Genomic DNA, 56,014 nt, shown 5'->3' with positions numbered 1-56,014 from the left:
AAGCGCGCAGCCGCGCCATCGCCGACGCGCGCCCGGCCGACCGCTTCGCCGGCGAAGTGCCGGAGCCGCGCGCCGGCCTTCGCGCCGGCCACATGCCGGGCGCGACGAGCCTTCCCATCTCCGACCTCACCGAAGGCGGACGCCTGAAGGACGCCGATGGGCTGAAGGCCGCCTTCGAGAAGGCCGGGCTCGACCCCTCCGCGCCTGCGGTCACGAGCTGCGGCTCGGGCGTCACCGCCGCCGTCCTGACGCTCGCCTACGAGACGCTCGGAAACCGCGACGTGAAGCTCTACGACGGGTCCTGGACCGAATGGGGCTCGGCTGCCGACACGCCCGTCGAGACCGGCCGATGAGTGCCCTGCAGCTCCTGACGACACGGGTCACGAGCCTCGACATGCTGGCGCCCCCGCGCGCGCGCATCAAGGTGCCCGACGTCTCGGAGCCCATCGTGGTGCGCGAGATGCCGCGCATTCCGCTCGAGACCTATCGCGCGCTCTATCGCGCCGTCGGGCGCCCGCATCACTGGACCTCTCGGCTCCTGCCGGACGATCGGCTGGCGCGCGAGATCCATCGCGACGCCGTGCATGTCCACGTCATGACGGTCGGCGGCGTCGCCGCCGGGTGGTTCGAGCTGGAGACGAGCCCGGACCTGTCGGAGACGCGGATCGTGCATTTTGCCATCCTGCCCGCCTTCCGCCATCGCGGACTGGCGCCCTACCTTCTCGCCCATGCCATCCATGCCGGCTTCGGCGGGCGCGACCTTCGCCTGACGATCGAGACCAACACGCTCGACCACCCGTCCGCCCTGCCGCTCTACCAGCGGCACGGGTTCCGCCCCTTCGCCACGCGCATCGTCCAGACGCCGGCCTGGGAGAGCGTGGCGGACGCCGCTGCCGGAGCGGACGCATGAGACACATCTCCTTCGAGGAGGGCGACGGCCTCCTGACCTGGACGGACGTCGCCGACGCCATCGCCGCCGGCCACCGCCGGCCGCGCGCCACGATCAAGGATCTCCTGATCGAGCGTGACGGCGATTCGCTCCTCAGCCGCGCGGCCTGGATCGAGGGGCTCGGCCTTGCCGTGAAGTCCATGTCGATCTTCCCGCGCAACGCCGCCCGCGAGCCGGCCCTGCCGAGCGTGCAGGGCGGGATGCTGCTCTTCGACGCCGAGACGGGCGCCCCGACGACGCTCGTCGACGGCATGCTGGTGACGAAGTGGAAGACGGCGGGCGATTCCGTCCTCGGCGCGCGCCTTCTCGCGCGGCCCTCTTCGCGCACCCTTCTCGTCTGCGGCGGCGGCACGGTGGCGCGCTCGCTGGTCGAGGCCTATCGGGAGGTCTTTCCGGGCCTGTCCACCATCCTCGTCTGGACGCGCGACCCGAAGAAGGCCGAGGCCTTCTGCGCGGACCACGCATCGGACGGCGCGACGATGGAGGCGGCGCCCGATCTCCACGCCGCGCTGGGGCGCGCCGATATCGTCAGCGCCGCCACCATGGCCGTCTCCCCCTTCCTCACCGGCGCCGACATCCGGCCGGGCACCCATGTCGATCTCATCGGCGCCTATCGGCCCGACATGCGCGAGGGCGACGACGAGCTTCTGGCGCGGGCGGAAATCTTCGTGGACAGCCGCGAGACGACCATCGGCCATATCGGCGAGATCGAGATTCCGCTGAAGGCCGGAACGATCGCGCTCTCCGATATCCGAGGCGACTTCTACGACCTGTGCGCCGGGGCGCCCGGCCGCAGCGGCCCGGAGGCGATCACCCTGTTCAAGAACGGCGGCGGCGCCCATCTCGACCTCATGGTGGGGGATCTCATCCGACGGGCGGTGACGGCGGCTGCCTGACGGGGAACGGACCCGGCGCGCCTTCGAGCGCCACCAGCCGGCGGTGGATCGAGACCATGAAGGCCGTCGAGAAGCAGGCGCCCAACGTGCCATAGGCGATGTTGAGCGCGTGCTGGATGCCGGGGACCGCCAACACGGCCGTCGGCCTGCCGAAGACGATGACCACGAGAAGAACCGGCACGACGATCGCCATGAAGCTCAAGAAGCAGGCCAACAGAAACAGCCCGGCGAGCGATCCGCGATGGCCCTTCGTCAGCGCAAGGCTCCTGGCGAAGGCCTTCAGGCCGAGCCCTTCGAAGACGACCACCGTCAGGAGCGGCATGAAGGCGATCGTGGCCGCGAAGACCAGCGCGAACACGAGGATCGTTCCAGGGATCACGAGGATCGGTCCTTCGGTGGCCTTGGAGACGACGAAAACCAGGACCATCAAGACCCCTGCCGCCAGGAGGGCCGCCCCGCCACCGACGAGGACGACGCGCAGGAGAGGCCACAAACGCCGAAGCGCGGGCCGCAGATAAGCGCCCGGCCCCGCCGCATGGCCATGCAGCGCGTCGTCGGCCGCCATCAGTTGCATCGCCATCGCGAGGTTCGACAGAAGGATGCCGACCACTCCCGCAACGAGCAGGACCGGGAAATCGGTGGCGACATCCGGGGCCGCCGGGTCCGAACCGGCCGTGACGATGGACGGTCCCTCCAGCGCGACGGCGCCGCAGAAGCCGATCACCAGCGTCGTCGGGCTCGCCCGCAGGACGAGGGATAGGGTTTCCCGAAGGCGCTTGCCGATCTGCAGGCCATCGTCGTCCTCGCTCGTCATCCCTGCGCTCCCGGCATCGTTTCGCGTCTTTTTCGGACGCACCGAGACCTGGCGGATTCTGCGCTCGAATACAACCTGATATATTACTATTAATTACTTATGGTTGCGCGCGCCGGCCACGGGCGTCGTCGCCTTGGCGGCCGCACCACGCGAGGGCGTGCCGACTTCGGAGCGCGCGTCATATTCATGCCGCACACGCTCCGGTCTATCGTCGCCCGAAGGGGCGTCGAGCCCGAAATGCCGGCCGCAACAGGCCGGCATCGCAACCGAAGGGCTCAGATGGCTTCGCTTCCCACGCTCCACCGCCGCAGCTTCATCGCCGGCGCCGCCGGCCTCTGCGCGACGGTCGCGCTGCATCCCTTCTCCGCGAGGGCTCAGGCGAACCAGACGCATCTGCGGCTGATGGGAACGACGGACCTCCACGTCAACGTCTTCCCCTACGACTACTATGCCGACAAGGAGGTGGACACGGTGGGCCTCGCGCGCACCGCCGCCATCGTCGCCTCGATCCGCGCGGAGGCGAAGAACGCCCTCCTCTTCGACAATGGCGACTTCCTGCAGGGCAATCCGATGGGCGACTACATCGCCTACGAGCGCGGCATGAAGGAGGGAGACGTCCATCCGGTGATCGCGGCGATGAACGTGCTCGCCTACGATGCCGGCACGCTCGGCAATCACGAGTTCAACTACGGGCTCCCCTTCCTGCAGACCGCGTTGAAAGGCGCCGCCTTCCCGTTCGTCAGCGCCAATCTCGCGCGCGGCGCGCTGGCCGCCTCGCCGGCCGAGGATGCCCGCTTCGTGCCCCCGACCGCGATCCTGGAGCGCATGCTGGTGCTCGGCGACGGCTCGAGGCGCCCGATCAAGGTCGGCGTCGTCGGCTTCCTGCCGCCGCAGATCATGGTCTGGGACGCCGCGCATCTGACCGGCGAGGCCGCCACGCGCGGCATCGTGGAGGCGGCGAAGGCGCATGTGCCGGCGCTGAAGGCGGCGGGCGCCGATCTCGTCGTCGCGCTCTGCCATTCCGGCATCGCGGCCGAGGCCGCCGGCGACCCGATGGCGGAGAATGCGGCGCTGGAGCTTGCAGGCGTCGAGGGCATCGACGCGATCTTCACCGGGCACCAGCACCTGCAGTTCCCGGGCAAGGACTTCGAGGGGATCGCCGGCGCCGACGCGAAGGCCGGGCGCCTGGCCGGCAAGCCGGCGGTGATGGCCGGCTTCTGGGGCTCGCATCTCGGCCTCATCGACCTTCTCCTCGAGAAGGACGGCGATGGCTGGAGAATCGCGGACGCGACCTGCGAGCTGCGCCCGATCTCCGAGCGCGTCGACAAGGCCGTGAAACCGCTGGTGGAAAGCCGCAAGGACGTCCTGGACGCGGCCCGCGCCGACCACGAGGCGACGCTCGCCTATGTGCGCACGCCCGTCGGCGAGACCTCCGCGCCGCTCCATTCCTACTTCGCGCTCGTCGCCGACGACCCGTCCGTGCAGATCGTGAACAAGGCGCAGGCCTGGTACATGAAGGCGATCCTGGCGCAGGGCGAGTTCGCCGCCTTGCCGCTTCTCTCGGCCGCCGCCCCCTTCAAGGCGGGCGGGCGCGGCGGGCCGGCCTACTATACAGACATCGCCGCCGGTCCCGTCGCCATCAAGAACGTCGCCGACCTCTATCTCTACCCCAACACCGTGCGGGCCGTGCGCATCGACGGCGCCACGGTGCGCGAATGGCTCGAGCGTTCGGCCGGCCTGTTCAACCGGCTGACCCCCGGCACCGCCGACCAGCCGCTCATCGCCCCCGGCTTCCCCTCCTACAATTTCGACGTCATCGACGGCGTCACCTACCGCATCGATCTTTCCAAGCCCGCCCGCTACGGCGAGGACGGCACCGTCGTCGATCCCGACGCCCGCCGCATCGTGGACCTTGCCTATGACGGCAAGCCGATCGACGAGGGGGCCGAGTTCATCGTCGCCACCAACAACTACCGCGCAGGCGGCGGCGGCAAGTTCCCGGGCCTGTCGGAAGAGAAGATCGTCTATGTCGCGCCCGACGCCAATCGCGACGTCCTGGTGCGCTACATCCACGAGGAGAAGGTCATCGATCCGGCCGCCGATGCCAACTGGAGCTTCGTGCCGCTGCCGGGCACGAGCGCGACCTTCGAGACGGGCCCGGCGGGCCGCGCCTATGCGGCGAGCGTGAAGGGGGCGCGGATCGAGCCGCTCGGCGAGGGGCAGAACGGCTTCGCGCTCTACCGGCTCGTGCTTTGACGACAGAGCCCGTCGGCCGGCGCGGCCGGCGGACGCGGGCCGCGAATTTGCGGGCGCTGCGGTTCACAGCGCAGCCCCGCCCCGGTAAACACGCCCTGCCCTCCATCGGAACGAGACGCCCCGCGTGATTGCCCGCATCCTCATCGTCGCCGTGCTCGTCCTCGGTCTCGCCGGCCTCGGCCTCTGGTTCCTCGGCCCGCGCGAGCCGGTGGACGCCACCATCAGCTTCGACGCGGCGAGCCTCGGCGACGACCCGACGAGCTACCTGGAGCGCATAGAGGCGGACGTGCCGAACCTGCGGCCGGCCGACGCCAAGGAGATCGTCTGGGCCTATCCGGCCTCGCGGGCGCGCACGCCGCTCTCGATCGTCTATATCCACGGCTTCTCCGCCTCGAAGGCGGAGGTGCGCCCCCTCGCCGACAAGGTGGCCGCGGCGCTCGGCGCCAATCTCTTCTACACCCGCCTCTCCGGCCACGGCCGCGACGGTGCCGCGATGGGCGAGGCGAGCGTCAACGACTGGGTCAACGATCTGGCGGAGGCGACCGCCATCGGGCGCGCGCTGGGCAACCGGGTCATCGTGATCGGCAATTCGACGGGCGGCACGCTCGCCACCTACGGCGCCACCCTTCCCGGCGTGATGGAGGATGTGGGCGGCCTCGTCCTGCTCTCGCCGAACTTCCGGCTCCTGGACCGCTGGGCCTTCCTGCTCGACCTGCCCTTCGCCCGCGATCTCCTGCCGCTGATCGGCGGGGAGACGCGCTCCTTCACGCCGCGCTCGCCGGAGCAGGCGGAGCACTGGACGACGAGCTACCCGACGACCGCGCTCCTGCCGATGGCCGCGCTCCTGCGCGCCGTCGCCCGGATCGACGTCGGCCGCATCGACCTGCCGCTCCTCGCCCTCTTCTCGCCCGCCGACCAGGTGGTGGACGCGGCGGCGACGGAGGCGCTCGTCGCCGCCTGGGGCGGGCCCCACGCGGCCGTCGAAGTCCCGGTGACCGGCGATCCGGCGAACCACGTCATCGCCGGCGACATACTGTCCCCGCAGACGACGGACGCGCTGGCCGCGCGCATCGTCGCCTGGATCGAGGCGCTGCCGGCGCGGTGAGCGCGCCGCGGCCGCATCTGGCGCCCCTTCGCCCTCAGTCGAGATAGAAGGACCGGCGGCCCTCGCGCAGCGCCTGATCGCGGGTCAGCCCGACATCGCGCAGCTGGTCCGGCGTCAGGTCGAGAAGCGCGCGGCGCGAACGACGGAGCGCGGCCTCGCGGGTCATCCAGACGACGAGACGACGGACGAAGGAGGGGCGTGCATCCACTTCGACCGAGCGGCGCCCCGGCACGCGCGGCAAGAGCGGCACGGCGCGCCCGATTGTACCCCTATCGAATTCAACGCTCGTCATATTGTCACCCTTCCCCGCCGGCATTGCGGTGACATTGCGTAGCCTTGACCCTCATTGTCCTGCAAGATAGATAATTGTCCCCATGACAAGTTGGTCTCCCAAACCCGTCGACGGCGAAGGCCCGTTCTACGCGCGCCTGGCGGACGGGATCGAACAGGCCGTCGCCGACGGCGCCGTGGCCGGCGGCGAGAAACTGCCGCCGCAGCGCAATCTCGCCTACGACCTCGGGGTGACAATCGGTACAATCGGCCGGGCCTATGCGCTGCTGCGCGAGCGCGGCATCGTGTCCGGCGAGGTCGGGCGCGGCACCTACGTGCTCGACCGCGAGACCGGCGCCGCCGAGCATGGAGCGGACCGCTTCGCGCAGTCTTTCTTCGGCACGCGCATGGTGGAGACGCCGCCCGACAAGCTGCGCTTCGACACGACGGCCGCGCCGGACATCGCGCAAGGGGCGATCATCGGCACCGTGCTCGGGGAGATCGCCGCGCAGCAGCCGCTGGAGGTGGCGAGCTATTCGCGCACCACGCCGGAGGACTGGCTGGACGCGGGCGTGCGCTGGCTCTCGCGCAACGGCTGGAGCCCGGCGAAGGAGGATATCGTGCCGACGCAAGGGGCGACGGCCGCCGCCCTCTCCGTCATCACCGCCATGTCGGCGCCTGGCGACCGCATCGCCTTCGAGACGCTGACCTACAGTTTCATGGCCCGCAGCGCCCGTCTGGCGGGACGGCGCACGATCTCGGTGGAGACCGACGCGGACGGGATGGTGCCGGAGGATTTCGAGCGCGTCTGCGCCCAGCAGCATCCCAAGATCGCCTTCCTCATGCCGACGATTCACAATCCGACGCTCGCCATCCTCCCCGAGTCGCGCCGGCGCGCCATCGCCGAGATCGCCCAGCGATACGGCGTCTGGCTGATCGAGGACGATCTCTACGGCGCCATGTCGGACGATCCGACGCCCCTTGTCGCGAGCTTCGCGCCGGACCGCACTTTCGTCGTCGGCGGCCTGTCGAAGAGCGTGGCGGCCGGCCTGCGCGGCGGCTGGGTCGCCTGCCCGCCGCATGTCGCCCAGCGGCTGAAGGTGACGCACAAGCTCCTGACGGGCGGGCTCTCCTACGTCCTGGCCGAGGCCGGCGCGCGGCTCGTCCTGTCGGGCGCGGCGGGCGACCTCTCCCGGCGCAGCATGGAGGAGATCGCCGCGCGGCATGCGCTCGTCTCGCGGATTTTCGCGGGCTACGAGTTCGCCTCGCACCGCTACTGCCCGTTCATCTGGCTGAAACTGCCCGAGCCGTGGCTGTCCGGCACGTTCAAGGCCGCCGCGGCGAAGCTCGACATCCTCATCGACGACGAGGACGAGTACAAGGCGGAGCGCATGGACCGCAGCTTCCACCGCTCCCGAATGGCCTTCTCGTCGATGAACCGGGCGGGCGTCGAGGAAGGCTTCACGCAGCTGCGCCGCCTCCTCGATTCGGGCGCCGCCGGCTACGACGGCGACGCCTGATCGATCGTCAGATCAGGAGATCGGCGACGATCTGGTCGTTGGTGATGTCCTGGTAGCGGATGCCGTTGGCGGCGAAGCGCTGCAGCAGCGTCTCGAAATTCGCCGGGTCCTTGGTCTCGATGCCCAAGAGGATGGAGCCGAAGTCGCGGGCCGACTTCTTCAGGTATTCGAAGCGGGCGATGTCGTCGTCCGGGCCGAGAAGGTTGAGGAAGTCGCGCAGGGCGCCGGGGCGCTGGGGCAGGCGCAGGATGAAGTATTTCTTCGAGCCCTCGAAGCGCAGCGCGCGCTCCTTCACGTCCGGCAGGCGCTCGAAGTCGAAATTGCCGCCGGAGACGACCGCGACCACGGTCTTGCCGGCGATCTCGGGGGCCAGATCGCGCAGCGCGTCGATGGCCAGCGCGCCGGCGGGCTCCACGACGATTCCCTCGACGTTCAGCATCTCCAGCATGGTGCGGCAGAGCCGCCCTTCCGGCGCCAGGATCACGTCGTCCGGGGTGAAGCGCTGCAGGATGGAGAAGGGCAGCGCGCCGATCTCGGCGACGGCCGCCCCGTCCACGAAGCCTTCGAGCTGCGGCAGGCGCAGGAGGCGGCCGGCGTCGAGGCTGGCCTTGAGGCTCGGCGCGCCGAGCGGCTCGACGAAGCGCAGCGCCGTCTCCGGCCGGTCCTCGAAATAGCGCGCCATGCCGGAGGCGAGCCCGCCGCCGCCGACCGGCAGCACCATCATGTCGATCGTCTCGTCGCCGATCTGCTCGAGGATCTCGCGCGCGACGCTCGCCTGGCCCTCCACGATGTCGGCATGGTCGAAGGGCGGCACCATGGCGGCCCCGCTCTCGCGCGCATAGGTCTTGGCGGCGGCGTAGCAGTCGTCGAAGAAATCGCCGACGAGCTCGACCTCGATCGCCTCGCCGCCGAAGGCGCGCGTCTTGTCGATCTTCTGCTGCGGAGCGGTCACCGGCATGAAGACGCGGCCCTTCAGGCCGAAGAAGCGGCAGGCGAAGGCGAAGCCCTGCGCGTGGTTGCCGGCCGAGGCGCAGCAGAAGGCGCGCGTGGCGTCGCCCGCCTCCATGCGCTTGCGCATGAAGTTGAAGGCGCCGCGCAGCTTGTAGGAGCGCACCGGCGTCAGGTCCTCGCGCTTCAGATAGATGCGCGCCCCGTAGCGGGCCGAGAGGAACTCGTTCAGCTGCAGCGGGGTGGCGGGAAAGAGCGCGCGCAGCGCGGTCTCGGCGCGGGCGACGCCGGATTTGAAATCGTCGTTGGACATGGAAGGTCTTCGCTTTCGCAAGGCGCGGCGTCGAGCCCGCCCGTCGGTCTGGCACACGAGCCGCGGAGGGCGCGGCATCGGCCGCCCGCCCCTTCGCGGTCTCGGACTTCGCGCCGTCGGGCCCCGCCGGGAAGGACCCTCAGAAGGCGCCGGCGGTTCCACCGGCGGCGGTAATGAGCCCGCGCACGCCGCCGGGCGAGGAGAGGCGTCTGGTCATGGCGCGCCTCCTTCCGGTCCGGCGTTTCGTTGCCGCCTCATTTCTTCCAAGCGCGCGCGTTTGTAAAGCGGGCGCCCTCACAGGAAGAGATCGACGAGCTGGAACGTCTCGACATCGACGAGCCCCTTGTCGGAGATGCGAAGGCTGGGGATGACGACGAGGGCGAGCAGCGAGTGCTGCATCACCGCGTTGTTCAGCTCGCAGCCGCAGTCGCGCATGGCCGCGATCAGCCGGTCGGCCTTGGCCGCCACGATCTCGGCGCGCTCGTTCGACATGAGGCCGGCGACCGGCATCTCGATGATCGCCTTCTCCTCCCCGTCGGCGAAGAGCACGATGCCCCCGCCGACCTCGCCCAGCCGGTTGGCCGCGCGCGCCATCTCCTCGCGGTCGGTGCCCACGACGATCATGTGATGGGCGTCGTGCGCGACCGTCGAGGCCATGGCCATGCGGCCGCGATAACCGAAGCCCGAGACGAAGGCGTTCGACACCGTCCCGCTCGCCCGGTGCCGCTCGACGACGGCGATCTGCGCGACGTCCCTTCTCTCGTCGCCCTCCACCAGCCCGTCGCGCACGGAGAGTTCGGCCGTCAGCGCCCTTGTCGGCGCCTGGTTCTCGACGACGCCGATGACGCGGGCGGTGACGGCGTTGGCGCCGGCGGGCGCGGCGATCGCGAAATCGCCGGCCTGGAGGCGCTTGCCGAGCTTCACCGTGCCCATGGCGCTCGGCGGATAGTCGTAAGGGGCGAGCTCGACCTCCAGAAGGCCGGCCGAGGCGAGGCGCAGGCCGCGCGCATAGACCGCGTCGATGGCAAGGCTCGCCAGATCCGAGACGATCAGGAAGTCGGCCCGGCGCCCGGGCGTGACCGAGCCGATCTCGCGCTCGAGGCCGAAATGCTCGGCCGTGTTGATCGTCGCCATCTGGATCGCGACCATCGGCTTCAGCCCTTGCGCGATGGCGTGGCGCACCACGCGGTCCATGTGGCCCTCGCGCACGAGCGTGCCGGAATGGCAGTCGTCGGTGCACAGGACGAAGTGGCGCGAGTCGAGTCCCATCTCGGTGATCGCGCGCAGCTGGGCCGCCACGTCGTACCAGGCCGAGCCGAGGCGCAGCATGGCCTTCATGCCCTGGCGCACGCGCGCGGCCGCATCCTCCATGCGCGTGCCCTCGTGGTCGTCCTGCGGGCCGCCGGCGACATAGGCGTGGAAGGGCCGGCCGAGATCGGGCGAGGCGTAGTGGCCGCCCACCGTCTTGCCGGCGCGCAGCGTGGCGGCGATCTCGCCGACCATCAGGGGATCGTTGGCGACGACGCCCGGAAAGTTCATCACCTCGCCGAGCCCGACGATCTGCGGCCAGCCCATCGCCTCCTCCACGTCGGCGGGCCCGAGCACGGCGCCGCCCTCCTCCAGCCCCGGCGCGGAGGGCACGCAGGAGGGCATCTGCACGAAGACGTTGACCGGCTGCACCGCCGCCTCGTCGTGCATCAGCCGCACGCCGGCGAGCCCGAGCACGTTGGCGATCTCGTGCGGGTCGACGAACATCGAGGTCGTGCCGTGCGGGATCACCGCGCGGCAGAACTCGGTGACGGTGACCATGCCGCTCTCCACATGCATGTGCGCGTCGCACAGGCCCGGCACGACATAGCGCCCCTCCGCCTCCACGATCACCGTGTCCGGCCCCGCCGTGTGCCCGCCGTCCGGCCCGCACCAAGCGAAGCGCCCGTCCTTCACGGCGATGTCGCAGCCCGCCAGGACCTCGCCCGAATGCACGTTCACCCAGCGGCACCCGCGCACGAGGAGATCGGCCGGCGCGCGGCCCGCCGCCACGTCCACCAGAGCCGGCGCGACGGCATGGAAGGGTCGCAGGGTCTGCGCTGTCATGGCGGCGGTCCTCGAAGGCTCGAGCGAAAGGGACGGGCCCTGCTTAGCAGCCCCCGCCCCCGCCCTTCCACCCCCGCGCCCCGACCAGAATACGTTTGCAACCCCGCCGCCGAGCCGCGATAAAGGACGGCACGCACGACCCGCCCGCCGAAACGCTCTTTGACATAACGCAGCAATGCCAGCCGCTTGGCTGCAAGAGGCTCCCCCGCCCACGCGGGGATCGACCCTGCCGCCGGTCCATTTCCTTGAGATTGTCGGCGGCTCCCCCGCCCACGCGGGGATCGACCCTCTTAGCGGCTCCGCGTATCCCCAGACCGCCGGGCTCCCCCGCCCACGCGGGGATCGACCCGGCAGTAGCGAACCCAGCGGCTTTAATGGCGGGGCTCCCCCGCCCACGCGGGGATCGACCCCGACGAGGCCGCCCTCACCGTTCATATCGGAGGGCTCCCCCGCCCACGCGGGGATCGACCCCGCGTCGGGGTTCTCAAGGATGCGGTAGGATCGGCTCCCCCGCCCACGCGGGGATCGACCCCCCACGACGATGACCGTCACCGACCTGCCGATGGCTCCCCCGCCCACGCGGGGATCGACCCGCGGATGGGGCTGAAGAGGAAATCGAGGTCGTGGCTCCCCCGCCCACGCGGGGATCGACCCCCCTGGGTCGTCGCGCTCACCTTCACCGTCACGGCTCCCCCGCCCACGCGGGGATCGACCGTCGATCGTGGTGGAGGTGGTGGTCATTGCGGTGGCTCCCCCGCCCACGCGGGGATCGACCTGGCCCATCGCCTGCTGATGGAGTGCCGTGTCCGGCTCCCCCGCCCACGCGGGGATCGACCCATCAAACCACCGTTCTTCCATCCATTCACTTCGGCTCCCCCGCCCACGCGGGGATCGACCCCACAGTGTCTCCAGTAAGACCGTGGTGGAAATGGCTCCCCCGCCCACGCGGGGATCGACCCTTCAGAGGGATATTCCCGACCTCTGACGCCGGGGCTCCCCCGCCCACGCGGGGATCGACCCAATCTCGCCCACGAGCACGTCGTGTGCGCTGCGGCTCCCCCGCCCACGCGGGGATCGACCTGCCCGAGAGGGCGAGCGGTTGAGGCAAGCCTGGGCTCCCCCGCCCACGCGGGGATCGACCTTAGGAGGCTGATATTCCTGAAATAGGAAGCGCGGCTCCCCCGCCCACGCGGGGATCGACCTCACCTCGGGCCGGGCGAGGAATTCCAGATGCAGGCTCCCCCGCCCACGCGGGGATCGACCCTTGCCGCTGGTGCGCACGACGAAGGTGCCGGGGGCTCCCCCGCCCACGCGGGGATCGACCCCAGCTACTGGGGTCGGTGGACACCAAGATCGCGGCTCCCCCGCCCACGCGGGGATCGACCCTGCTCCTTCGAGACAGTCATGTCGTTCTCCTGGGCTCCCCCGCCCACGCGGGGATCGACCCGTCGTCAACCGCCGGCTGATGACGATGCGGAGGGCTCCCCCGCCCACGCGGGGATCGACCTGAGAAGGTGCGCGCGCTCTCGCTCGCGACCGCGGCTCCCCCGCCCACGCGGGGATCGACCCGCCCAGATGACGCATCGGGCCACGAAGTGGTGGGCTCCCCCGCCCACGCGGGGATCGACCCACCGTCACGCACTGGCGCGAGTTGGATTCGTCGGCTCCCCCGCCCACGCGGGGATCGACCCACTTACGCCCATGTCTGGGAAGGCGCCTACCTGGCTCCCCCGCCCACGCGGGGATCGACCCCGCTGTGGGCTTCATTGCCGGACGCCAATCCGGGCTCCCCCGCCCACGCGGGGATCGACCCTCAGCCGCCGAGGCCGCGTCCCGCGCCGCCTTGGCTCCCCCGCCCACGCGGGGATCGACCCAGTGCGGCCGACGATAAGAAGCCCGGCGATGTGGCTCCCCCGCCCACGCGGGGATCGACCCGCGGGCCGGCGCCGCCAGCTTAGCGCTGCCATGGCGCCCCCGCCCACGCGGGGATCGACCTTGCATGTCGAGTTCGCAGTGCTGGTCCAGCGTCAGTCCCCCGCCCACGCGGGGCCCGTCCCGAAAAATCCGGGCGCCGTCCGGTCGGCTCTTCCCAACCCTTTCGCGCCCGCATAGTCTGCAACCCTGGGTGAAGGGGCGGGAGGCCGGTCGTCTTGCAGTTTCCGATCGACGCGCCCTGGGCGAAGCTGCGGCCGCGCGAGGCGCCGCGGGAGTGGCATCCGCTGGTGGACCACGCCCACGACGTCGCGGCGGCGATGGAGGCGGTCTTGAGCCTGCCGTCCTTCGCCGGCCGGCTGGCGCGCCTCGCGGACCTTTCCTCGCTCGACGACGGCTGCCGCGCGCGGCTGGTCGTCCTCGCCTTCCTGCACGATCTGGGAAAGAGCAATCACGGGTTTCAGAACCGGGCCCTGCCCTTCGCGGCGGGCCTGGCGCGCGCCGGCCATATCGCGGAGGCCCCGATCGTGCTGCACGACGAAGCGCTCTGGGAGGCGGGCGGGCTGTCGCGGCTCGACACCTGGTTCGGCGAGGATTTCCACCGCTGTCTCGAGGTCTTCGCCAGCGTCCTCGCCCATCACGGCGCGCCGCCCGCCGAGATCGTCCGCCGGGAGGCGGCGCAGCGCCACCTGCCGCTCTGGGCGCCGGCCAGGCGCGTGCCGAGCGCGGATGTCGCCGCGCTCGTGGCCGAGGCCGAACGCTGCTGGCCGCAGGCCTTCGCGCCGGGCGCCCCGCTGCCGAAGGCGCCGGCCTTCTGGCACCATTATCTCGGCCTCCTGCAGCTCGCCGACTGGCTCGGCTCGGACGAGAGCGAGGACGCCTTTCCCTTCGCCGAGCCCGGCGACGGGCCGCGCGCCGGTTTCGCGAGAGCGCGGGCCCGGCGGCTGCTGCGCGATCTCGGCCTCGACGTGGAGCGCTTCCGCCCCGCGGACGCGCCGCCCGCCGACTTCTCCGCCGTCAGCGATTTCGCGCCGACCGCGATCCAGCGCCTCGCCGGGGAGGCGCCGGGGCCGGTCGTGGTGATGGAATCGGAGACCGGCTCGGGCAAGACGGAAGGCGCGCTCTACCGTTTCGCCCGCCTCTTCATGACCGGCCGGGTGGACGGGCTCTATCTGGCGCTGCCGACCCGCGTCGCCGCCACGCGCATGTTCGAGCGCGTGCGCGAGGCGCGCGACCGGCTGTTTCCCGATCCGGACCGCCGGCCCGTCGTGGTGCGCGCGCTGCCCGGGGATGCGGGGGCGGACGAGGCGGGCGTGCGCCCGCTGCCCGACTTCACGGCCGAATGGAGCGACGCGCCGGACGCGGCCGAGCGCCGCCGCCGCTGGGCGGCCGAGCGGCCGAAGCGCTTTCTCGCCGCCCCGATCGCCGTCGGCACGATCGATCAGGCGCTGCTCGGCGCCGTGCGCAGCCCCCATGCGCAGATGCGCTCCAGCCTCCTGTCGCGCTCGCTGCTCGTGGTCGACGAGGTGCACGCCTCCGACCCCTACATGACGGCGCTCCTCGCCAACCTTCTCGCGCAGCATCGCGCCGCCGGCGGCGAGGCGCTGCTCCTCTCGGCGACCCTCGGCGCCGCCGCGCGCACGGCGCTGCTGCAGGCGGGCCTGCCGCGCCGCCGCCGGCAGGCGGAGCCCGGCTTCGACGAGGCCGTGGCCCTGCCCTACCCCTCCGTCTCCACCCTGTCGGCGGGGCGCATCGAGACGCAAGGGGCGCAGAGCCGCGGCCGCGAGAAGCGCGTCCGTCTCCGCCCGCAGGCGCTCGGCGACGAGCCGGACAAAGTGGCGCGTCTGGCGCTCGACGCGGCCCGGGCCGGCGCACGCGTCCTCGTGATGCGCAACACGGTCGGCGACGCGGTGGCCACGCGCCGGGCGCTGGAGGCGCTCGCCCCGGGCGACGGCGTCCAGTTCGGCCTGGAGGGGCGGCCGACGCTGCATCACGGGCGCTTCGCGCGCGCCGACCGGCGGCGGCTGGACGCGGCGGTGGAGGCCGCCTTCGGCAAGAGCGCGCCGCGCGCGGGCGGGCTCGTCCTCGTGGGCACGCAGACGCTGGAGATCAGCCTCGACATCGACGCCGACCTCGTCGTCACCGATCTCGCGCCGATGGACGTGCTGCTGCAGCGCCTTGGCCGCCTGCACCGGCACGAGCGGGCCCGCCCGCCGGGCTTCGAGGCGCCCTGCGTCCACGTGCTCGTGCCCGCCGGCTTCGACGAGGCGCTCGCGGCCCAGCGGCGCGGAAGCGGCGGGCCGCACGGGTTCGGCTCCGTCTATCGCGACCTTCTCGTCCTGGAGGCGACGCGCCGCCTCGTCCTCGCCGAGCCCGAATGGTCGATCCCCGCCGCCAACCGCCGTCTCGTGGAGGCCGCGACCCATCCCGACCGCATCGACGACCTCGCGTCGGACCTCGCGAGCCTCGACCCGTTCTGGCAGACCGTGCACATGGCCCGGCAGGGGCGGGACTCGGCCGCGCAGGGCAGCGCGAGGAGCGTGTCCATCGAGTGGGACAGACCGATGACGGAATTCTCGCTCGCCGAGGACGCGGCGACGCGGCTCGGCGGCCGCGAGGCCGAGATCGTCTTCGACCCGCCCCTGCCCGGTCCGTTCGGCGACCCCGTCGCCCGGCTGGTCGTGCCGAGCCATCTCAACCCGGCAGGGGCGTTCGAGCCCGTGGAAATCCGGCCGGGCGCCGAAGGCTTCACCTTCACGCTCGCCGACCGCGCCTTCGTCTACGACAGCTACGGGCTGCGGGCGGAACGGCCCGTCTGAACGCTCCGCGCGGGCGGAGAAGGCGCCTTCGCGACGCAGAACCCCAACAAGAGAAGAGGTCGATCCCCGCGTGGGCAGGGTCCGTCGATTATCGCTCGGAAGAACGCAGGAGGACAATCCCATCAAAGGTTGCAGTGCAGCGACGATTGGGGCTTGACCTCTCGCGCGCGGGTTGCTGAGTTTCACATAACAAGAGAAGGTTCGGCCTCTGATGGATTTGCTGCAGGATTCCCTGATTCGCATCGTCGATACGGCAGGCGCTTCCGACGGCGTCAGCCTGCCCGGCCTCTACGAGAGGCTGGCGACGGACGGCGTCGCAAGCTTTCCCGGCCTGCGCGCGCATCAGCGCCATCCCTGGCACGCGCTCCTCTGCCAGCTCGGCGCGGTCGCCTGCCTGAAGGCCGGCCTCGACGCGCCGCCGCGGGAGGCGGGCGCATGGGCGGCGATCCTGCGCGCGCTGACGCCGGGCTTCCCGGACGGAGAGCCCTGGCGGCTCGTCTCGCCGGCGGACCAGCCGGCCTTCCTCCAGCCGCCGATCGGGCCGGTCGGCGCCCTCAACGCGGTGGCGACGCCCGACGAGCTGGACATGCTGGTCACCTCGCGCAACCACGACCTGAAGGTCGCGCGAATGGCCGATGCGGCGCCCGACGACTGGCTCTTCGCCCTCGTCGCGCTGCAGACGAGCGAAGGCTTCCTCGGCGCCGGCAATTTCGGCGTGTCCCGGATGAATGGGGGCTTCGCCAATCGCCCGGGCGTCGGTCTGGCCCCGCCGGGCGGTATCGGCGCGCATATATTCCGCGATATCCATCGTCTTATCAAGGCTTTCGACGACGTTCTCGAGCGCTTCGGCGAATACGAGCCGGAGGGTCCCGCCCTTCTCTGGCTGCAACCCTGGAACGGCGAGACCTCGATGCCGCGCAAGGGGCTGCATCCCTGGTACATCGAGATCTGCCGCCGGGTCCGGCTCGTGAGCGACGGCGACCGGCTGAGCGCCCGCGTCGGCAATTCCAAGGCCATGCGCGTCTTCATGGACAAGGCGGAGGCCGGCATCACGGGCGATCCGTGGACGCCGGTCGTCGCCGACGAGCGCGGGCGGCGCGCCCTGACCGTCGACGCGCGCGGCTTCGACTATCGGCGCCTCTCCGCCATCCTGTTCCAGAGCGGCATCGAGCCCGCTCTCCTGCAGCGCTTCGGCGAGGGCGAGGCGGGTCCGGGCTGGAGCCTCCTGTGCCGCGCCACCGCGCGCGGCCAGGGCAAGACCGAGGGCCATCACGAGCGCCGGGTGCCGATCCCGAGCAAGGCCGCCGCGCGGATGAAGGCGGGCGAGCTGCCGGCGCTCGCCGAGCTCGCGCAGGCCCGCATCCGGGAAGCGGGATTCGTGCGCTCGGCCCTGCGCTTCGGCCTCATGACGCTGTTCCAGAACGGGCCGGACCGCGACGGGTTCGATCCGCGCGATCCCTCCTCGGCGCGCCGGGCGGAGAGCTTCCTCGACCGGTTCCAGGCCGAGATCGACAGGGACTTCTTCGAGGCGCTGTTCCGCGAGGTCGAGGAGGCGAGCGCGGATGCGCGGCGGACCGCGCGCATCGCCTGGCTGGAGGATCTCTACCGGCGCGGGCGCGACACCGTGCTGCGCGGCGCCGCGTCGAGCACGCCGCGCTCGACCATGCGCAGCCACCGCGCGCTCGTGCGGGCCGAGGAGAACTATCGCCGCGCCTTCTACGGGGCGAAGGATCTCGACCTCTATTTCAGAAAGGTGAGCGATGCGGCCTGATCCAGTGCCCGAACCCGCCCCGCAGGACGCCCCCGAACGGGCGAGCGACGGCATCACGCGCCGCCTCGCCGCCGCGATCCGCGTCCTGCACAAGGTCGAGCAGCGCGGCGATCTGGCGGCGCTGCGGCGGATGGACCCCGCGCAGCCGCTGGCGCCCGCCTTCCAGCGCCTTCTCGTGCGCATCGCGCCAAAGGCGGGTCTGGAGCGGGCGAAGCGGATCGCGCTTCTCGCCAAGATCCTGGCGCTGCCGGCCGGCGCCGCGGCGCTGGAGAACGGGCGTCGCCCGCTCGGCCTCGCTCTGGCCGAGGAGAAGATCGCCGAGCGCCGGGTGCAGATGCTGATGACCGCGCGCGGCGAGGCGCTCGACGATGCGATCCTGCGGCTGGCGCGGCGTCTCGCGCGCAGGGGATCGCTGCCCTTCGTCGAGATCGGACAACTGCTTCTGGGCGGCGAGGACGAGGTCGAGGACACCCGCTACCGCATCGCCCGCGCCTATTGGACGAGCCGCGCCGCAAGCGAGGACGTCGCCCCCCCATCAAAGACCGGAGAGACCGAGGAATGACCGCCCGCTTCGTCCAGATCCACGCGCTGACCTCCTACGCGGCAGCCCTCCTCAACCGCGACGATTCCGGCCTTGCCAAGCGCATGCCCTTCGGCACGGCGGTGCGCACGCGCATCTCCTCGCAATGCCTGAAGCGCCACTGGCGCAAGGCGGACGGGCCCTTCGCGCTGTCGGCCATCGGGCCGGACATGGCGGTGCGCTCGCGCAAGCTGCCGGAGGAGCGCATCCTCACCGTGCTGGAGGCCGAGGGCGTCGGCTCGCCGGAAAGCCGAAAGGGCACGATCGACCAGCTCGCCATCGGCCTCTACGGCAAGAACGCGGCCAAGGACAAGAGTTCGCGCCAGGCCCTTCTCATCGGCGAGCCGGAGATCGCCTATCTCCTCGAAAAGGCGCGCGCCGCCGCCGCCGAGCCGGACGAGAAGGCGGCGGCGGCCGCCGTCGAGCGCCTGTTCAAGAAGGAGGAGAAGGCCAATCTCTCCGAGATGCTGAAGGCCAAGGGTCCGCTTCAGGCGGGGCTCGAGGCGGCGCTCTTCGGCCGCATGGTGACCTCCGATCCCGAAGCCAATACCGAGGCGCCGATCCACGTCGCCCATGCCTTCACCGTTCATGGAGAGCAGGCCGAGACGGACTATTTCACCGTCGTCGACGACCTGGAGACGGGCACCGGCGCGGGCGGCATCTTCGACACGGAACTGACCGCCGGCCTCTTCTACGTCTACGTGGTCGTCGACGTGGCGCTGCTGACGCGCAATCTGGGCGGCGACGCCGCGCTCGCCGGCAAGGTGGTGGAGCATCTCGTCCATCTCGTCGCCACAGTCTCGCCCGGCGCCAAGAAGGGCTCGACGGCCCCTTACGCCTATGCCGACCTCGTGCTGGTGGAGACCGGCCAGCGCCAGCCGCGCTCGCTCTCCAACGCCTTCCGCGTGCCGGTGAGGCCCAGCGTCGCGGACGCCGCAGAGGCACTGCAGGCCCAGCTCGTCAAGCTCGACGCCATGTATGGCGGCGGCGAGACGCGGCGGCTGTCGGCCCTCGACCCGATCCCCGCGCCGGCGGGCGCGGCCCCGATCTCGCAGACGATGCCGCTCGACGCCCTCGCCGCCGCCGTGGCGGCCGAGGTGGCCGGCACGGAGGCCTGAGCCCTTGCGCTTCCTCCTCCTGACGCTCGAGGCGCCGCTCATGGCCTTCGGCGACGAGATCGTCGACAATCGCGGCCGCGTGCGCGAGATGCCCGGCGCCTCCGGCCTCACGGGCCTCCTCGCCAACGCGCTCGGCTGGACGCGGGCCATGGCCCCGGCGCACCAGCGCCTGCAGGACCGGCTGGTCTTCGCCGTGCGCCTCGACCGGCCGGGCCAGGGTCTCGGCGACTTCCAGACCGCGCAGCTCGGCGCCGGCGACCGGGGCTGGACGACGCGCGGCGCGCCGGAGGGCCGCGCCGGCGGCGCGGGAACCTATGCCTCGCCGCATATCCGCTACCGCGACCTCGTCGCCGACGCCGCGCTCACCGTGGCGCTCGCCCTCGAGCCGGCGGAGGAGGCGCCGACCCTCGAGGATCTCGAGGCCGCGCTGGAGGCGCCCGCCCGGCCGCTCTTCCTCGGCCGCAAGCCCTGCCTGCCCTCGCGGCCCTTCCTGTCCGGCGAGCCGGGCCGGCGCCACGTGGCGGCGGCGAACGCGTTCGAGGCGCTGGCGCTCGCCCCGGCGGACGGGATCGAGGACGGCGACGGACACGCGCAAGGGCCCGTCGTCGTCGGCCCTGTCCCGTCCGGCCTGCCCGGCGCCTTCGAGACCCGCTTCGTGGCGGACCTGCGCAACTGGCGCGCCGGCTTGCATGGCGGCGGGCGCAGCTTCGCGCGCGGCCGCGCCGGACGGCTCGGGCGATCGGCGCCGGTGGAGGAGACGCGATGACGCTGCATCTCCTGCGCCTCGACCCTGATCCGCATCAGGCCGCGCGCTGGTTCGCGGCCGAACGGCTCGACCCGCGCCGCGGCGAGGACGACGGCTACGGCTGGCACGCCCTTCTCTGCGCCGCCTTCGGCAAGGAGGGCGCGCCCCGGCCCTTCCGCCTCCTGTCGCGCCGGGGGCGCCCGCCGCAGCTTCTGGCCTACAGCGCCGCGCCCCCGGCGGCGCTCGAGGAGACGGCCCGCGCCTTCGCCGATCCGCTCGCGCTGGCAGCCCTCGGGCTCGCCGAAGCACCGCTCGCGGCCAAGGCGATGCCGCAATTCGCGCAGGGCCGCCGGCTCGGCTTCACCGTGCGCCTGCGCCCGACCGTGCGCACCGACCGGGAGGGCGAGCGCAACCGGAGCGCGGAGATCGACGCCTATGTCGCCGCCCTGCGCGCCGCCGAACGCGAGGCCGCCGAGCCGCCCGCGCGCGCCGCGGTCTACGCCGCCTGGGCGCGGGGCAAGCTGGAAGCCGGCGGGGCGCGCGTCCTCGACCTCTCGCTCGACGGGCTGGACCGAACCAAGGTCGCCCGGCGCGGCAAGAACCGGCAGCTCGTCGGGGTCGACGGCCATGCCGCCGAGGCCAAGGGCGTGATCGAGGTGGCCGAGGCCGGGCTCTTCGCGCAATGCCTGGCGCGCGGCCTAGGGCGCCACCGCGCCTTCGGCTACGGCATGCTTCTCCTCTCTCCGGCCTGAGGGGCGCGGCGATGCTCGTCGGCCGGCTCGGCCTCGAAACGGCCCGCCTTCCGCATGCGGACCGGCACGGGCTCGTCTTTCTCGACCGTGGGCGCCTCACGGTCGAGGACGGCTGCCTCACCTTCGACTGCGCGGGCGGGGGCATGGTGCCGGCGGGGCGCTACGGCCTGCCGCACCAGTCGGTGTCGCTGATGCTGCTCGGCCCCGGCTCCTCGGTCAGCCACGACGCGCTGCGGCTTCTGGCGCGCCACGGCGTGGGCCTTGCCGCCATCGGCGCGGACGGCGTGCGCTTCTACACGGCCCAGCCGCTCCTGCCCGACTTCTCCCATCTCGCCCGCGCGCAGGCCCGCCTATGGGCCGACGAGCGGCGCGGCCGGCCGCTCGTGGCGCGGCGCATGTACGCCCTGCGCCTCGGCGAGGTGCTGCCGCATCGCGATATCGCCGTGCTGCGCGGCATCGAGGGCGCGCGGATGAAGGAGACCTATCGCATCGAGGCCGAGAGGGCCGGCATCGCCTGGCACGGCCGGCGCTACGACCGGCAGAACCCGAACGCGGCCGACCTGCCCAACCAGGCGCTGAACCACGCGGCGAGCGCGGTGGAGGCGGCCGCCGCCATCGCCGTGGCGTCCACCGCCACGATCCCGCAGCTCGGCTTCATCCACGAGGATTCGGGCCAGAGCTTCGTGCTCGACGTCGCCGACCTCGTGCGCGACACGGTGACGATCCCCGTCGCCTTCAAGGCCGCCGCCCTGGCGAGGAAGCGCCCGGCCGACGGCGTGGAACGCATCGCCCGGCGCATGGCCGGCGAGCGGCTGAAGCGCGACGGGGTCGTTTCCGCCCTCATCGACCGCATCAAGACCGTGCTCGCGCCGACCGCCGAGGACGAGGACGACCGCCCGCTGCACAAGAGCATGCCGGCGGCGGGCAGGCTCCGGGAGGATGGCGATGGCCATGACGGTGATCGTGACGCGTGACGTGCCCGAGCGCACGCGCGGCTTCCTCGCCTCGCTGATGCCCGAGCCCGCCCCCGGCGTCTACGCCGCCGGCAACCTCTCGCGGGCGGTGCGCGAGCGCGCCTGGGCCGTCGTCTCCGACTGGCACGGCGAGACGCAGCGCGGCTCCCTCGTCCTCCTGTGGAAGGACGACAAGGCGCCCGGCGGCCTCGGCCTCCAGGTCCTCGGCACCCCGCCCTGCCGCCTCGCCGATCTCGACGGCGTTCTCGTCTCGGTCTGGTAGACCGCAGCGACGTTCTTTGACAAAGTGCAGCCCGGTCAACCTCTTGAGCGCAAGAGGCTCCCCCGCCCACGCGGGGATCGACCCACGCTGCGCATCGAATATCCGGAGCTCTTCGAGGCTCCCCCGCCCACGCGGGGATCGACCGCCTGGGAGATCGAGCACATCCGCCCTCTGTCGGGCTTCCCCGCCCACGCGGGGATCGACCCCGAAATCGAGGCGGCGGCGGAATTGGCAGGCGGGCTCCCCCGCCCACGCGGGGATCGACCGTGTTTGGCGTGCATCCGGTACACTTTGCTGATGGCTCCCCCGCCCACGCGGGGATCGACCCGCGGCACACTCCCTCGGGATGCGTTCGTTCCAGGCTCCCCCGCCCACGCGGGGATCGACCCGCCGCCGACGAAAGGCGCGAGGTCGATTGCTTGGCTCCCCCGCCCACGCGGGGATCGACCCGCCTGGTTCGTCTGGGACCGCGCTCACCGCGGGGCTCCCCCGCCCACGCGGGGATCGACCCTACGGGCTGGTCGTGCTCAAGCCGCTTCATTGGGCTCCCCCGCCCACGCGGGGATCGACCTGAGTTCGAGACCGCCCGGCGCTCGGCAGGTGCGGCTCCCCCGCCCACGCGGGGATCGACCCCCGTCATCGGCGGCGGCGCCGGTCCATAGATGGGCTCCCCCGCCCACGCGGGGATCGACCGTATCTGCGCAGCGGCGAGTTCGCGAAGGCGGAGGCTCCCCCGCCCACGCGGGGATCGCCCGCCTTTCGTCTTGTCAGAGCGGCAGGCGACTACGGCTCCCCCGCCCACGCGGGGATCGACCTTATCCATGAGCACGATCAACACCACTACTCGCGGCTCCCCCGCCCACGCGGGGATCGACCTTTCGCGAAGATGGCGGCGGTCTGGGGATACGCGGCTCCCCCGCCCACGCGGGGATCGACCTTTCGGGATGCCGATCCGCATCGGCAAATATCAAGCTCCCCCTGCCCGCACGGCCCACGTCCCCCGCAGTCCGCCCGCCGGCGCCCTTTCCAAGGCGCGTGTCCTTCTGTACCGGGAGGGACGATGCGGACGTGGCGGAACTGGTATACGCAGCAGACTTAAAATCTGTCGCCTCCGGGATTACGGGTTCGAGTCCCGTCGTCCGCACCATGACCCTCGGCCGGTCCAGCCGGCCGGACGCGCGGCCGCATGAGCGGCGGGAATGAGGTCATGCCGAAGGATCGGTTCAACCCCGCGCGCGTCTGCGCCATAAGGGGGGGGCCGTCGAGAGACTTGCGAGGATGCCGGCCATGCCCTTTGCCTGGAACGACCCGTTTCTCCTGGACGACCAGCTCGGCGAGGACGAGCGGATGGTGCGCGACAGCGCGGCGGCCTTCGCGCGCGAGGACCTCGCCCCGCGCGTCGCGGCCGCCTATCTCGACGAGACCTTCGAGCCCGGCCTGTTCAAGGCGATGGGGCGGGCGGGGCTGCTCGGGGTGACGCTGCCGGAGGAGTTCGGGGCGGCGGGCGCGTCCTATGTCGCCTACGGGCTCGTGGCGCGCGAGGTGGAGCGGGTGGATTCGGGCTATCGCTCGATGATGAGCGTTCAGTCCTCGCTCGTCATCCATCCGATCTTCGCCTACGGCTCGCCCGAGCAGAAGGCGCGCTACCTGCCGGGGCTGGTCTCGGGAGACCTGATCGGCTGTTTCGGGCTGACCGAGCCGGACGCCGGCTCCGATCCCGGCGCCATGACGACGCGCGCCGAGAGGATCGCCGGCGGCTACCGCCTGCGCGGGGCCAAGACCTGGATCTCCAACGCGCCCGTCGCCGACGTCTTCGTGGTCTGGGCGAAGTCCGACGCCCATGACGGCAAGATCCGGGGCTTCGTGCTGGAAAAGGGCATGAAGGGGCTGTCCGCGCCCAAGATCGGCGGCAAGCTCAGCCTTCGCGCCTCGATCACCGGCGAGATCGTCATGGACGGCGTGGAGGTCGGCGAAGACGCGCTGCTTCCGGGCGTCTCGGGTCTCGCCGGCCCCTTCGGCTGCCTCAACCGCGCGCGCTACGGCATTTCCTGGGGCGTGATGGGGGCGGCGGAGGACTGCTGGCTGCGCGCCCGGCAATACGGGCTGGAGCGCCACCAGTTCGGCCGCCCGCTCGCCGCCACGCAGCTCTTCCAGAAGAAGCTCGCGGACATGCAGACCGAGATCGCGCTCGGGCTGCAGGCGAGCCTGCGCGTCGGCCGGCTGATGGACGAGCACCGGTTCGAGCCGGAGATGATCTCGCTGATCAAGCGCAACAATTGCGGCAAGGCGCTGGACATCGCGCGGGCCGCCCGCGACATGCATGGCGGCAACGGCATCCAGATCGGCTATCACGTGATGCGCCACGCGCAGAATCTCGAGACGGTGAACACCTACGAGGGCACGCACGACGTCCACGCCCTCATCCTCGGCCGGGCGCAGACCGGCATCGCCGCCTTCTGAGGGCGCAGCCCTCCCCCTCCTCCGGAGCCGGTGACGCCATGACGAAGCCGCCGCTGTCGGGCCTCAAGGTCGTGGAGCTCGCCCGCATCCTCGCCGGCCCCTGGATCGGGCAGACGCTCGCAGATCTCGGCGCCGACGTCGTCAAGGTGGAGGCGAAGGAGGGCGACGACACGCGCCGCTGGGGGCCGCCGGACGTGGAGGGAGCGGACGGCACGCGCTCGGCCGCCTATTTCCACGCCTGCAACCGCGGCAAGCGCGCGATGGTCGCCGATTTCCGCGACGCCGGGGATCTGGCGCTCGTGCGCCGCCTGATCGGCGCGGCGGACGTGGTGGTGGAGAATTTCAAGGTCGGCGGGCTCGCGCGCTACGGGCTCGACTACGCCTCGCTCTCCGCCGACAATCCCGGCCTCGTCTACTGCTCGATCACGGGCTTCGGGCAGACCGGCCCCTATGCCGCGCGGGCGGGCTACGACTTCCTGATCCAGGGCATGAGCGGCATCATGGACCTCACGGGGGATCCGGCCGGCGGCCCCCAGAAGATCGGCGTCGCCTTCGCCGATATCTTCACCGGGCTCTACGGCACGATCGCCATCCAGGCGGCGCTTCTGGAGCGGGCGCGCACCGGCCTCGGGCAGCAGATCGACATGGCGCTTCTCGACTGCATGGGCGGCGTCCTCGCCAACCAGGCGATGAACTACCTGGTCACGGGCCGCGCGCCGACGCGGCTCGGCAATGTCCATCCCAATATCGCGCCCTACCAGACGTTCGAGGCGGAAGACGGGCCGATGATCGTGGCCTGCGGCAACGACCTCCAGTTCGCCCGGCTCTGCGCCGTGCTCGGCCTTCCCGCGCTCGCGGCCGAGGCGCGCTTCGCCACCAATCCGGCCCGCGTCGCCCATCGCGCGGCGCTGGAGGAGGCGCTCGGCCCGGCCATCGCCGCCCGGACGCGGGCGGATCTGTCGCAGGCGCTGGAGACGGCCGGCGTGCCGGCCGGCCCGATCAACAGCGTCGCCGATCTCTTCGCCGACCCGCAGTTCCGCCATCGCGGCATGGAGATCGCGGCGGACGGGGTGCCGGGCGTGCGCACGCCCATCGTCTTCTCGCGCACGCCGCTGTCCGAGCCCGCACGCGCCCCGGATCTTGGCGAGCACGACACGGACCTGCGGCGGGGCATCGCGACACGAGGCTGGCCGCGCCGCGAGGAGGCGGGCTGACGCGGGCGTCCCGGGCCGCCGGGCGCGTATCGGCCGGGCGCGACGCCCCCGCCATAAAAGTATGATTAAAAAGATAAAAGAACCGCCATCCGGTCGCCCGCACGCAAGATTTGTTTGAAGCCCGCGGGCGATCTTGCTAGGTTCGGACGTCCGGTGCGAAATCAGTCGTTCCCGGGCAGGAGGACGCAGTCATGGCATCGCTGATGCAGCCGCTGCCGTCCCAACGGACCGACCGTCCCGGGATGGAATCCACCCCCGAAGACAACTCCAACAGCCTGCTCTCGCGCCTGCGCCGTCAGAACGGCGCGCTCGAGCGATTGAAATACGCCCTCGCCTCCGAGGACGCCCGCGCCGAGACCGGCAACGCGTTCAAGTCGACGGGCTGTCCGGCCCTCTGAGGCCGGGCGCCGATCGGGCAGGCCTCTTCCGACCTCTTCTCCCCCCTTCAAACGCCGGCGGCCAACCGCCGTGCTCGCGCCGGCATCCGCGAACGCCGCGGCATGAGCGAGACCGGTATGCGCCGGGGCGTTTCGCAGGCCGGCGGGTCTTCGCCCGGCGCAGCGTGAGGCGAATCCCTCGCGCGTCAGGCCGAAGCGGCACGGCCGACGCACGCATCTCCCGAACGCGACAGGCCCGGCCCCGGGGATGCGGGGTCGGGCCCGTCTCGAGAGGCGCTTCGGATCAGCCGAACAGCTTGGTCGCGATCTCCGCGATGTGCTTGCCCTGGAAGCGGGCGCCGTCGAGCTCGATGGCGCTCGGCTGGCGCGAGCCGTCGCCATTGGCGATGGTCGTCGCGCCGTAGGGCGAGCCGCCGACGATCTGGTCGGAGGCCATTTGGCCCTGGAAGGAATAGGGCAGGCCGACGATCATCAGGCCGTGATGCAGCAGCGTCTTGTGCAGCGAGAACAGCGTCGCCTCGTTGCCGCCGTGCTGGGTGGCGCTGGAGGAGAAGGCGCCGCCGACCTTGCCGATCAGCTTGCCCTGCGCCCACAGGCCGCCGGTGCGGTCGAAGAAGGTGGCCATCTGCGAGGCCATGTTGCCGTAGCGCGTGGGCGAGCCGACGACGATGGCGTCATACCCCGCGAGATCGTCGGGCTCGGCGACGGGATAGGGCGCGTCGGTCTTGAAATGCGAGCTGGCCGCGACCTCCGCCGGCACCGTCTCGGGCACGCGCTTGATGTCGACGCTCGCGCCGGCGCTCTCGGCGCCCTCCGCCACGGCCTTGGCCATGGTCTCGATGTGGCCGTAGCTCGAATAGTAGAGCACCAGAACCTTTGCCATGCCGTTCTCTCGTCCTTCCGGGGTTGACGTGTCGCAACATGGGATAGCCCATCGCGCCGGGAAGTGCGTTGTCGTCGCGCGCGACGCACTGTCTACGCGCGGAAGACGCAAGGCCTTGCCTTCCGAAGGCCCCCGCCCTCTCTTTCGAGGCTTCGACCCTTCGAGAGATCCGTTGCCATGACGACCGAGCCCCCCACGACCGCGGCCATGCTCGCGATCGGCGACGAGATCCTGTCCGGGCGCACCAAGGACAAGAATATCGGCCATCTCGCCGAGCTCCTCACCGTCGCCGGCATCGACCTGAAGGAGGTGCGCATCGTCGGCGACGAGCCCGCCTTCATCGCCGACAGCCTGAACACGCTGCGGCGCGGCTACGACTTCGTCTTCACCTCCGGCGGTATCGGGCCGACGCATGACGACGTGACCGCGGACGCGGTGGCCGCCGCCTTCGGCGTCGAGGCGGTGGAACACCCGGAGGCCGTGGCGCTGCTGGAACGCTACTATGCCGGCCGCGACCTGCCCTTCACCGAGGCGCGCCGGCGCATGACCCGCACGCCGAAGGGCGCGAGCCTCATCGCCAACGCGGTCTCCGTCGCGCCCGGCTTTCGCATGGACAACGTCTTCGTCATGGCCGGCGTGCCGCGCATCTTCCAGGCGATGATGGAGGAAGTCCTGCCGCTCTTGCCGGCGGGCCGGGCGGTCGAGAGCCTCAGCCTCGACTGCCGCTTCGGCGAGGGCGAGATCGGCGACCCGCTGCGCGCGATCGCCAAGACCCATCCAGGCGTGGCCATCGGCTCCTATCCCCGTTTCGACGGCGAGCGCCACTCCACCGAGCTCGTGCTGCGCTCGCGCGACCGGGCGGCGCTGGAGGCGGCGGGGGCGGAGGTCGCCGGCATGCTGGCCGCGATGGAGGCGGCGCGTTCGGGCTGAACCGCGTCGCCCTTCCGGCTTTCGCGCCTCCACCGGATCGCGCTGGAGGGCCGAGCCGCGCCTTGCCGTTTGGCGCGGGCGAGTCTATCGCAGCCCAATCCTTTCTCACGGAGAGCTCGATGTCGTCGGTGGAGAAGTCCTTTCCCGTTTCCTGGGACCAGTTTCACCGCGATGCCCGCGCCCTGGCCTGGCGGCTCGCGAGCCTGCGCGAGGAGTGGAAGGCGATCGTCTGCATCACCCGTGGCGGCCTCGTGCCGGCCGCGATCATCTCGCGCGAACTGGGGACGCGGATGATCGAGACGGTCTGCATCGCCTCCTACCATTCCTACGACACGCAAGGGGAACTGCAGGTCCTGAAGGCGATCTCGCCCATCCTCCTGGAGGACGAAGGGGACGGCATCCTCATCGTCGACGACCTGACCGACACCGGAAAGACGGCCGCGCTCGTGCGCTCCATGCTGCCGAAGGCGCATTTCGCCACCGTCTACGCCAAGCCCAAGGGGCGCCCGCTCGTCGACACGTTTATCACCGAAGTGAGCCAGGACACCTGGATCTTCTTCCCCTGGGATCTCGGCCTGACCTTTCAGGCGCCGATCGCCAAGGGCATCGCCGGCTGACATCGCGCCCGCCGCCGGCGGCCGAGCGCGTCGCGCCCGCGCGGCGCGGGAGCGGCGTCACAACCCCGTCGGTCAGTCGGCGGAGGGGCTGGCATCGGCGAGGGCGAAATCGGTGCGCACGATGAGACCCCCGGGCGCCCAGTCGCGCTCGATCGTGCCGTGCAGCTGGCCGGAGACGAGCATGTCGAGAAGCGTCGTGCCGAAGCCGCTGGAGACGGGCGCGGCGATCTTGGACGGGCCCGTGCTCTCGCGCCATTCGAGCGACACGCGCCGCCCCGTCGGCGGCCCGGCATAGACCGTCCAGCCGATCTCCACCCGCCCCTCGCGGCCCGGCGCCAGCGCGCCGTGCTTGGCGGCGTTGGTGCTGAGCTCGTGCAGCACCATGCCGACGGCTGCCGCGTCGGCCGCGCCCGCCCGCACCGCAGGGCCCGACCAGACGAACCGTTCGGCCCCGACGTAATGGGCCGCTTCCGAGGCGATGATGTCGGCGAGATCGGCGCTCTCCAGCGCGTCGCTGAGAAGAAGGGACTGCGTCTTCGACATGGCCCCGATACGCTCGATGAGCCGGTCCCGCATCGCGGAGATCGTCCCCTCCCCGCGCAGCGACAGGGAGACCAGCGCCTGCACGGTGGACAGGGAATTCTTCAGGCGATGCTCCATCTCGCGCACGATCAGCGCCTTGCGCGCCTCCCGGCGGCGGGCGAGCGACCGCGTCTCGTGGAGGCGGATCTCGCTCGACAGGAGCGCGGCGGCATCCTCGATCCGGCTCTTCTGCTCGGCCGTGAAGTCGCTGCCGGTCGGATCGTAGACGCTGACGATGGCGAGCGGCCAGGCGTGCTCGCCGCGCGCCGAGGCCGCGAGCAGCGAACCGGCGGCGCCGAGATCGAGGACGAGGGCGGAGGCCGAACGCGAGCGGGCGAGCGCGATGGCGACGCGCCGGTTGGCCTTCACCACGAGGGACGGATCGAGCCCCTCCATCTGCAGATGCCCTCCCAGGATGCGCGTGCGGCCGCGCGCGATGCGCGAGACGCAGGCGGCCGGCGCCTGGAGAAGACCCGCCGCGATCCGCGCGATGCGCCGCGCCGCCGCGCCGTCGATCTGGTCGACCGCCGCGGCGCCCTCGGGAATGCCGTCGATGGGGAAGCCGCCGAGCGGATCGTCTTCGGTCACAACCGTCATCTTACCGTTCGGCGATCCACCTCGCCGCGCTGGGATGAAAAGGGAGGTGGCACGGCCTGCGGAACGAGACCGTGAACAATCTTCAGGAAACCTGAGTGTGGCGCATTTGCGGACGCTGTCTACGGGGAAGTCCGTAAGAACGCGCAGGACACGCTCGAACGGCGCCCCTTTCCCACAGGCTTCTGCCCCTCCGCCCGCACGGCGGCCCGATGCCGGCGCACAACCGGAGGTTATGCAGGCCATGCCCCCGGCCGAATCGGCCTTCGGGCGATTCGCTCGCCGGATACGGGTCTCGTCCGGGCGCTCGCGAGCGCCGGGGTCTTGCCGCCGATGCACGACGCCACAGTTTTTCCCCAAGGGGCGAAGGCCCGGAGACGCTGCGCGGTCGGGGCTTGAGGGCTCCTCGCAAACAGCGGTGGATAAGTCGGCCCCGCCGCGCTTAGGACTCCATAAACTTAGACCGTTCCACTATATTTAGTGTCGAAGCCCTGCCGGTCCCACCAGATAGGGCAATCGAAGTTGTATCTCCCCTTGTAGCCGTACGGGCCCCGGTCCGGCGGAGCGTATCGTCGCGTCGCAAGACCGAGCAGAGGATCTGGCATCATGAAGATCGAACGCCGCTACACCAGCGCCGGCGAGAGCGCCTACGCCCGGGTCGAGTTCCGTAAGGCCACCAGCGAGATCAAGAATCCCGACGGATCGGTCGTCTTCCGCCTCGCCGACATCGACGTGCCCGCCCAGTTCAGCCAGGTCGCGAGCGACATTCTCGCGCAGAAATACTTCCGCAAGGCCGGCGTGCCGGCACGGCTGAAGCGCGTCGAGGAAAACGACGTTCCGTCCTGGCTGTGGCGCTCGGTGCCGGACGAGGCCGCCCTCGCCGAACTGCCCGAGGCCGAGCGATTCGTCTCCGAGCTGGACGCGCGCCAGGTCTTCGACCGGCTGGCCGGCACCTGGACCTACTGGGGCTGGAAGGGCGGCTACTTCAATTCGGAGGAGGACGCGCGCGCCTTCTGCGACGAGCTCGCCTACATGCTGGCCACCCAGAAGGTGGCGCCCAACTCGCCGCAATGGTTCAACACCGGCCTGCACTGGGCCTACGGCATCGACGGTCCCGGCCAGGGCCACTATTACGTCGACTACCGCTCGGGCCAGCTCACGCGCTCGAATTCGGCCTACGAGCATCCGCAGCCGCACGCCTGCTTCATCCAGTCCGTCGCCGACGACCTCGTCAACGACGGCGGCATCATGGACCTGTGGGTGCGCGAGGCGCGCCTCTTCAAGTACGGCTCTGGCACCGGCTCCAACTTCTCGCGTCTTCGCGGCGAGGGCGAGAGTCTGGCCGGCGGCGGCAAGTCTTCGGGCCTCATGTCCTTCCTGAAGATCGGCGACCGGGCGGCCGGCGCGATCAAGTCGGGCGGCACGACGCGCCGCGCGGCCAAGATGGTGGTGGTCGACATCGACCATCCCGACATCGAGAACTACATCATGTGGAAGGTGCGCGAGGAGGAGAAGGTGGCCGCGCTCGTCACCGGCTCCAAGATCGTCTCCAAGCACCTGAAGACGATCCTGGCGGCCTGCGTGAATTGCGAGGGTCCCGAGGGCGACTGTTTCGACCCGATGAAGAACCCCGCGCTGAAGCGCGCGGTGAAGGACGCCAAGAAGGCGCAGGTTCCCGAGAACTACGTCAAGCGCGTCATCCAGTTCGCGCGCCAGGGCTATGTCGACATCGAGTTCCCGGTCCTCAACACGGATTGGGATTCGGACGCCTATCTCACCGTTTCCGGCCAGAACTCCAACAACTCGGTCTCGCTGAAGGACGACTTCCTGCGCGCCGTGGAGGAGGACGGGACCTGGGATCTCATCCGCCGCACCGACGGGCGCGTGGCCAAAACGCTGAAGGCGCGCGACCTCTGGGAGAAGATCGGCTACGCGGCCTGGGCCTCGGCCGATCCCGGCCTGCACTTCAACTCGACGATGAACGACTGGCACACCTGCCCCGCCGCCGGCCCGATCCGCGCGTCGAACCCGTGCTCGGAATACATGTTCCTCGACGACACGGCCTGCAATCTCGCCTCGCTCAACCTCCTGCAGTTCCGCGAGGACGAGGTGGACGGCCAGCGCCGCTTCGATGTCGGCGCCTTCGAACATGCCGTGCGCCTGTGGACGATCGTCCTCGAAGTCTCGGTGCTGATGGCGCAGTTCCCCTCCAAGGAGATCGCGCGCCTCTCCTACGACTACCGCACGCTGGGTCTGGGCTTCGCCAATATCGGCGGCCTGCTGATGACCGCCGGCATTCCCTACGATTCCAAGGAAGGTCGGGCGATCTGCGGGGCGATCTCGGCCCTGATGACGGGCGTCGCCTACAGGACCTCCGCCGAGATGGCCGGCGAGCTCGGGCCCTTCCCGGACTACGAGCGCAATGCCGACCACATGCTGCGCGTCATCCGCAACCACGCCCGCGCCTCGCAGGGCATCGCCAATGGCTACGAGGGCCTGTCGGTCGATCCCGTGCCGCTCGACCATTCCTCTCTGAAGGACAAGCGCCTCTCCAACCGGGCCAAGGCGGCCTGGACCGAGGCGGTCGATCTCGGCGCCAAGAACGGCTTCCGCAACGCGCAGGTCTCCGTCATCGCGCCCACCGGCACGATCGGCCTCGTGATGGACTGCGACACGACCGGCATCGAGCCCGACTTCGCGCTCGTGAAGTTCAAGAAGCTGGCCGGCGGCGGCTATTTCAAGATCATCAACCGCGCCGTTCCCGAGGCCCTGCGCACGCTCGGCTATTCGGAGAGCCAGATCGCGGAGATCGAGGCCTATGCCGTCGGCCACGGCAACCTGAACCAGGCGCCGGCGGTCAACCCCTCCTCGCTGCGCGCCAAGGGCTTCGGCGACGACCAGATCGCGGCGGTCAACGCCGCGCTCGGCTCGGCCTTCGACATCAAGTTCGTCTTCAACAAGTGGACGCTGGGCGAAGCCTTCTGCCGCGAGACGCTCGGCATCTCGGACGAGCAGCTGAACGACTTCTCCTTCGAGCTCCTGCCCTTCCTCGGCTTCTCCCGCAAGGAGATCGAGGCGGCGAACATCCATGTCTGCGGCGCCATGACGCTGGAGGGCGCGCCCTTCCTGAAGACCGAGCACCTGCCGGTCTTCGACTGCGCCAATGCCTGCGGCCGCATCGGCAAGCGCTATCTCTCGGTCGAGAGCCACATCCGCATGATGGCGGCGGCCCAGCCCTTCATCTCGGGCGCCATCTCCAAGACCATCAACATGCCGAACGAGGCGACGGTCGAGGACTGCACCAGCGCCTACATGCTCTCCTGGAAGCTCGCGCTGAAGGCGAACGCCCTCTACCGCGACGGTTCCAAGCTGTCCCAGCCGCTCAACGCCTCGCTCATCGCCGACGATGAGGAGGACGAGGAGGCCGAGGACAAGATGGCGGCCCTCGCCGCCGCGCCGGCGACCGCGCAGGCGGCGGCCGTCGCCGAGCGCATCGTGGAGCGGATCGTGGAGCGCACGATCGAGAAGGTGGTGCGCGACCGCGAGAAGCTGCCGAACCGGCGCAAGGGCTATACGCAGAAGGCCATCGTCGGCGGGCACAAGGTCTATCTGCGCACCGGCGAGTTCGACGACGGGCGCCTCGGCGAGATCTTCATCGACATGCACAAGGAAGGCGCCGCCTTCCGCGCGATGATGAACAACTTCGCCATCGCCATCTCGCTCGGCCTGCAGTTCGGCGTGCCGCTGGACGAGTATGTGGAGGCCTTCACCTTCACGCGCTTCGAGCCGGCCGGCATGGTGCAGGGCAACGAGGCGATCAAGAACGCGACCTCGATCCTCGACTACGTGTTCCGCGAACTGGCCGTGTCCTATCTCGACCGGCACGATCTCGCCCACGTCCAGCCGGAGGATTTCGGCGCCTCGACGATCGGGCGCGGCGTGGAAGGCGACAAGCCGACCCCGCTTCCGATCTCGTCGGGCATGGTGCGCGGGCAGACGGCGAAGTTCCGCCTCGTCTCCTCGGGCGAGCCGCAGGGCTCGGCCCAGGTCGCCGCGGTCAAGCCCGCCGCCCCCGTGACGACCGCCGTGCGCTCCGCGCCCGCCACCGCCACCGCGCTTCGCCCCGCGACGGCGCCGCGCATGGGCGCCGCCCCCGCAGCCGCCTTCAAGCGCGACTACGAGAGCGCCCCGCTGGCCGAACCCGCGCCCATCGCCGACGCCTCGCCGGCGCAGGGCCTCTTCGACCAGCCCCTCGCCTTCCCGGCCAGCGAGAAGGACGAGGCCAACGTCTCCGCTCCCAAGGCGACCGCCGCCGAACGGCGCGCCGTGGCGATGATGAAGGGCTATACGGGCGACAGCTGCTCGGAATGCTCGAACTTCACCATGGTGCGCAACGGCACCTGCCTGAAATGCGACACCTGCGGCTCCACCAGCGGCTGCAGCTGAGGACCGGGCGCGGTCTCTGAACGAGCCTGCGCTCCGATCGACGAAGCCGATGTCGAAACGCGGCTTCGTCGATCTCGGCGAACTGGAAGAACCGCGGGGCGACGGCCACTTTGGTCGATCGCCCCGCTTCCGCGTCCGCAAGGCGCCGGACCGAACGCGACGATCCGACGCCGATGGCCGGTGGCGCGGGCATCCTTCCCTCGGGCGACCTTCGGTCGATGGCGAAGGAGCGGAATCGCGGCCGAGCCGGTTTGCGGGCCTTCGCTCCGTCGGCGGCGGCATGATGATTCTCGGGAGTTTCGCCCCGGACGAAGGCCCGCGGACCGTCCGCCGCCGGGTGGTCGGATCGCTGGTCTCGTCTACCTTCGCCCTTCCCGGCCCTGCCGCTCCCTCGATCCCCGAGGGCTCGCAGGGGCAAGGCGACACCGGCACCAGCGCCCATGAGGATCCGACGATGATCGACGACAAGGACAGGACGCATCTGGAACGGTGCGTCGAGCTTGCCTCGGATGCCCTCGCTTCCGGCCACGAGCCGTTCGGCTCGGTGCTCGTCTCGAAGGATGGGGACGTGCTGTTCGAGGCCTTCAACGAGGTGGGCGGCGGCGACGCGACGCGCCATCCGGAATTCGCGATCGCGAGATGGGCGGCGCAGACCCTGCAACCCGACGACCGGGCCGCGGCGACGGTCTACACGTCGGGCGAACATTGTCCGATGTGCTCGGCCGCTCATGCCTGGGCGGGACTGGGGCGAATCGTCTACGCGTCGTCCTCGTCGCAGCTGACGCAATGGCTGGCGGAGCTCGGCGTGGCTCCGTCCCCCGTGCGACCGCTTCCGATCAACGAGGTCGCGCCCGGGGTGCCGGTCGACGGACCGGTGGCGGATCTGGCGGAGCGTGTCCGGGACCTCCATCGGCGCAAGCGTGCCTGAGGGCCCGCGCATCGCCGGCAGAATCGCGAGCGTGCCGGGCCGGAGGCGACGGCAGGGCGCCTGACGGTTCCGACCTGCGCCGGCGCGTCCACGCCGAACCCGTGACGCATCCGGCGCGTGCGAACCGCGACGCCCTGCCGGCATCTCGCGCATCGCCTTTCGCGCGGGAGGGACCGCCCGATGGAAGCGCCATCCGCAGGCCGTTCAGCGGCCGATGGCGCGATCGAGATGGGTGTAGCCGCCGTCCGGGAAGAGCCACTGGCCGGTCGTGTGGCTGGCCCGCTCCGACAGGAGGAAGGCGCAGGTATCGGCGATCTCGCGGGCCGTGGTCATGCGCTGGCCGAGCGGGATGCGGCGGGTGATCTCCTCGAGCGCGCCGTCCGGGTCGGGCATGGTGGCGAGCCAGCGGCGATAGAGCGGCGTCATCACCTCGGCGACGACGATGGCGTTCACCCGCACGCCATGGGGCAGGAAATCGACCGCCCATTCGCGGGTGAGGCCGAGCTGGGCGGCCTTGGCGGCGATATAGGCGGAGGTTCCGCCCTGGCCCGTCAGCGCGGTCTTGGAGGTGATGTTGACGATCGCCCCTTTCGTCGCCTTCAGATCCTCGGCGACGGCCTCGACCATGGTGAAATAGTGGACGAGGTTCTGGTCGAGGCTCGTGCGGAAGGCGGCGGCGCCCTGGCCGAGCCCGACGCCGTCGTTGGCCCCGGCATTGTTGACGAGACCATGGACCGCGCCGTGGCCCTCCCGCACGCGCCGAACGGCGGCCTGGCAGGCCGCCTCGTCGCCGAGCTCGACGCGGAAGAAGGCCGCGCCCGTCTTCCGCATCCAGTCCCGCTCGGGCTCGGAGCGCGAGAGAATGGCGACGCGGGCCCCCTCCTCGGCCAGCACTTCCGTGATCCCCGCGCCGATCCCCGCGCCACCGCCCGTCACGACGACCAGCTTGTCCTTCAAGTTCAGGTCCATCAGGCCCCCCGGTGGCGATAGGTGCGAAGGCTGTCGGGCTTCATCTCGATGGAGAAGCCCGGCCGCGTCGGCGGCATGTAGGCGGCGTCGCGGATGAGGCAGGGGTCGAGGAAATGCTCGTGGAGGTGATCGACATATTCGATCACCCGCCCCTCGCGCGTGCCGGCGATGCAGAGATAGTCGATCATCGACATATGCTGGACATATTCGCACAGGCCGACGCCGCCGGCATGGGGGCAGACCTTGAGCCCGTGGCGGGCGGCCATCAGCATCACCGCCAGCACCTCGTTCAGCCCGCCCATGCGGCAGCTGTCGATCTGGACGACGTCGATGGCGCCTTCCATGATGAACTGCTTGAACAGGATACGGTTCTGGCACATCTCGCCGGTGGCGACCTGCACGGGCGAAACGGCCTGCCGGATGCGGCGATGCCCGGCGACGTCGTCGGGGCTGGTCGGCTCCTCGATGAACCAGGGCCTGGCGAAGGACAGGGCCTTCACCCATTCGATCGCCTCGTCCACCTCCCAGACCTGGTTGGCGTCGATCATCAGCCTGACGTCGGGCCCCACGACCTCGCGCGCGATGGTCAGGCGGCGGATGTCGTCCTGAAGGTCGCGCCCGACCTTCAGCTTCAGATGGTGGAAGCCGGCGTCCACGGCCTCCTGGCAGAGACGGCGGAGCTTGTCGTCGGGGTAGCCGAGCCAGCCGGCCGAGGTCGTGTAGCAGGGATAGCCCTCCCGCTTCAGCGTCTCGATCCGCTCGGCCTTGCCCTCTTCCTGCCGCGTCAGGAATTCCAGCGCCCATTGCGGCGTGATGCAGTCCGTGAGGTAGCGGAAGTCGAGAAGGCGCACGAGCTCGGCCGGGCTCATCTCGGCGACGAGCTGCCAGACCGGCTTGCCCTCGATCTTGGCCCAGAGGTCCCAGACGGCATTGACGACGGCGCCCGTCGCCAGATGGATCGCCCCCTTGTCCGGCCCGATCCAGCGCAGCTGGCTGTCGGACGTGACATGGCGCCAGAAGCGGCCCATGTCGGCGGCGATCCAGTCCATGTCGAGCCCCACGACCAGCGGGCGCAGCGCCTCGATCGCGGCGACGCAGATCTCGTTGCCGCGCCCGATCGTGAAGGTCAGGCCATGGCCTTCGAGCGCCCCGCCGGTCTCCAGCACGACATAGGCGGCGGAATAGTCGGGATCGGGGTTCATGGCGTCGGAGCCGTCGAGCGAACGGCTCGTGGGAAAGCGCACGTCGAGCGTGCGAAGACCGGTGATGCGCGTCACGGGCGCACCCCGCCGAGCGGCACCGTCGGAGACTGCGATCTGTCTTGCGGGAACGTCATGGCGTGGCGACCTCGAAGGCGGAACGGAAGGGTGGGAGAGTTGCGGGGCGCGGCACGGGCGGGATCGAGCGGGCGCTTCGGCCCCATCCGGCGGCCGCGACGAGCGCGCGGGGGCCGCGCCGATCAGGGATTGATGACGCCCTTGCGCAGGATGAAATTGCCGTAGGGCCGCATCTCGGCGGTGCGCACCACGGCGAAGGCGCCGCGCGCGCGCTCGTAGAAGGCGAAGCGCTCCAGGCCCACGGAGCGCACGCCCTCCTGCGCGAGAAGCGGTGCGGCCGCGGCCACGACCTCCGGCACGGCATCGGGCTCCCCGACGACCTGCATGGTCAGGACCGGATCGGGCTGGTGGGCGTCGAGCGGCAGGAGCGAGAGCACGGCGCGCAGGGCCCGCAGGGCGTCGCAATCCATCGAAAGCTCGCGACCCTCCAGCGTGCGCCCGGCGACGGACGCCGCCGGGAAGTTGGCGTCCGCCAGCACGATCTCGTCGCCGTGGCCCATGCGTGCCAGGACGCGCAGGAGGTCGGGGCCGACCATTTCGTCGATGTTCTTCAGCACGATCGTTCTTTCGCAAGGGGCTTCGGCCTCGATGCCAAGGCCGGGGAAACGGGAGGAAGCGGCCGGAGCCGGTCAGGATAGTCCGTAGAATTGCTGCGCGCTGCCCGAGAACACGCGCTCGCGCGCGGCTTGGTCGAGGCCGGAGAGAAGCGAGCGCGTGACCGCCGCCCAGGCGTCGTAGCCGCCCGCCAGATCGACCACCGGCCAGTCGGAGCCCCAGAGGACGCGGGCGGGTCCGAAGGCGGCGAGCACGTGATCGGCGAAGGGCCGCAGATCCGCCTCGCGCCAGTCCGGCCCGATTTCGGTGACCATGCCCGAGAGCTTGCACCAGACATTCGGGCGGCGGGCAAGCGCGTTCATGCCCGCGGCCCAGGCCTCGTCGGGACGCGCGATGCCGCCCATGCGGGGCTTGGCCAGATGATCGATGACGATGGCAAGCGTCGGGTGGCGATCGGCGAGCGTCGCGATCGCACCGAGATGACGGGGCTGGACGAGCGCGTCGAAGCGCAGGCCGGTCCCGGCCATATGGGCGAGTGCGGGCCGCACGTCGTCCCGCAGGATCCAGTCCGTGTCCTCGATTCCCTGCAGCATCGGGCGCAGGCCCAACAGACCCGGATCGCGCCGCAGCCGGTCGATCGTGGGAAGGGCGTCCGGCGCAGACAGATCGGCCCAGCCGACGACGCCTGCCACGAAATCGCATTCGGCCGCGATCTTCAGGAGAAACTCCGTCTCGGCCACGGTCGCCGTCGCCTGCACGAGGATCGTCCGCTCGACGCCCGCCCGCCGCAGATGCGGCCGCAGGTCGTCCGGTCCGTAGTCGCGCAGGATCGGCGCCACGCTCTCGTCCGGCCACGGATAGTCGCCGCGCGAGAGTCGCCAGAAATGCTGGTGCGCGTCGATCATCTCGCCTCCCCCGGCGTCCCGCCCGCGTCCGTCCCGGTCCCGGGCGGCGATGATTGGTATCTTATGATTAAAAGCAATACAGAGCGGCGGGGAAGGATGTCAATCGCGCTCCGTCCGCCGCCGATGCCGAGCACCATGGCGCGCAGGCCGCGACCGACAGGGCGAGGCCACCGGCGTCGCCGGTCGTGTCCGGTCAGTCCAGCGCGTTGCTGCGCAGGGACGAGAGGAGCGTCAGCTTGGAGGTCTTCAGATGGTCGCGCGCGGCCTCGAGCGCCTCCGTTTCGCTGCGCCGCTCCAGCGCCCGGATCAGCCGCAGATGCTCGTGGATCGCCGCCTCGTTTCGCTCGCGCTCCAGCGTCTTGTCCCACTGGTAGTGGTAGTGGAACACGAGCGTGATGACCTTCTGGAACTCGGCCGCGAAGCGGTTCGTCACCACGCTGCCGATGGCCGAATGGAACTCCTTGTCGAGCAGCGAGAAATCGTGGAAGCGCTCGTCGATCTCGGCCTCCAGCCTGAAATGGTCCTGCTTCAGCGCCTCCATGCGGTTCCAGATCGGATGCTCGTCCGACAGGCGGACGAGATGCGACACGGCGTTGAGCTCCAGCACCATGCGGAAGTCGGAGAGTTCGATCGCGTAGTCCGGCGTGAAGCCGACGAGTTCCCAGCCGCCGCGCAGGCGCCGGCGCACGAGGCCGAACCGGCTGAGCGAGGCCAGGAACTCCTGGAGCGCATAGGGCGGCACGCCGAATCGGCGGGTGAGTTCGGTGATGTTGAGGGCCGTTCCCGACGGAACGTCGAAGCGCAGCACCCAGTCGAGGAACCGCCGCTCCAGCTCGTCCGTGGCCAGCTGGTCGGCCTGCACGGCGAGCCGGTCTCCGGCGCCGGCCCGGCGAAGCACGGTCTTCTCGCGCCCGTTCCAGGCGATGATGCCCTCCGCCTTGAGGCGGTTCAGGACGCTGCGCACAACCGTCCGGCTGACGTCGAGCTCGCGCGCCATCTCAACCTCGGACGAGAGCTGCTGGCCGATCTCGGCCTTCGCCAGATGGTCGAGGAGGCGATTGTGCGCCGCCCGGAAACGGTCGTCCGTTCTTGCCAAGGAAGGCTCCCCTTCATGCGGACGCGGCGACGCGCCCGATTGTCGACTATGATAAAAAACAATTGACAAGGCCAGCCAGATCGCGCGCAATGTCTTTAATAATTTTGCACAAGCACTGGAGAGCCGGTTTGGCTTTGACGCTCTCGACCGGCCGGATCGCGACGAACCCGGGCGACACCCTTCAAAAACTGTCGGCGCTGGCGACGCTGCTGCTTCTGGCGGCCGCCTTCTCCTTCGGCAATCAGGCCTTCCTGTCGGTCCACAACGGCCTGACGATCCTTCTGCAGACCTCGGTCATCGGCCTTCTGGGCATCGGCATGACGATGGTCATCATCACCGGCGGCATCGATCTGAGCGTCGGGTCCGTCCTTGCGCTGTCGGGAACGGTCACGGGGCTGATGGTGAAGGCCGGCATGCCGGTGCCGCTCGCCATGGCCCTCGGCGTGTGCGCCGGCGCGGCCTGCGGCCTCGTCAACGGCCTCATCATCACCAAGCTGCGGATCACGCCCTTCGTGGCCTCGCTCGGCATGATGATGATGGCGCGCGGTCTCGCGCTGCAGCTCACCGGCGCCGCGCCGATCTCGCAGCTCGGCCAGGCCTTCGGCGTCCTCGGCAACGGGTCCCTGTTCCGGATGGTCGAGCGCATGCCGAACGGGCTGTCGAAGGTCGTCTTCCCGGGCATTCCCTACCCCGCGATCCTTCTCGTCCTCGTCGCGATCCTGGCCGCCTACGTCCTGCGGCGCCGCGCGCTCGGCCGCCACATCTACGCCACGGGCTCCAACGAGGAGGCGGCGCGCCTGTCGGGCGTCGACGTCCACCGCACCAAGATCGCGGCCTATGTCATGTCCGGCGCGCTGGCCGGGCTCGCCGGCAACGTCCTCATGTCGCGGCTCGTCACGGCGCAGCCGAACGAGGGCGTCATGTACGAGCTCGACGCGATCGCCGCGGCCGTCATCGGCGGTGCCTCGCTGATGGGCGGCGCGGGGACGATCTCGGGAACGATGATCGGCGCCTTCATCATCGGCGTCCTCCGCAACGGCCTGAACATGGCCGGCGTCTCGTCCTTCATCCAGCAGATCATCATCGGCTTCGTCGTCATCCTGGCCGTCTTCATCGACCAGCTGCGCAGCCGCAAATAGCCCGCCGAAAGCGGCACATAAGGGAGGGAAACCGCATGACCCCGTTCAAGACGATGTTTTTGGCCGCGACCGTGATCGGCGCGATGCCGGCCGCGGCCTTCGCCGGCGAGATCGCGGTGATCGTGAAGACCACCAATTCGAACTTCTGGCAGAACGTGAACCGCGGCGCCGCCGCGGCCATCGAGGGCTCGGAGCACACGATCTCCTTCGACGGGCCGGCGGCGGAATCGGCCGTGGCCGACGAGGTCAACCTCGTCGACAACGCCGTCAACCGCGGCGTCGCCGGTCTCGTCCTCGCCCCGTCCGATCCCGACGCGCTGATCCCGGCCGTGCGCCGCGCGAGCGAGGCCGGCATTCCCGTCGCGATCATCGATTCCGGCCTAGGCAAGGATGGCGAGGGCCTGTATCAGACGTTCCTGACGACCGACAATTGCGCGGCGGGCCGCATGGCGGCGTCGGAGATGATCAAGGGAACCGGCGGCGAGGGCAAGGTCGCCGTCATGTCCTATGTCGCGGGCGTCGGCTCGGAGATCGGGCGCGTCGGCTGCTTCGTGGACGAGATCAAGAAGAGCTCCAAGATCGAGATCGTCGGGCCCTATTATTCGCAGTCGCAGATGGCGACCGCCCTCAACCAGACGACGGACGTCCTGGCCGCCAATCCCGACCTCAAGGGCATCTTCGGCGCCAACGAGCCGACGGCCGTCGGCATGGGCCGCGCGATCCAGCAGGCCGGCAAGGCCGGGCAGATCACCGCCATCGGCTTCGACGGCAACGAGGACCTGCAGGCCTTCGTGAAGGACGGGACGCTGAACGGCACGCTCGTCCAGGGCTCCTACCAGATGGGCGATCTGGGCGTGAAGGCCGTGCTCAAGCTCCTGGCGGGCGAAAAGGTGGAGCCGCAGATCGACACCGGCGTCGTCTACGTCACCAAGGAGAATGTCGACTCGGATCAAGCCAAGAACGTTCTCTACTGAGAAGAGCCGGGCGGCGGACCAGCGCCGCCGCCCGCACATGCGAGGGCAATGGGAGGGCCGCTTGAAACCGCTCGTCGAAATGATCGACATCAGGAAGCATTTCGGCGGAATCCACGCCGTCGAAGGCGTGTCGCTGGATCTTCATCCCGGCGAGGTCGTGGGGCTGCTCGGCCATAACGGCGCGGGCAAGTCCTGCCTCATGCGCATCCTGTCGGGTGCCATGAAGCCGAGTTCGGGCGAGATCCGGGTGCGCGGCGAACCGGTGGAGATCGGCTCGCCTCAGAACGCGCGCCTCCATGGGATCGAGACCATCTACCAGACGCTGGCGCTCGCCGACCATCTCGACGCGCCCGCCAACCTCTTCCTCGGCCGCGAGCTGCGCACCCGCTGGGGCAATCTCGACGACAAGCGCATGCTGGAGGAGGCGCGCCGGCTGCTCGCCCGGCTCAACCCGAACTTCCGCAACCTCACCGATCCGGTCTCGCGCCTCTCCGGCGGGCAGCGGCAGGTGATCGCCATCGCCCGGGCGATCTACTTCAAGGTGCAGATCCTCATCATGGACGAGCCGACGGCCGCGCTCGGGCCGTCCGAGACGGCGATGGTGGCCGAGCTCGTCCAGCAGCTGCGCGCGGAGGGCATCGGCATCTTCCTCATCAGCCACGACATGCACGACGTGTTCGAACTGTGCGACCGCGTCGTCGTCATGAACCGGGGCCACATGGTCGGCGCGCACAAGGTGGCCGACGTCACGAAGGACGACATCCTCAGCCTCATCATCAAGGGCCAGCTGCCCGACGGCTGGACGCCGCGCGGCGGTGGAGCGGTCCATTGAGCGCCGCTCCCGGACCGGTCGCCGCGTCCATGACCTGCGGCATCTGCGTCGAGCCCGGCCGCTTCGAGCTGCGGCAGGCACCGCTGCCCGTCGAGGCGCCGGAGGGCTGGGCGCTCGTCGACATCGCGGCCGTCGGCCTGTGCGGCACCGATTACCACATCTTCGAGGGCAAGCACCCCTATCTGCGCTATCCGAGGGTGATCGGGCACGAACTGTCCGGCCGGCTCGTGGAGGCCGCGGGCGACAGCCCCGCGGGAACGCTCGTCGTCGTCAATCCCTATCTCTCCTGCGGCCGGTGCCGGGCCTGCCGGCGCGGCAAGCCGAACTGCTGCGAGCGCATCGAGGTGCTCGGCGTCCACCGCGACGGGGGCCTGTGCCGGCGCATCGCCGTCCCGGTCGGCAATCTCTATCCGGCCGAGGGCCTCGGCGAGACGACGGCGGCCATGGTCGAGTTCCTCGCCATCGGCGCCCATGCCGTGTCGCGCTCGGGCATCCAGGCCGGCGACCGCGTGCTCGTGACCGGCGCCGGGCCGATCGGCATCGGCACCGCGCTCTTCGCGCGTCTGGCCGGCGCCGAAGTCCATCTCCTCGACCTCAGCCGGCGGCGCCTGGAGCTTGCGGGCGCGCGCTTCGGCTTCGAGCGACTGCACTGCGATCCCGCCACGATGCTGACGGGAGACCTTGCCGAAGGGTTCGACGCGATCTGCGACGCGACGGGGAACGGGAAGGCCATCGAGGCCGGCTTCGCCCATCTCGCGCACGGGTCCACCTACGTGCTCGTCAGCGTGGTGAAGGGACAGATCGCCTTCGAGGACGCCGAGTTCCACAAGCGCGAGACGCGTATCGTCGGCAGCCGGAACGCGCTCGGATCCGATTTCGAGCGCGTGATGGCCGCCATCCGCGAGGGAGAGATCGACACGGACGCGCTCCTCTCCGCCGAGATCGCGCTCGAAGACCTGCCCGAGCGGTTACCGCTCCTGGCGGCCGACCGCGAGACGTTGATCAAGGTGATCGTCCGCCCCTAGGCCGAGGCGAAGACGGCAAGCGACGGCGGCGTCCGCATCGCCGAGGCCGCCACGGGACCATGCCCGCCAACCGCGTCCGGTCGCCGGCGACGGACGCCGGCCGCGCGAGGCGGGCCGGCGGGCTTATGAGGCGATCCGCCCCTCCAGGCTCGTCAGCGCGGCGCAGACGCCGTCGAGATCGGCCCGGCCGGACAGTTTCTGCGCCCGGATGGCGGCCGACACGGCCCAGAGCAGGCAGCGCGAGGCTTCCTGGCACTGCGCCGAGCACGGGGCGACGCGGCTAACCGCACTGTCGATCTGCAGGGCGAGCGGCCAGAGACCTTCGGCATCGAGGGACGAAGGCTCCGAGCGCATGCGAGACTTCAGGGCGTCCAGCGGCGCGCGAAGGTCATGAGCGTGCGTATCGAGCATATCCAAAGCGATCCAGGCGGACGGACCCCGATCGGCCCGCCCTTTACAATGGGGATATTTTGCCGCACCTGCAACAGCTATGTTTTAGACTTTTTCTACTTCCAAAAAACCGAAGACGGCGGCCGGACAGCGCATCGCAGGTGGCGGATGTGGGCGATCGACTTCGCTGGCGCGCCGGTCTCGTCAGTCCCGGCCCTCGCCCAGGATCTTGCGGCGCGTCGCTGCCTTGCGGTTCGCCCGCTCGATCCGCGCGTCCTTCTCCCGCTCGGCCTGAAGCCGCAGCGCCTTCAGGCGCTCGGACTTCTCCTTCGCGCTTTCGGACCGGCCCTCGCCGGGCGTCCTGCCGTCGCTCATCGCTCGTCTCCCCGTCTCATGCCGCGCGCGGTCCCGGGCCGGCGCCGAAGAACCTGTCGCGCTCGCGGTAGAGCGCGGGGAGCGACAGGAGCGCGATGCAGGCGAGCGCGATCGCCGTCTTCAGCGGCTGGTTGAAGCGCGGCGTCTCGAAATCCACGAAGCGCACGAGATAGACGATCACCACGTGCCAGGCATAGACCTGCAGCGAATGGCGCCCCAGAAGCCGCAGGAAGGGCAGGCGGAACAGGCACGACAGCGCGGACGAGACGCCGCGCACGCGCGGCGAGGCGTGGTCGGGGCCGGCGATGAGGAGCCAGGCGATGCCGGACGCGACGGCCGCGAAGTTCAGGAGATAGACGAGCCCGAACTCCGACCGGTTCTCGTAGCTCTGGAACGTGCCCATGATGTCGATCGGCATGTAGTCGTGGGCGGTCGCGAAGCGGAACGGCAGGAAGAACAGGCAGACCGAGAGCGCGGCGACGGGGATGAAGGTGCTGTCGGGGCGGAACACGCGCGTCCAGTCGATGCGGTTCGTCGCCGTCAGCGTGCCGAAGACGAGGCCGAAGACGAAGACGACCTGCCAGGCCATCAGGTTGAAGTTGACGCGCAGGCCGTGCCCGGTGTCGCCGGCGAGCCAGGTGTTGAAGGGTGCCGTCAGCGGGCGCTGCACGCCGAACTGCGCGGCGAGCCAGAGCAGCGACGAGCCGATCAGCACCGCCTGCCAGTGGCCCCTGAGGCAGGCCCGGATGAGGAAGGGGGCCGCCAGCATGTAGACGATGTATTGCGGCAGGATGTCCATGTAGGTCGGCTGGAACAGGAGAAGCGCCGCGCTCGCGGCGCGGAACGGGTTGCGCCAGTCGAGGTCGCCCATCCAGTCGACCCAGGCGAGCCGCGCCGCCGGCACGAGAAGCGCCAGCGTCATGGCGAAGGCGAGGAGCCCGAGCGTCTGGCGATAGAGATCGCCCGCCCGCGTCCAGACCCCGGCGGCCGCCGCCCGGAAGCCCCGGCGCGCCATCCGCCCGGCATAGACCATGCCGACGAGCAGCCCGGACAGGAAGACGAACCCTTGCGCGTCCTCCACGAAGGCGAGCTGGCGATGGTTGATCTCGACCAGCCAGTAGCCGCCGTCGAAGGCGAGATGGTTGATGAGCATGAAGACGAGGAAATATCCCCGCAGCCCGTCGATCACGTCCAACCGCTTCATCGTGCCACCGCTCGAGGATCTTCGTCCGCTTCGCTCCGAGGGTCCGGTACTAGACCGGGACGCTCGCCCTTCACAACCATGTCAGGATCGTCCGTTTCCGGCGTCGCCGGCCTGTCGCGGCGGGCCGTCCGCGTTAGGTCGGGTGGATGGCTACAGATCGATCCTCCGGGCGCCTCTCCTTCATCCGGCGCTTCATCCACAACGAGGCCGCGGGCGGCCTCGTCCTCATGACCATGGCGCTCCTCGCGCTCGTCGTGGCGAACTCGCCGCTCGCGCCGGCCTATTTCGGAGTCCTGTCGACCTATGTCGGCGGTCTCTCCGTCCTCCACTGGATCAACGACGCGCTGATGGCGGTCTTCTTCCTGATGGTCGGACTGGAGATCAAGCGCGAGGTCCTGACGGGCCAGCTCTCCACCTGGCCGCAGCGCGTCCTTCCGGGCGTGGCGGCGGTCGGCGGCATGGCGGTGCCGGCGCTCGTCTATCTCGCCTTCAACACCGGCTCGCCCGAGACGCTGCGCGGCTGGGCGATCCCGGCCGCGACCGACATCGCCTTCGCGCTCGGCATTCTGTCGCTGCTCGGCCCGCGCGTGCCCCTGTCCCTCAAGGTCTTTCTCACCGCGCTCGCCATCATCGACGATCTGGGAGCGGTCGTCATCATCGCCCTGTTCTACACGGCCGACCTGAACTTCGCCGCCCTGGCCGGCGCGGCGGCCGTGGTGGCGCTCCTCGTCGCCATGAACCGGATGGGCGTCCACCGCATCGCCGCCTATGTCGTGCCCGGCGCCCTCCTCTGGTACCTCGTGCTCCTGTCGGGCATCCATGCGACGCTCGCGGGCGTCGTCCTGGCGCTCACGGTGCCGCTGGCGGTGGACCGGCGCACGGGCGACTCGTCCCTCGTGCGCCTCGAACACGCGATCCACCCCTATGTCGCGTTCCTCATCGTGCCGATCTTCGGCTTTGCCAATGCCGGCGTCTCCTTCGCCGGCGTCACACCCGCCGCCCTGCTCGCGCCCGTGCCGCTCGGCATCGCGGCCGGCCTCTTCGTCGGCAAGCAGATCGGCATCTTCGGCCTGTCCTGGGCCGTCATCCGCCTCGGCCTCGCCTCCCTGCCCGAGGGTGCCGGCTGGCGGCAGTTCTACGGGATCGCGCTCCTGTGCGGCATCGGCTTCACGATGAGCCTCTTCATCGGCCTTCTCGCCTTCCCGACCTCTCCGTCGCTGCAGGACGAGGTGAAGATCGGCGTCCTCCTCGGCTCGGTCCTGTCCGGCCTCGTGGCGACGGCCGTGCTCCTGAGCGCGCCCTCGCGGCAGGCCCGCACCGTCCACGCGGCCTGACGCGGGGCGGCCCTGCAAGGCCGCCACCCGGAAGCGGACAACGAAACCGGACGGCCGCACGAGCCGCCCGGTTCTTTCGATCTTTACACTACAAGTATATTTGGATAATCGTAGCGTCATGACCGATGACGCCGCCGTCGCCGCGCTTGCCGCGCTCGCCCATTCCGACCGCCTCGCCGCCTTCCGCATGCTGGTGCGCGCGGGACCGAACGGCATGGCCTCCGGCGCGATCGCCGAAGCGCTCGCCATTGCACCCACGCGGATGAGCTTCCATCTCGCGACGCTGGATCGGGCGGGCCTCCTGCGCTCCTGGCGCGACGGGCGGCGCATTCTCTACGCGGCGAGCTACGATGACATGCGCCGGCTCCTCGCCTTCCTCACCGAGGACTGCTGCTCGGGCAATCCCGAGATCTGCGGCGACCTCGGCGCTCCTGCCCTCGCCTGCAACCCGGAGACCTGCCGATGAGCGACTTCCGCCCCTACAATGTCCTGTTTCTCTGCACGGGAAACTCCGCCCGTTCGATCCTTGCCGAGAGCATCCTGCGCAAGGATGGCGCCGGTCGCTTCAACGCCTTCTCGGCGGGAAGCCAGCCGAAGGGCGAGGTCAACGGCATGGCGCTGGAAGTGCTGGCGGAGTTCGGATACCCGACCGACGGCATGCGCTCCAAGTCGTGGACCGACTATGCGCGCGCGGACGCGCCGGCCATGGATTTCGTCTTCACGGTCTGCGACCAGGCGGCCGGCGAGTCCTGTCCCGTCTGGCCGGGCCACCCCGTCACCGGGCACTGGGGGATCGAAGACCCGAGCCACGAGGCGCGCGGCGAAATCTGGAAACGCGCGGCCTTCACGCAGGCGTTTCGCTATCTGAAGAACCGCATCGCCGCCTTCACGGCCCTGCCGCTCTCCACGCTGGATCGTTCGAGCCAAACCGCGAAGGTCCGGCAGATCGGGCTCCTCGACGGCTCCTCCCAGCCCAGACTCGACGTCGCCTGAGGCCCCCATGACCGTCACGATCTACCACAATCCCGACTGCGGCACCTCGCGCAACACGCTGGAGATGATCCGCCAGTCCGGCGAGGCACCCGACATCGTCGAATATCTCAAGACACCGCCGAGCCGCGCCGTGCTGGTGGACCTCCTCGCTGCCATGGGCCTGCGCCCGCGCGACCTCCTGCGCCGCAAGGGCACGCCCTATGCGGAGCTCGGCCTCGACGATCCTTCCCTGTCCGACGACGCCATCCTCGACGCGATGCTGGCCCATCCGATCCTGATCGAGCGGCCGATCGTCGTCACGGCCAAGGGCGTCAGGCTCTGCCGCCCGTCCGAGGCCGTGCTGGACCTTCTCGACCGGCCGGTGGCGCGCTTCGTCAAGGAAGACGGCGAGATCGTCGCCGCGCCCGGCGCATCCTCGTGAGCGGGCCGGCCATGCCCGACCTGCCAAGCGCCCAGGGCGAGCACCTGCTCCCGATCGACGTCGCGCGCCTCGCCCTTCCCGGCGCGCCGCTTCACGCGCCGCGCATCCTCGTCCTCTACGGATCGCTGCGCGAGCGCTCCTTCTCGCGGCTCCTGTCGGAGGAGGCGGGGCGCCTGCTGACGCATTTCGGCTGCGAGGTGCGCAGCTTCGACCCGCGCGGCCTGCCGCTGCCCGACAGCGTCGCGGCGGACCACGAGAAGGTGGCGCAGCTGCGCCGGCTCGCGGAATGGTGCGAGGGCATGGTCTGGGTCAGTCCCGAGCGGCACGGCGCCATGACGGGCATCCTGAAGGCGCAGATCGACTGGATCCCGCTGAGCGACGGAGCGAAGCGGCCGACGCAGGGCAAGACGCTCGCGGTGATGCAGGTCTGCGGCGGCTCGCAGAGCTTCAACGCCGTGAACCAGATGCGCGTCCTCGGCCGCTGGATGCGCATGGTGACGATCCCCAACCAGTCCTCGGTGCCCAAAGCCTTCCTCGAATTCGACGAGGCCGGACGCATGAAACCCTCGGCGCTCTATGCCCGCGTCGTCGACGTGTGCGAGGAACTGGCGAAGTTCACCTGGCTCATGCGCGGGCGCACCGACCACCTGACGGACCGCTATTCGGAACGCGTCGAGAGCGCGGAAGACCTGTCGAAGCGCGTCAACCAGCGCGCGCTCTGACGGCGCGCGCCTCCTTCCGCCCCGCTTTTCCTCCGCGCGCTCGTCGCAGCGCCCGCCCGTCCGGATCCGCCATGCTCGCCCTTGCGATCTTCGTCGCCACGCTCGTCCTCGTCATCTGGCAGCCCCGGGGGCTCGGCATCGGCTGGTCGGCGCTCGGCGGCGCCGCCCTCGCTCTCGCTACCGGCGTCGTCGGCTGGGGCGATGTCGGCACGGTCTGGGAGATCGTGTGGGACGCGACCTTCACCTTCGTCGCCCTCATCGTCATCTCGCTGATCCTCGACGAGGCGGGGTTCTTCGCCTGGGCGGCGCTCCACGTGGCGCGCTGGGGCGGGGGAAGCGGGCGGCGGCTGTTCCCGCTGATCGTCCTCCTGGGCGCGGCCATCGCCGCGGTCTTCGCCAATGACGGCGCCGCGCTGCTCCTCACCCCGATCGTCCTCGCCATTCTCCTGCGCCTCGATTTTCCGCCCGCCGGCGCCCTCGCCTTCGTCGTCGCCTGCGGCTTCGTCGCCGACACGACCTCGCTGCCGCTCGTCGTCTCCAATCTCGTGAACATCGTCACGGCGAATTTCTTCGACGTCTCCTTCGGCCGCTACGCCGCCGTCATGGTGCCGGTGAACCTCGTCTCGCTCGCCGCGACGCTTCTCGTCCTGTGGATCTATTTCCGCCGCGACATCCCGGCGCGCTACGAGGTCGACGCGCTGGAGGCGCCGCGCGAGGCGATCCGCGACGCGGCCGTGTTCCGGGCGGCCTTTCCGCTGCTGGCGCTCCTGCTCATGGCCTATTTCGTCACCGGGCCGCTGGGCGTGCCGATCTCCTTCGTCACGGGAGCGGCGGCCCTCGTCCTGTGCGCGGTCGCCGGGCGCTGGTTCGCGGGCGGGCGCGGGGCCGTCGTGCCGCTGTCCAAGGTGCTGCGCGGGGCCCCCTGGCAGATCGTGCTCTTCTCGATCGGGATGTATCTGGTGGTCTACGGCCTCGGCAATGCCGGCCTAACCGCCATCGCGGCGGGCGTTCTCACCTGGCTCGGCGCGCAGGGCGCGCTCGTCGCCACGCTCGGCACGGGCTTCGTCGTCGCAGCCCTCGCCTCCGTCATGAACAACATGCCCGCCACCCTCGTCGGCGCCCTGGCGATCGACCGGGCCGAGGTCGCGCCGCTGACGCGCGAGCTGATGATCTACGCCAATGTCGTGGGCAACGATCTCGGGCCGAAGCTCACCCCGATCGGATCGCTGGCGACGCTTCTGTGGCTCCACGTGCTCGCCGGCAAGGGCCAGAAGATCGGCTGGGGCGCCTATATGAAGGTGGGCCTCGCCCTCACCCCGCCGGTGCTTCTGGCAACGCTTCTCGCGCTCTGGCTCTGGCTACCGCTCGTCTCCTGAGCCCGGCGCGCGTCACCCCTGCGAACGGGTGGCCGCGGCGGCCTCCTCGTCGGTCTCCTCGGGCGGATCGCGCCCCTCCCGCTCGGCGCTGACGCTAAGGCGCTGGTAGACGCCGAGGGCGACGATGAGCACGACGCCGGCCAGGAGCAGGAGCGTCGGATAGACCATCAGGCGCGGGTCCTCCTTGCCCGATTCGAACACCGTGACGAGCGCCTCCAGAAGGATCGCGATGATGATCGTGGAGATGAACTTCGTCAGGCTGCGCCGCGCCTCGCCGGGATTGCGCATCTCGCGCCCGCGGATCGCCTCCTCCTCCAGGAGATATTTGCCGACGTCGAAGACCGCGATCGCGATCACCGTGTAGCCCACCGCCTCCAGGGCGGTCGATCCGATGTCGCGATCGGTCATGCTGAAGCTCTGCCAGACGCCGTAGCCGGCATAGTAGATGAGAGCGCAGGCGAGGATCATCAGGACGAGGCTGGCGACGCCGAAGGCGAAACGCGTCAGGAAATCGAACACGCGCATTGAGACAGGGGACCTCGAAGCTGGGCAGGGCCGCCGTCGCGGCGCCCCGGGGCCGGTAAGATCGGCCGGCGCGCGCATTTCGCAAGATGCCGGAATTCCGAGCCGGCGTTTTATCGCGGCGGCCGGACGCCGGGCGCCGACCTCAGGACATCGCCCAGGCCGTCCATTCGGTGGAGAGGCCCTCGAGCGGGGCGTCGATGCGCAGGATGAGGCCATCCGGCGCGAACTCGATCATCGACGTGCCGCCGAACTCGGCGGCCAGGACGCGCTCCACGATGCGCACGCCGTAGCCCGTCCTGTCCGGCGCCTCGACCTGCGGGCCGCCCGTCTCGCGCCATTGCATCGAGAACTGGCCGTCCTCGCAGGCCCAGCGAACGAGCACGCTGCCGCCGACATTGGACAGCGCGCCGTAGCGCAGCGCGTTGTCGCCGAGCTCGTGCAGGGCGAGCGAGAGCATGGTGGCGATGCGCGGCTTCAGACGAAGGTCCGGCCCCTCGACGCGGATGCGGTCGCCGAAGCGGCTGTGGAGCGGGTCGAGCGCCCCCTCCACCACGTCGCGCAGCAGAGCGCTCGCCCAGGCCTCCTGCGTCAGCACGTCGTGGCTGCGCGCGATGGCCTGCAGCCGGCCGGCGACGGCGGCCGCGACATTGGCGGGCACGGAAGCGTCGCGCAGCGTCTGGAGAACGACGGTCTGAACGGTCGCCAGCGTGTTCTTCACACGGTGGTCGAGTTCGCGATTGAGGAGGAATCGGTGCTCCTCGGCGCGCTTGCGCTCGGTCACGTCGAGCTGGGAGGCGAAGAAATAGGTCAGCTCGCCATCCGCGAAGACGGGCGAGATGAGCACCGCGTTCCAGAAGGTCGAGCCGTCCTTGCGGTAGTTCAGGATGTCCACCTCGGTGGACACGCAGTCGGCGATGGCCTTGCGCAGCACCGCCACGTCCTCGTCCCGCGTCGCGGGCCCCTGCAGGAAGCGGCAGTTTCGCCCGAGGATCTCGGCGCGCTCGTAGCCCGTCAGCCGCACGAAGGCGTCGTTGCAGAAGACGATCGGGTTGTCGGGCAGGTTCGGGTCGGAGATCACCATCGGCATGCGCGTCGTGCGCACGGCCGAAGCGAAGGGGTCCTTGCTCCCGCCCGTCGGGATCAGCAGTTCCTCCGCGACGCTGGGGCGATCCAGGTCGTTCACGAGCATTTCCTTCCGCACCGGCGTTCGACCGCGAACACACCGTGCTCTTCTACTGGGTGTCGCGAACCTTGGATAGGCATCCGTTGGTGGCGAATACGCTCGGTCCGGCCGGCGGATCCTCGCAGGAGACGCCCCCCGCGTCCCTCGGCTCAGGCCGGCGGCGTCGCGCCCGCCGCCGCCGTTCGCAACGCACCGGCCGCCGCGATGAAATTGCGGATCTCCGTCATGCGGCGACGGGGATCGGTGACCTCCGCGTCGAGCCCCAGCTGCCAGGCGAGATCGCGGCGCTCGGGCGCGCTGTCGAGGGCGTCGATCCGGGCGGCATGGGCGAGAAGCGCGCCCTCGTCGCGGGCCAGCCCCTCGCCGACGAGGTCGCCCGCCTGGCGGCGCAGGGCGGCCGCGATCTCGGCGAGCGTCAGTTCCGGGTGATATTGCACGCCCCAGAACACCCCGCCGCCATGCCGGATCTCGGCGGCCTGGACGGGCGTGGCGTCCGTGCGGGCGAGGAGGATCGCGCCGTCCGGCAGGCGGGCGACCTCGTCGGAATGCATCGCGGGCGCCTCGAAGGACAGGGGGCGCCCCTTGAGGAGCGGGTGGCTGCGGCCCGCCTCCGTCGCCACGATGCCGCGCGCGAAGGCCGCCTCCGTGCCCGGGCGCCTCGGCTTGGTCGCGCCGCCCGCCGCGACGACCGCGATCTGCAGCCCGGCGCAGGAGCCGAAGGACGGCACGCCCGACGAAAAGACGCGGCGCATGAAGGCGGCGGCCGACCGGGCCTGCGGCGTCGCCTCGTACATGCTGATCGGGGAGCCGGAGAAAAATACCGCGTCGTGTCGGCGAAGCTCGGCCACGCTCGGCGCGTCCCCGCCGTCGACGCAGGAGCAGAGCTCGACATGGCAGCCGGGATCGAGCGCCCGGAGCGTCTCGGCGAAGGTCTCGTCCGAGGAAGCGCCGACCTCGCGGCGGCGCGCCTCGCGCTCTGTCGGGGTCTCGCTGGCGACGACGAGATAGCTGGCGGGCAAGGGGCGATCCGATCTCTGGAGGTCGGCCGCATATGGGTCGCGCGCGCCCGAGCGCCACCGCGTCGGCGCATCGGTCGCACGAGAGGGGACGGTCGCCCCGCCTGCCGCGTGAGAGGACGGCAGGCGGGGTCCGACGCGGCTCAGACCAGGGTCAGGCCGACATCGACATTGCCGCGCGTGGCGTTGGAATAGGGGCAGATCTCGTGGGCCGCGGCCATCAGGCGCTCGGCATCGGCGCGATCGACGCCCGGCAGGTCGACGGAGAGATCGGCCGTGATGCCGTAGCCGCCTTCCGAACGCGGGCCGAAGCCGATTTCCGCCGAGACCGTCGCCTCGGCCGGCACCTTCACGCCGACCTTCGAGGAGATCGCCTTCATGGCGCCGAGGAAGCAGGCGGAATAGCCGGCCGCGAAGAGCTTCTCGGGATTGGCCCCCTCGCCGCCCGGGCCGCCCATCTCCTTGGGGACGACGAGCTTCACGTCCACCGAGCCGTCGTCCGAGCGAGCGGCGCCGTCGCGCCCGCCGGTCGCCGTGGCGGAGGTCTTGTAGATGACGGTGACGGGCATGGGAGTGCTCCTTCCGGGATACGTTCGCCGAGCGGGCCGAAGCGGCGGCGGGACGATGAAACATGTCGCGATATTCAATATCGCGATAATCTTTTCTAGCCGGGGGATTGCGATCCGTCCAGACCCTTATCGCGATATCTGCTATCGTCGTCGCATTCGCCTCCTCGGACGCATCGCCATGGCCCGCCAGCCCACCCTGCCGCTCGACGAGCAGCTCTGCTTCGGCCTCTACGGGGCCTCGATGGCCATCGGGCGTCTCTACAAGCCGATGCTCGACCGACTCGGCATCACCTATCCGCAATATCTCGTCCTGCACGCGCTCTGGGAAACGCAGGAGCTGACGGTCGGCGCCATCGCAGACCGGCTGCTGCTGGACTCCTCGACCATCACGCCGCTGGTCAAACGGCTGGAGGCGGCCGGTCTCGTGGAGCGCACGCGCAGCCGCAGCGACGAGCGGCAGGTTCTGGTGCGGGCGACCGAGGAGGGGCGCGACCTCAAGGACCGCTCGGCCTGTCTCGGCGAGGCGCTGCTCTCCGCCTCCGGCCTGACGCTGGAGCGCGTGCGCGACCTCACGCAGGAGGTGCGCGCCCTGCGCGACGCGCTCACCGCGGCGCTGCGCGAGCGCTGACGGCGGCCGGAGGCGGGACGGAAGGAGGCGGGACGGCCCCAAATCGCTTAATCCAGATGAGTCGCAGCCTTCGCGATCCCGCCCAACGATCTGTTTCGTCTGAGATTCTTGACCGGGCGGGACGGCACCTGCCGAAGGCCAAGGCTTGGCGGAGCCGCGTTCGAGCGCCACATAGGAGGCTGACCCGAAAATCGGACGCTGCGCGGCTCCGGCCCCGCAGCGTCGTTGGAAAGCTGAGATCCATGAGCGTCGCCTTCGTCAAGGAACCCAATGACAGCCAGGTCGAGGTCCTGCCCGATCGCGAGCTCGGCGAGGATCCCAACATCGTCACCGAGACGGGCATGGCGCTGATCGACGGCGAGGTGGCCCGTCTCGAGGCGGAGCTGGAGACGGCGCGCGCGGCCGACGACAAGATCGCCATGGCCACGATCGCGCGCGACCTGCGCTACTGGCGCGCCCGCCACGCCACGGCCGAGGTGACGGCGGCGCCGAGCGAGCCGACGAGCGTGCAGTTCGGCTGCCGCGTCGAGCTGGAGCGCGACGACGGCCGCCGCCAAACCTTCCGCATCGTCGGGATCGACGAGGCCGACCCGACCAAGGGGCTCCTCTCCTATCTCGCGCCGATCTCGCGTGCGCTGATGGGCAAGGAAGTCGGGGACGAGGTGACCGCGGGCACCGGCAAGGCCGAGATCGTCGAGATCGCCGCGGACTGAAGGGCAGCGCAGGTTCCGTCCGGCGTGATGCGCGGCACCACCGTCCGCAGGTTTCGCTAGGCGCGGCGGTAGCGCTGTGATGCTCTCGCGGCCATGACGAATCGCTTTTTCCCCGCCCGAAAGGGCCGCCCGTGACCGCCCGCGCCCTGATGATCCAGGGCACGGGGTCGGATGTCGGCAAGTCGCTGATCGTGGCGGGTCTGGCGCGCGCCTATGTCCGGCGGGGCCTTCGCGTCGCGCCCTTCAAGCCGCAGAATATGTCGAACAACGCCGCCGTCACGGCGGACGGCGGAGAGATCGGCCGCGCGCAGGCGCTGCAGGCCCGCGCCGCCGGGCTCGCGCCCAGCGTCCACATGAACCCCGTGCTTCTCAAGCCGCAGAGCCAGGTCGGCGCGCAGATCGTGGTGCGCGGGCGCGTGGCGGGCCAGGCCAGCGCGCGCGACTATCAGGCGTGGAAGCCCCGCCTCATGGAGAGAGTGCTCGAGAGCTTCGCCCATCTGCGCGCGAGCGCCGATCTCGTCCTCGTCGAAGGCGCGGGCAGCGCCTCGGAAATCAACCTGCGG

Annotated in this window: 52 protein-coding genes, 1 tRNA gene and 2 CRISPR repeat arrays (2 of these 55 running past the window's edge); of the genes, 35 read left to right on the top strand and 18 right to left on the bottom strand. The window is 70.4% G+C overall.

Translation table 11 applies throughout. The features are described 5' to 3' along the window. The 3 genes in view from sseA to ASG48_RS03515 are tightly spaced (each overlapping or abutting the next) and all read left to right on the top strand, a layout consistent with a single transcriptional unit that may run on beyond the window. Positions 1-353: the 3' portion of a 3-mercaptopyruvate sulfurtransferase gene (gene sseA / locus ASG48_RS03525; RefSeq protein WP_055845167.1), read on the top strand. 493 nt of this gene lie to the left of the window's left edge; the window shows 353 of its 846 coding nt (coding positions 494-846); its start codon lies beyond the left edge, outside the window; the stop codon is at positions 351-353. After that, entirely contained in the window at positions 350-910 is a 561-nt protein-coding gene (locus ASG48_RS03520; RefSeq protein WP_055845164.1) for a GNAT family N-acetyltransferase, read from the top strand. The genes sseA and ASG48_RS03520 overlap by 4 nt, the downstream gene beginning before the upstream one ends. Next, positions 907-1,845 (top strand): ornithine cyclodeaminase, encoded by a 939-nt coding sequence (locus ASG48_RS03515; protein ID WP_055845161.1) that lies wholly within the window; start codon positions 907-909, stop codon positions 1,843-1,845. Before ASG48_RS03520 ends, ASG48_RS03515 begins: the two co-directional genes overlap by 4 nt. Here ASG48_RS03515 and ASG48_RS03510 read toward each other — a convergent pair. Beyond that, the gene (locus ASG48_RS03510) at positions 1,814-2,659 is read right to left on the bottom strand and encodes a hypothetical protein (RefSeq protein WP_055845159.1); all 846 of its coding nucleotides are present in this window, start codon (positions 2,657-2,659) and stop codon (positions 1,814-1,816) included. The two genes, ASG48_RS03515 and ASG48_RS03510, sit on opposite strands and share 32 nt — an antisense overlap. A gap of 279 nt (positions 2,660-2,938) precedes the next feature. On the opposite strand from ASG48_RS03510, the gene ASG48_RS03505 reads away from it, so the two are divergent. Further along, positions 2,939-4,915 (top strand): bifunctional 2',3'-cyclic-nucleotide 2'-phosphodiesterase/3'-nucleotidase, encoded by a 1,977-nt coding sequence (locus ASG48_RS03505; RefSeq protein WP_055845156.1) that lies wholly within the window; start codon positions 2,939-2,941, stop codon positions 4,913-4,915. 124 nt (positions 4,916-5,039) lie between these two features. Further along, complete coding sequence (locus ASG48_RS03500) at positions 5,040-6,020, top strand: alpha/beta fold hydrolase (protein ID WP_156381416.1); 981 nt, start codon at positions 5,040-5,042, stop codon at positions 6,018-6,020. A gap of 34 nt (positions 6,021-6,054) precedes the next feature. Here ASG48_RS03500 and ASG48_RS18690 read toward each other — a convergent pair whose 3' ends face one another. After that, a complete protein-coding gene (locus ASG48_RS18690) occupies positions 6,055-6,312 on the bottom strand; it encodes a DUF1127 domain-containing protein (protein ID WP_244486714.1) in 258 nt (85 codons plus the stop codon). An 82-nt stretch (positions 6,313-6,394) separates the two neighbouring features. Here ASG48_RS18690 and ASG48_RS03490 point away from each other — a divergent pair, with 82 nt between their 5' ends. Next, positions 6,395-7,810 carry a PLP-dependent aminotransferase family protein gene (locus ASG48_RS03490; RefSeq protein ID WP_055845150.1) on the top strand — a complete coding sequence of 472 codons (1,416 nt, stop codon included), beginning with the start codon at positions 6,395-6,397 and terminating at the stop codon, positions 7,808-7,810. 7 nt (positions 7,811-7,817) lie between these two features. Here the strand turns inward: ASG48_RS03490 and ilvA are convergent, their stop codons facing one another. Both ilvA and ade read right to left on the bottom strand, forming a co-directional pair. After that, positions 7,818-9,071 (bottom strand): threonine ammonia-lyase IlvA, encoded by a 1,254-nt coding sequence (gene ilvA / locus ASG48_RS03485; RefSeq protein ID WP_055845147.1) that lies wholly within the window; start codon positions 9,069-9,071, stop codon positions 7,818-7,820. A 294-nt stretch (positions 9,072-9,365) separates the two neighbouring features. Further along, positions 9,366-11,165, bottom strand: a complete 1,800-nt coding sequence (gene ade, locus ASG48_RS03480; RefSeq protein WP_055845144.1) for an adenine deaminase — start codon at positions 11,163-11,165, stop codon at positions 9,366-9,368. Between the two features lie 198 nt (positions 11,166-11,363). Beyond that, positions 11,364-13,222: a CRISPR direct-repeat array (repeat unit 28 nt; unit sequence GGCTCCCCCGCCCACGCGGGGATCGACC). A 93-nt stretch (positions 13,223-13,315) separates the two neighbouring features. Here ade and ASG48_RS03475 point away from each other — a divergent pair. The 12 genes from ASG48_RS03475 to ASG48_RS18135 all read left to right on the top strand — a co-directional run bounded on the left by ASG48_RS03475 (position 13,316) and on the right by ASG48_RS18135 (position 26,190). Beyond that, positions 13,316-15,916: a CRISPR-associated helicase/endonuclease Cas3 gene (locus ASG48_RS03475; RefSeq protein ID WP_055845141.1), complete on the top strand. Its 2,601-nt coding sequence runs from the start codon at positions 13,316-13,318 to the stop codon at positions 15,914-15,916. Between the two features lie 211 nt (positions 15,917-16,127). Next, on the top strand, positions 16,128-17,687 hold the full coding sequence (locus ASG48_RS03470; RefSeq protein WP_055845137.1) for a hypothetical protein: 1,560 nt from the start codon (positions 16,128-16,130) through the stop codon (positions 17,685-17,687). After that, positions 17,677-18,249 (top strand): hypothetical protein, encoded by a 573-nt coding sequence (locus tag ASG48_RS03465; RefSeq protein ID WP_156381415.1) that lies wholly within the window; start codon positions 17,677-17,679, stop codon positions 18,247-18,249. Before ASG48_RS03470 ends, ASG48_RS03465 begins: the two co-directional genes overlap by 11 nt. Continuing rightward, complete coding sequence (gene cas7e, locus ASG48_RS03460; protein ID WP_055845132.1) at positions 18,246-19,385, top strand: type I-E CRISPR-associated protein Cas7/Cse4/CasC; 1,140 nt, start codon at positions 18,246-18,248, stop codon at positions 19,383-19,385. The genes ASG48_RS03465 and cas7e overlap by 4 nt, the downstream gene beginning before the upstream one ends. Before the next feature lie 4 nt (positions 19,386-19,389). After that, positions 19,390-20,151, top strand: a complete 762-nt coding sequence (gene cas5e / locus ASG48_RS03455; RefSeq protein ID WP_200939555.1) for a type I-E CRISPR-associated protein Cas5/CasD — start codon at positions 19,390-19,392, stop codon at positions 20,149-20,151. Continuing rightward, on the top strand, positions 20,148-20,882 hold the full coding sequence (gene cas6e / locus ASG48_RS03450; protein ID WP_055845129.1) for a type I-E CRISPR-associated protein Cas6/Cse3/CasE: 735 nt from the start codon (positions 20,148-20,150) through the stop codon (positions 20,880-20,882). Before cas5e ends, cas6e begins: the two co-directional genes overlap by 4 nt. A gap of 11 nt (positions 20,883-20,893) precedes the next feature. Then, the gene (gene cas1e, locus ASG48_RS03445) at positions 20,894-21,856 is read left to right on the top strand and encodes a type I-E CRISPR-associated endonuclease Cas1e (protein ID WP_055845125.1); all 963 of its coding nucleotides are present in this window, start codon (positions 20,894-20,896) and stop codon (positions 21,854-21,856) included. Then, positions 21,828-22,118 (top strand): type I-E CRISPR-associated endoribonuclease Cas2e, encoded by a 291-nt coding sequence (gene cas2e, locus ASG48_RS03440; RefSeq protein ID WP_055845122.1) that lies wholly within the window; start codon positions 21,828-21,830, stop codon positions 22,116-22,118. Before cas1e ends, cas2e begins: the two co-directional genes overlap by 29 nt. A 55-nt stretch (positions 22,119-22,173) precedes the next feature. Further along, positions 22,174-23,055: direct repeats of the CRISPR family, unit length 28 nt; unit sequence GGCTCCCCCGCCCACGCGGGGATCGACC. Positions 23,056-23,180: 125 nt separating this feature from the next. Beyond that, positions 23,181-23,265, top strand: a tRNA-Leu gene (locus ASG48_RS03435). 140 nt (positions 23,266-23,405) lie between these two features. Beyond that, on the top strand, positions 23,406-24,578 hold the full coding sequence (locus tag ASG48_RS03430) for an acyl-CoA dehydrogenase (RefSeq protein ID WP_055845472.1): 1,173 nt from the start codon (positions 23,406-23,408) through the stop codon (positions 24,576-24,578). A 38-nt stretch (positions 24,579-24,616) separates the two neighbouring features. Beyond that, complete coding sequence (locus ASG48_RS03425; RefSeq protein WP_055845119.1) at positions 24,617-25,792, top strand: CaiB/BaiF CoA-transferase family protein; 1,176 nt, start codon at positions 24,617-24,619, stop codon at positions 25,790-25,792. A 191-nt stretch (positions 25,793-25,983) separates the two neighbouring features. Beyond that, on the top strand, positions 25,984-26,190 hold the full coding sequence (locus tag ASG48_RS18135; protein WP_156381414.1) for a hypothetical protein: 207 nt from the start codon (positions 25,984-25,986) through the stop codon (positions 26,188-26,190). Positions 26,191-26,473: 283 nt separating this feature from the next. Here ASG48_RS18135 and wrbA read toward each other — a convergent pair whose 3' ends face one another. After that, complete coding sequence (gene wrbA, locus ASG48_RS03420) at positions 26,474-27,073, bottom strand: NAD(P)H:quinone oxidoreductase (protein ID WP_055845116.1); 600 nt, start codon at positions 27,071-27,073, stop codon at positions 26,474-26,476. A gap of 177 nt (positions 27,074-27,250) precedes the next feature. Here wrbA and ASG48_RS03415 point away from each other — a divergent pair, with 177 nt between their 5' ends. Next, complete coding sequence (locus ASG48_RS03415) at positions 27,251-28,003, top strand: molybdopterin-binding protein (RefSeq protein WP_055845113.1); 753 nt, start codon at positions 27,251-27,253, stop codon at positions 28,001-28,003. A gap of 119 nt (positions 28,004-28,122) precedes the next feature. Further along, the gene (gpt, locus tag ASG48_RS03410) at positions 28,123-28,620 is read left to right on the top strand and encodes a xanthine phosphoribosyltransferase (protein ID WP_055845110.1); all 498 of its coding nucleotides are present in this window, start codon (positions 28,123-28,125) and stop codon (positions 28,618-28,620) included. Between the two features lie 72 nt (positions 28,621-28,692). Here the strand turns inward: gpt and ASG48_RS03405 are convergent, their stop codons facing one another. After that, complete coding sequence (locus tag ASG48_RS03405; protein ID WP_055845107.1) at positions 28,693-29,799, bottom strand: sensor histidine kinase; 1,107 nt, start codon at positions 29,797-29,799, stop codon at positions 28,693-28,695. A 603-nt stretch (positions 29,800-30,402) separates the two neighbouring features. Here ASG48_RS03405 and ASG48_RS03400 point away from each other — a divergent pair. After that, positions 30,403-34,242: a vitamin B12-dependent ribonucleotide reductase gene (locus tag ASG48_RS03400; RefSeq protein ID WP_055845104.1), complete on the top strand. Its 3,840-nt coding sequence runs from the start codon at positions 30,403-30,405 to the stop codon at positions 34,240-34,242. Between the two features lie 49 nt (positions 34,243-34,291). Continuing rightward, positions 34,292-35,170, top strand: a complete 879-nt coding sequence (locus tag ASG48_RS18685) for a nucleoside deaminase (RefSeq protein WP_244486712.1) — start codon at positions 34,292-34,294, stop codon at positions 35,168-35,170. Between the two features lie 204 nt (positions 35,171-35,374). Here ASG48_RS18685 and ASG48_RS03390 read toward each other — a convergent pair whose 3' ends face one another. The 5 genes from ASG48_RS03390 to ASG48_RS03370 form a co-directional block, all read right to left on the bottom strand. Further along, positions 35,375-36,139 carry an SDR family oxidoreductase gene (locus ASG48_RS03390; protein WP_055845101.1) on the bottom strand — a complete coding sequence of 255 codons (765 nt, stop codon included), beginning with the start codon at positions 36,137-36,139 and terminating at the stop codon, positions 35,375-35,377. After that, complete coding sequence (locus ASG48_RS03385; protein ID WP_055845098.1) at positions 36,139-37,416, bottom strand: L-fuconate dehydratase; 1,278 nt, start codon at positions 37,414-37,416, stop codon at positions 36,139-36,141. The genes ASG48_RS03390 and ASG48_RS03385 overlap by 1 nt, the downstream gene beginning before the upstream one ends. 182 nt (positions 37,417-37,598) lie before the next feature. Next, positions 37,599-38,033: an RbsD/FucU domain-containing protein gene (locus ASG48_RS03380; protein WP_055845095.1), complete on the bottom strand. Its 435-nt coding sequence runs from the start codon at positions 38,031-38,033 to the stop codon at positions 37,599-37,601. A 72-nt stretch (positions 38,034-38,105) separates the two neighbouring features. Further along, positions 38,106-38,936, bottom strand: coding sequence for an amidohydrolase family protein (locus ASG48_RS03375; RefSeq protein ID WP_055845092.1), 831 nt, complete (start codon positions 38,934-38,936; stop codon positions 38,106-38,108). A 193-nt stretch (positions 38,937-39,129) separates the two neighbouring features. After that, positions 39,130-40,032 (bottom strand): GntR family transcriptional regulator, encoded by a 903-nt coding sequence (locus tag ASG48_RS03370; RefSeq protein WP_055845089.1) that lies wholly within the window; start codon positions 40,030-40,032, stop codon positions 39,130-39,132. A 128-nt stretch (positions 40,033-40,160) separates the two neighbouring features. On the opposite strand from ASG48_RS03370, the gene ASG48_RS03365 reads away from it, so the two are divergent. The 4 genes from ASG48_RS03365 (at position 40,161) to ASG48_RS03350 (ending at position 44,002) form a co-directional block, all read left to right on the top strand. Further along, positions 40,161-41,171 carry an ABC transporter permease gene (locus ASG48_RS03365; protein ID WP_055845086.1) on the top strand — a complete coding sequence of 337 codons (1,011 nt, stop codon included), beginning with the start codon at positions 40,161-40,163 and terminating at the stop codon, positions 41,169-41,171. A gap of 53 nt (positions 41,172-41,224) precedes the next feature. After that, positions 41,225-42,145: an ABC transporter substrate-binding protein gene (locus tag ASG48_RS03360; RefSeq protein ID WP_244486745.1), complete on the top strand. Its 921-nt coding sequence runs from the start codon at positions 41,225-41,227 to the stop codon at positions 42,143-42,145. A 79-nt stretch (positions 42,146-42,224) separates the two neighbouring features. Then, a complete protein-coding gene (locus ASG48_RS03355) occupies positions 42,225-42,977 on the top strand; it encodes an ATP-binding cassette domain-containing protein (protein WP_082529216.1) in 753 nt (250 codons plus the stop codon). Between the two features lie 29 nt (positions 42,978-43,006). Then, on the top strand, positions 43,007-44,002 hold the full coding sequence (locus ASG48_RS03350) for a zinc-binding alcohol dehydrogenase family protein (protein ID WP_055845079.1): 996 nt from the start codon (positions 43,007-43,009) through the stop codon (positions 44,000-44,002). Positions 44,003-44,125: 123 nt separating this feature from the next. Here the strand turns inward: ASG48_RS03350 and ASG48_RS03345 are convergent, their stop codons facing one another. From ASG48_RS03345 to opgC, 3 genes are all read right to left on the bottom strand, one after another. After that, complete coding sequence (locus ASG48_RS03345) at positions 44,126-44,356, bottom strand: hypothetical protein (protein ID WP_156381413.1); 231 nt, start codon at positions 44,354-44,356, stop codon at positions 44,126-44,128. A gap of 240 nt (positions 44,357-44,596) precedes the next feature. After that, a complete protein-coding gene (locus ASG48_RS18130) occupies positions 44,597-44,767 on the bottom strand; it encodes a hypothetical protein (protein WP_156381412.1) in 171 nt (56 codons plus the stop codon). A 16-nt stretch (positions 44,768-44,783) separates the two neighbouring features. Continuing rightward, on the bottom strand, positions 44,784-45,971 hold the full coding sequence (gene opgC / locus ASG48_RS03340; protein WP_055845074.1) for an OpgC domain-containing protein: 1,188 nt from the start codon (positions 45,969-45,971) through the stop codon (positions 44,784-44,786). Between the two features lie 146 nt (positions 45,972-46,117). On the opposite strand from opgC, the gene nhaA reads away from it, so the two are divergent. The 6 genes from nhaA to ASG48_RS03310 all read left to right on the top strand — a co-directional run bounded on the left by nhaA (position 46,118) and on the right by ASG48_RS03310 (position 50,817). Then, the gene (nhaA, locus tag ASG48_RS03335) at positions 46,118-47,305 is read left to right on the top strand and encodes a Na+/H+ antiporter NhaA (protein WP_055845072.1); all 1,188 of its coding nucleotides are present in this window, start codon (positions 46,118-46,120) and stop codon (positions 47,303-47,305) included. Between the two features lie 118 nt (positions 47,306-47,423). Beyond that, a complete protein-coding gene (locus ASG48_RS03330; protein ID WP_055845070.1) occupies positions 47,424-47,771 on the top strand; it encodes a helix-turn-helix domain-containing protein in 348 nt (115 codons plus the stop codon). After that, positions 47,768-48,298 (top strand): arsenate reductase ArsC, encoded by a 531-nt coding sequence (locus ASG48_RS03325; RefSeq protein ID WP_055845067.1) that lies wholly within the window; start codon positions 47,768-47,770, stop codon positions 48,296-48,298. Before ASG48_RS03330 ends, ASG48_RS03325 begins: the two co-directional genes overlap by 4 nt. Positions 48,299-48,305: 7 nt before the next feature. Next, positions 48,306-48,719 (top strand): arsenate reductase (glutaredoxin), encoded by a 414-nt coding sequence (gene arsC / locus ASG48_RS03320; RefSeq protein WP_055845063.1) that lies wholly within the window; start codon positions 48,306-48,308, stop codon positions 48,717-48,719. A gap of 11 nt (positions 48,720-48,730) precedes the next feature. After that, on the top strand, positions 48,731-49,441 hold the full coding sequence (gene arsH, locus ASG48_RS03315) for an arsenical resistance protein ArsH (RefSeq protein WP_055845467.1): 711 nt from the start codon (positions 48,731-48,733) through the stop codon (positions 49,439-49,441). 71 nt (positions 49,442-49,512) lie between these two features. After that, complete coding sequence (locus ASG48_RS03310) at positions 49,513-50,817, top strand: arsenic transporter (protein ID WP_055845060.1); 1,305 nt, start codon at positions 49,513-49,515, stop codon at positions 50,815-50,817. Between the two features lie 12 nt (positions 50,818-50,829). Here the strand turns inward: ASG48_RS03310 and ASG48_RS03305 are convergent, their stop codons facing one another. The 4 genes from ASG48_RS03305 to ASG48_RS03290 form a co-directional block, all read right to left on the bottom strand. After that, entirely contained in the window at positions 50,830-51,342 is a 513-nt protein-coding gene (locus tag ASG48_RS03305) for a hypothetical protein (protein WP_055845058.1), read from the bottom strand. A gap of 142 nt (positions 51,343-51,484) precedes the next feature. Beyond that, positions 51,485-52,525, bottom strand: coding sequence for an HWE histidine kinase domain-containing protein (locus tag ASG48_RS18915; RefSeq protein ID WP_162243893.1), 1,041 nt, complete (start codon positions 52,523-52,525; stop codon positions 51,485-51,487). A 149-nt stretch (positions 52,526-52,674) separates the two neighbouring features. Next, positions 52,675-53,544 (bottom strand): type 1 glutamine amidotransferase, encoded by an 870-nt coding sequence (locus ASG48_RS03295; protein ID WP_055845052.1) that lies wholly within the window; start codon positions 53,542-53,544, stop codon positions 52,675-52,677. Positions 53,545-53,684: 140 nt separating this feature from the next. Next, positions 53,685-54,110, bottom strand: a complete 426-nt coding sequence (locus ASG48_RS03290; RefSeq protein ID WP_055845049.1) for an organic hydroperoxide resistance protein — start codon at positions 54,108-54,110, stop codon at positions 53,685-53,687. 178 nt (positions 54,111-54,288) lie between these two features. Here ASG48_RS03290 and ASG48_RS03285 point away from each other — a divergent pair, with 178 nt between their 5' ends. The 3 genes from ASG48_RS03285 to ASG48_RS03275 form a co-directional block, all read left to right on the top strand. Then, positions 54,289-54,738 carry a MarR family transcriptional regulator gene (locus ASG48_RS03285; protein ID WP_055845046.1) on the top strand — a complete coding sequence of 150 codons (450 nt, stop codon included), beginning with the start codon at positions 54,289-54,291 and terminating at the stop codon, positions 54,736-54,738. A gap of 242 nt (positions 54,739-54,980) precedes the next feature. After that, positions 54,981-55,451 carry a transcription elongation factor GreA gene (gene greA / locus ASG48_RS03280; protein WP_055845043.1) on the top strand — a complete coding sequence of 157 codons (471 nt, stop codon included), beginning with the start codon at positions 54,981-54,983 and terminating at the stop codon, positions 55,449-55,451. Between the two features lie 149 nt (positions 55,452-55,600). Then, positions 55,601-56,014 carry the beginning of a cobyric acid synthase gene (locus tag ASG48_RS03275; RefSeq protein WP_055845465.1) on the top strand. 1,029 nt of this gene lie beyond the right edge of the window, so 414 of the gene's 1,443 nt are visible here — the first part of the coding sequence; the start codon lies at positions 55,601-55,603; the stop codon falls past the right edge of the window.

This window comes from Aurantimonas sp. Leaf443 (assembly GCF_001425575.1).
Taxonomy (GTDB): domain Bacteria; phylum Pseudomonadota; class Alphaproteobacteria; order Rhizobiales; family Rhizobiaceae; genus Leaf443.
Note: the sequence above shows the minus strand (reverse complement) of the source record. Positions and strands in the feature narration are given on the sequence as shown.

Excerpts from the sequence above, each read along its gene's own strand:
- ASG48_RS03520 (WP_055845164.1), top strand. The coding sequence starts at position 350 with ATGAGTGCCCTGCAGCTCCTGACGACACGGGTCACGAGCCTCGACATG.
- ASG48_RS03515 (WP_055845161.1), top strand. The coding sequence starts at position 907 with ATGAGACACATCTCCTTCGAGGAGGGCGACGGCCTCCTGACCTGGACG.
- ASG48_RS03510 (WP_055845159.1), bottom strand. The coding sequence starts at position 2,659 with ATGACGAGCGAGGACGACGATGGCCTGCAGATCGGCAAGCGCCTTCGG.
- ASG48_RS03505 (WP_055845156.1), top strand. The coding sequence starts at position 2,939 with ATGGCTTCGCTTCCCACGCTCCACCGCCGCAGCTTCATCGCCGGCGCC.
- ASG48_RS18690 (WP_244486714.1), bottom strand. The coding sequence starts at position 6,312 with ATGACGAGCGTTGAATTCGATAGGGGTACAATCGGGCGCGCCGTGCCG.
- ASG48_RS03490 (WP_055845150.1), top strand. The coding sequence starts at position 6,395 with ATGACAAGTTGGTCTCCCAAACCCGTCGACGGCGAAGGCCCGTTCTAC.
- ilvA (WP_055845147.1), bottom strand. The coding sequence starts at position 9,071 with ATGTCCAACGACGATTTCAAATCCGGCGTCGCCCGCGCCGAGACCGCG.
- ade (WP_055845144.1), bottom strand. The coding sequence starts at position 11,165 with ATGACAGCGCAGACCCTGCGACCCTTCCATGCCGTCGCGCCGGCTCTG.
- ASG48_RS03470 (WP_055845137.1), top strand. The coding sequence starts at position 16,128 with ATGGATTTGCTGCAGGATTCCCTGATTCGCATCGTCGATACGGCAGGC.
- ASG48_RS03465 (WP_156381415.1), top strand. The coding sequence starts at position 17,677 with ATGCGGCCTGATCCAGTGCCCGAACCCGCCCCGCAGGACGCCCCCGAA.
- cas7e (WP_055845132.1), top strand. The coding sequence starts at position 18,246 with ATGACCGCCCGCTTCGTCCAGATCCACGCGCTGACCTCCTACGCGGCA.
- cas6e (WP_055845129.1), top strand. The coding sequence starts at position 20,148 with ATGACGCTGCATCTCCTGCGCCTCGACCCTGATCCGCATCAGGCCGCG.
- cas1e (WP_055845125.1), top strand. The coding sequence starts at position 20,894 with ATGCTCGTCGGCCGGCTCGGCCTCGAAACGGCCCGCCTTCCGCATGCG.
- cas2e (WP_055845122.1), top strand. The coding sequence starts at position 21,828 with ATGGCCATGACGGTGATCGTGACGCGTGACGTGCCCGAGCGCACGCGC.
- ASG48_RS03430 (WP_055845472.1), top strand. The coding sequence starts at position 23,406 with ATGCCCTTTGCCTGGAACGACCCGTTTCTCCTGGACGACCAGCTCGGC.
- ASG48_RS03425 (WP_055845119.1), top strand. The coding sequence starts at position 24,617 with ATGACGAAGCCGCCGCTGTCGGGCCTCAAGGTCGTGGAGCTCGCCCGC.
- ASG48_RS18135 (WP_156381414.1), top strand. The coding sequence starts at position 25,984 with ATGGCATCGCTGATGCAGCCGCTGCCGTCCCAACGGACCGACCGTCCC.
- wrbA (WP_055845116.1), bottom strand. The coding sequence starts at position 27,073 with ATGGCAAAGGTTCTGGTGCTCTACTATTCGAGCTACGGCCACATCGAG.
- ASG48_RS03415 (WP_055845113.1), top strand. The coding sequence starts at position 27,251 with ATGACGACCGAGCCCCCCACGACCGCGGCCATGCTCGCGATCGGCGAC.
- gpt (WP_055845110.1), top strand. The coding sequence starts at position 28,123 with ATGTCGTCGGTGGAGAAGTCCTTTCCCGTTTCCTGGGACCAGTTTCAC.
- ASG48_RS03405 (WP_055845107.1), bottom strand. The coding sequence starts at position 29,799 with ATGACGGTTGTGACCGAAGACGATCCGCTCGGCGGCTTCCCCATCGAC.
- ASG48_RS03400 (WP_055845104.1), top strand. The coding sequence starts at position 30,403 with ATGAAGATCGAACGCCGCTACACCAGCGCCGGCGAGAGCGCCTACGCC.
- ASG48_RS18685 (WP_244486712.1), top strand. The coding sequence starts at position 34,292 with ATGTCGAAACGCGGCTTCGTCGATCTCGGCGAACTGGAAGAACCGCGG.
- ASG48_RS03390 (WP_055845101.1), bottom strand. The coding sequence starts at position 36,139 with ATGGACCTGAACTTGAAGGACAAGCTGGTCGTCGTGACGGGCGGTGGC.
- ASG48_RS03375 (WP_055845092.1), bottom strand. The coding sequence starts at position 38,936 with ATGATCGACGCGCACCAGCATTTCTGGCGACTCTCGCGCGGCGACTAT.
- ASG48_RS03360 (WP_244486745.1), top strand. The coding sequence starts at position 41,225 with ATGTTTTTGGCCGCGACCGTGATCGGCGCGATGCCGGCCGCGGCCTTC.
- ASG48_RS03355 (WP_082529216.1), top strand. The coding sequence starts at position 42,225 with ATGATCGACATCAGGAAGCATTTCGGCGGAATCCACGCCGTCGAAGGC.
- ASG48_RS03350 (WP_055845079.1), top strand. The coding sequence starts at position 43,007 with ATGACCTGCGGCATCTGCGTCGAGCCCGGCCGCTTCGAGCTGCGGCAG.
- ASG48_RS03345 (WP_156381413.1), bottom strand. The coding sequence starts at position 44,356 with ATGCGCTCGGAGCCTTCGTCCCTCGATGCCGAAGGTCTCTGGCCGCTC.
- ASG48_RS18130 (WP_156381412.1), bottom strand. The coding sequence starts at position 44,767 with ATGAGCGACGGCAGGACGCCCGGCGAGGGCCGGTCCGAAAGCGCGAAG.
- opgC (WP_055845074.1), bottom strand. The coding sequence starts at position 45,971 with ATGAAGCGGTTGGACGTGATCGACGGGCTGCGGGGATATTTCCTCGTC.
- nhaA (WP_055845072.1), top strand. The coding sequence starts at position 46,118 with ATGGCTACAGATCGATCCTCCGGGCGCCTCTCCTTCATCCGGCGCTTC.
- ASG48_RS03330 (WP_055845070.1), top strand. The coding sequence starts at position 47,424 with ATGACCGATGACGCCGCCGTCGCCGCGCTTGCCGCGCTCGCCCATTCC.
- ASG48_RS03325 (WP_055845067.1), top strand. The coding sequence starts at position 47,768 with ATGAGCGACTTCCGCCCCTACAATGTCCTGTTTCTCTGCACGGGAAAC.
- arsC (WP_055845063.1), top strand. The coding sequence starts at position 48,306 with ATGACCGTCACGATCTACCACAATCCCGACTGCGGCACCTCGCGCAAC.
- arsH (WP_055845467.1), top strand. The coding sequence starts at position 48,731 with ATGCCCGACCTGCCAAGCGCCCAGGGCGAGCACCTGCTCCCGATCGAC.
- ASG48_RS03310 (WP_055845060.1), top strand. The coding sequence starts at position 49,513 with ATGCTCGCCCTTGCGATCTTCGTCGCCACGCTCGTCCTCGTCATCTGG.
- ASG48_RS03305 (WP_055845058.1), bottom strand. The coding sequence starts at position 51,342 with ATGCGCGTGTTCGATTTCCTGACGCGTTTCGCCTTCGGCGTCGCCAGC.
- ASG48_RS03290 (WP_055845049.1), bottom strand. The coding sequence starts at position 54,110 with ATGCCCGTCACCGTCATCTACAAGACCTCCGCCACGGCGACCGGCGGG.
- ASG48_RS03285 (WP_055845046.1), top strand. The coding sequence starts at position 54,289 with ATGGCCCGCCAGCCCACCCTGCCGCTCGACGAGCAGCTCTGCTTCGGC.
- greA (WP_055845043.1), top strand. The coding sequence starts at position 54,981 with ATGAGCGTCGCCTTCGTCAAGGAACCCAATGACAGCCAGGTCGAGGTC.